59 protein-coding genes (2 of these 59 running past the window's edge) are annotated in these 54622 nt (G+C 63.3%); 34 read left to right on the top strand and 25 right to left on the bottom strand.

Going from position 1 to position 54622, the window contains the following annotated elements; genetic code table 11:
* A protein-coding gene (locus BMZ70_RS19390) for a DUF6160 family protein (protein WP_092278460.1) crosses the window boundary here: on the top strand, positions 1 to 804 show its 3' portion. It extends 24 nt beyond the left edge of the window; only the last 804 of its 828 coding nucleotides appear in the window; its start codon lies off the left edge, out of view; its stop codon occupies positions 802 to 804.
* Entirely contained in the window at positions 801 to 1265 is a 465-nt protein-coding gene (locus BMZ70_RS19385; RefSeq protein WP_092278458.1) for a bacteriocin, read from the top strand. Before BMZ70_RS19390 ends, BMZ70_RS19385 begins: the two co-directional genes overlap by 4 nt.
* Here BMZ70_RS19385 and BMZ70_RS19380 read toward each other — a convergent pair.
* Positions 1262 to 2407 (bottom strand): MFS transporter, encoded by a 1146-nt coding sequence (locus tag BMZ70_RS19380; protein WP_092278456.1) that lies wholly within the window; start codon positions 2405 to 2407, stop codon positions 1262 to 1264. The two genes, BMZ70_RS19385 and BMZ70_RS19380, sit on opposite strands and share 4 nt — an antisense overlap.
* 36 nt (positions 2408 to 2443) lie before the next feature.
* Positions 2444 to 3451, bottom strand: coding sequence for an LLM class flavin-dependent oxidoreductase (locus tag BMZ70_RS19375; protein WP_092278454.1), 1008 nt, complete (start codon positions 3449 to 3451; stop codon positions 2444 to 2446).
* 63 nt (positions 3452 to 3514) lie between these two features.
* Here BMZ70_RS19375 and BMZ70_RS19370 point away from each other — a divergent pair, with 63 nt between their 5' ends.
* Together BMZ70_RS19370 and BMZ70_RS19365 are read left to right on the top strand one after the other, a co-directional pair.
* Positions 3515 to 4270: a substrate-binding periplasmic protein gene (locus BMZ70_RS19370; RefSeq protein WP_092278452.1), complete on the top strand. Its 756-nt coding sequence runs from the start codon at positions 3515 to 3517 to the stop codon at positions 4268 to 4270.
* A gap of 92 nt (positions 4271 to 4362) precedes the next feature.
* The gene (locus BMZ70_RS19365) at positions 4363 to 5235 is read left to right on the top strand and encodes a TraB/GumN family protein (RefSeq protein WP_092278451.1); all 873 of its coding nucleotides are present in this window, start codon (positions 4363 to 4365) and stop codon (positions 5233 to 5235) included.
* Here BMZ70_RS19365 and BMZ70_RS19360 read toward each other — a convergent pair.
* The 3 genes from BMZ70_RS19360 to BMZ70_RS19350 all read right to left on the bottom strand — a co-directional run bounded on the left by BMZ70_RS19360 (position 5232) and on the right by BMZ70_RS19350 (position 7453).
* The gene (locus BMZ70_RS19360; protein WP_229205502.1) at positions 5232 to 5630 is read right to left on the bottom strand and encodes a hypothetical protein; all 399 of its coding nucleotides are present in this window, start codon (positions 5628 to 5630) and stop codon (positions 5232 to 5234) included. The genes BMZ70_RS19365 and BMZ70_RS19360 overlap by 4 nt on opposite strands.
* A 374-nt stretch (positions 5631 to 6004) precedes the next feature.
* Positions 6005 to 6397, bottom strand: coding sequence for a VanZ family protein (locus BMZ70_RS19355; protein ID WP_092278447.1), 393 nt, complete (start codon positions 6395 to 6397; stop codon positions 6005 to 6007).
* Between the two features lie 291 nt (positions 6398 to 6688).
* Positions 6689 to 7453, bottom strand: a complete 765-nt coding sequence (locus BMZ70_RS19350; RefSeq protein WP_092278445.1) for an SDR family NAD(P)-dependent oxidoreductase — start codon at positions 7451 to 7453, stop codon at positions 6689 to 6691.
* A 94-nt stretch (positions 7454 to 7547) separates the two neighbouring features.
* Here BMZ70_RS19350 and pyrF point away from each other — a divergent pair, with 94 nt between their 5' ends.
* The gene (gene pyrF / locus BMZ70_RS19345; RefSeq protein ID WP_092278443.1) at positions 7548 to 8369 is read left to right on the top strand and encodes an orotidine-5'-phosphate decarboxylase; all 822 of its coding nucleotides are present in this window, start codon (positions 7548 to 7550) and stop codon (positions 8367 to 8369) included.
* Between the two features lie 3 nt (positions 8370 to 8372).
* Here pyrF and sbcB read toward each other — a convergent pair whose 3' ends face one another.
* A complete protein-coding gene (gene sbcB, locus BMZ70_RS19340; RefSeq protein WP_092278441.1) occupies positions 8373 to 9815 on the bottom strand; it encodes an exodeoxyribonuclease I in 1443 nt (480 codons plus the stop codon).
* A 62-nt stretch (positions 9816 to 9877) separates the two neighbouring features.
* On the opposite strand from sbcB, the gene BMZ70_RS19335 reads away from it, so the two are divergent.
* Positions 9878 to 10438, top strand: a complete 561-nt coding sequence (locus BMZ70_RS19335; protein ID WP_092278440.1) for a DUF5610 domain-containing protein — start codon at positions 9878 to 9880, stop codon at positions 10436 to 10438.
* On the opposite strand, the gene BMZ70_RS19330 is transcribed toward BMZ70_RS19335, so the two are convergent.
* The gene (locus BMZ70_RS19330) at positions 10423 to 11391 is read right to left on the bottom strand and encodes a GGDEF domain-containing protein (protein ID WP_092278438.1); all 969 of its coding nucleotides are present in this window, start codon (positions 11389 to 11391) and stop codon (positions 10423 to 10425) included. The genes BMZ70_RS19335 and BMZ70_RS19330 overlap by 16 nt on opposite strands.
* 98 nt (positions 11392 to 11489) lie before the next feature.
* Here BMZ70_RS19330 and BMZ70_RS19325 point away from each other — a divergent pair, with 98 nt between their 5' ends.
* A complete protein-coding gene (locus BMZ70_RS19325; RefSeq protein WP_092278436.1) occupies positions 11490 to 12269 on the top strand; it encodes a helical backbone metal receptor in 780 nt (259 codons plus the stop codon).
* 14 nt (positions 12270 to 12283) lie between these two features.
* On the opposite strand, the gene BMZ70_RS19320 is transcribed toward BMZ70_RS19325, so the two are convergent.
* The 4 genes from BMZ70_RS19320 to BMZ70_RS19305 form a co-directional block, all read right to left on the bottom strand.
* The gene (locus tag BMZ70_RS19320) at positions 12284 to 12661 is read right to left on the bottom strand and encodes an HPF/RaiA family ribosome-associated protein (protein ID WP_092278435.1); all 378 of its coding nucleotides are present in this window, start codon (positions 12659 to 12661) and stop codon (positions 12284 to 12286) included.
* A gap of 80 nt (positions 12662 to 12741) precedes the next feature.
* A complete protein-coding gene (locus tag BMZ70_RS19315; protein ID WP_092278433.1) occupies positions 12742 to 13395 on the bottom strand; it encodes a DUF1345 domain-containing protein in 654 nt (217 codons plus the stop codon).
* Positions 13392 to 14627, bottom strand: coding sequence for an MFS transporter (locus BMZ70_RS19310; RefSeq protein ID WP_092278431.1), 1236 nt, complete (start codon positions 14625 to 14627; stop codon positions 13392 to 13394). Before BMZ70_RS19310 ends, BMZ70_RS19315 begins: the two co-directional genes overlap by 4 nt.
* Before the next feature lie 66 nt (positions 14628 to 14693).
* Positions 14694 to 15719 (bottom strand): CDP-6-deoxy-delta-3,4-glucoseen reductase, encoded by a 1026-nt coding sequence (locus BMZ70_RS19305; protein WP_092278429.1) that lies wholly within the window; start codon positions 15717 to 15719, stop codon positions 14694 to 14696.
* A 12-nt stretch (positions 15720 to 15731) separates the two neighbouring features.
* Between BMZ70_RS19305 and BMZ70_RS19300 the strand changes: the two genes are divergently transcribed.
* From BMZ70_RS19300 to BMZ70_RS19290, 3 genes are all read left to right on the top strand, one after another.
* Positions 15732 to 16619 carry an SDR family oxidoreductase gene (locus tag BMZ70_RS19300; protein ID WP_092278427.1) on the top strand — a complete coding sequence of 296 codons (888 nt, stop codon included), beginning with the start codon at positions 15732 to 15734 and terminating at the stop codon, positions 16617 to 16619.
* Positions 16620 to 16759: 140 nt separating this feature from the next.
* On the top strand, positions 16760 to 17011 hold the full coding sequence (locus tag BMZ70_RS19295; RefSeq protein WP_092278425.1) for a hypothetical protein: 252 nt from the start codon (positions 16760 to 16762) through the stop codon (positions 17009 to 17011).
* A 139-nt stretch (positions 17012 to 17150) separates the two neighbouring features.
* Positions 17151 to 17390, top strand: coding sequence for a hypothetical protein (locus BMZ70_RS19290; RefSeq protein ID WP_092278423.1), 240 nt, complete (start codon positions 17151 to 17153; stop codon positions 17388 to 17390).
* Between the two features lie 69 nt (positions 17391 to 17459).
* Here the strand turns inward: BMZ70_RS19290 and BMZ70_RS19285 are convergent, their stop codons facing one another.
* The 4 genes from BMZ70_RS19285 to BMZ70_RS19270 form a co-directional block, all read right to left on the bottom strand.
* Complete coding sequence (locus tag BMZ70_RS19285; RefSeq protein ID WP_092278421.1) at positions 17460 to 17666, bottom strand: hypothetical protein; 207 nt, start codon at positions 17664 to 17666, stop codon at positions 17460 to 17462.
* A gap of 65 nt (positions 17667 to 17731) precedes the next feature.
* Entirely contained in the window at positions 17732 to 18430 is a 699-nt protein-coding gene (locus tag BMZ70_RS19280) for a glycine-rich domain-containing protein (RefSeq protein WP_092278419.1), read from the bottom strand.
* A 110-nt stretch (positions 18431 to 18540) separates the two neighbouring features.
* Positions 18541 to 20370: a sensor histidine kinase gene (locus tag BMZ70_RS19275; RefSeq protein ID WP_092278417.1), complete on the bottom strand. Its 1830-nt coding sequence runs from the start codon at positions 20368 to 20370 to the stop codon at positions 18541 to 18543.
* Positions 20371 to 20537: 167 nt separating this feature from the next.
* Positions 20538 to 22307, bottom strand: coding sequence for a glutamine--tRNA ligase/YqeY domain fusion protein (locus BMZ70_RS19270; RefSeq protein WP_092278415.1), 1770 nt, complete (start codon positions 22305 to 22307; stop codon positions 20538 to 20540).
* Positions 22308 to 22439: 132 nt separating this feature from the next.
* Between BMZ70_RS19270 and BMZ70_RS19265 the strand changes: the two genes are divergently transcribed.
* The 4 genes from BMZ70_RS19265 to BMZ70_RS19250 are packed head-to-tail and all read left to right on the top strand — an operon-like array spanning position 22440 to position 24937.
* A complete protein-coding gene (locus BMZ70_RS19265; protein ID WP_092278413.1) occupies positions 22440 to 22733 on the top strand; it encodes a DnaJ domain-containing protein in 294 nt (97 codons plus the stop codon).
* Positions 22734 to 22770: 37 nt separating this feature from the next.
* A complete protein-coding gene (locus BMZ70_RS19260) occupies positions 22771 to 23271 on the top strand; it encodes a hypothetical protein (protein ID WP_092278411.1) in 501 nt (166 codons plus the stop codon).
* 2 nt (positions 23272 to 23273) lie between these two features.
* Positions 23274 to 24050: a hypothetical protein gene (locus BMZ70_RS19255; RefSeq protein WP_092278409.1), complete on the top strand. Its 777-nt coding sequence runs from the start codon at positions 23274 to 23276 to the stop codon at positions 24048 to 24050.
* A gap of 14 nt (positions 24051 to 24064) precedes the next feature.
* Entirely contained in the window at positions 24065 to 24937 is an 873-nt protein-coding gene (locus tag BMZ70_RS19250) for a hypothetical protein (protein WP_092278407.1), read from the top strand.
* A gap of 69 nt (positions 24938 to 25006) precedes the next feature.
* Here the strand turns inward: BMZ70_RS19250 and BMZ70_RS19245 are convergent, their stop codons facing one another.
* Complete coding sequence (locus BMZ70_RS19245) at positions 25007 to 25918, bottom strand: LysR substrate-binding domain-containing protein (protein WP_092278405.1); 912 nt, start codon at positions 25916 to 25918, stop codon at positions 25007 to 25009.
* Between the two features lie 98 nt (positions 25919 to 26016).
* Between BMZ70_RS19245 and BMZ70_RS19240 the strand changes: the two genes are divergently transcribed.
* On the top strand, positions 26017 to 27231 hold the full coding sequence (locus BMZ70_RS19240) for an MFS transporter (protein ID WP_165403614.1): 1215 nt from the start codon (positions 26017 to 26019) through the stop codon (positions 27229 to 27231).
* On the opposite strand, the gene BMZ70_RS19235 is transcribed toward BMZ70_RS19240, so the two are convergent.
* Together BMZ70_RS19235 and BMZ70_RS19230 are read right to left on the bottom strand one after the other, a co-directional pair.
* Positions 27228 to 29684, bottom strand: coding sequence for a sensor domain-containing protein (locus BMZ70_RS19235; RefSeq protein ID WP_092278401.1), 2457 nt, complete (start codon positions 29682 to 29684; stop codon positions 27228 to 27230). The two genes, BMZ70_RS19240 and BMZ70_RS19235, sit on opposite strands and share 4 nt — an antisense overlap.
* 67 nt (positions 29685 to 29751) lie before the next feature.
* Positions 29752 to 30822 carry an NAD(P)-dependent alcohol dehydrogenase gene (locus BMZ70_RS19230; RefSeq protein ID WP_092278399.1) on the bottom strand — a complete coding sequence of 357 codons (1071 nt, stop codon included), beginning with the start codon at positions 30820 to 30822 and terminating at the stop codon, positions 29752 to 29754.
* Between the two features lie 116 nt (positions 30823 to 30938).
* Between BMZ70_RS19230 and BMZ70_RS19225 the strand changes: the two genes are divergently transcribed.
* On the top strand, positions 30939 to 31835 hold the full coding sequence (locus BMZ70_RS19225; RefSeq protein WP_092278397.1) for a LysR family transcriptional regulator: 897 nt from the start codon (positions 30939 to 30941) through the stop codon (positions 31833 to 31835).
* Positions 31836 to 31915: 80 nt separating this feature from the next.
* Positions 31916 to 32245 carry a hypothetical protein gene (locus BMZ70_RS19220; protein ID WP_092278394.1) on the top strand — a complete coding sequence of 110 codons (330 nt, stop codon included), beginning with the start codon at positions 31916 to 31918 and terminating at the stop codon, positions 32243 to 32245.
* Here the strand turns inward: BMZ70_RS19220 and BMZ70_RS19215 are convergent.
* Both BMZ70_RS19215 and BMZ70_RS19210 read right to left on the bottom strand, forming a co-directional pair.
* Positions 32242 to 33471 carry a CaiB/BaiF CoA transferase family protein gene (locus BMZ70_RS19215; RefSeq protein ID WP_092278392.1) on the bottom strand — a complete coding sequence of 410 codons (1230 nt, stop codon included), beginning with the start codon at positions 33469 to 33471 and terminating at the stop codon, positions 32242 to 32244. The two genes, BMZ70_RS19220 and BMZ70_RS19215, sit on opposite strands and share 4 nt — an antisense overlap.
* Before the next feature lie 47 nt (positions 33472 to 33518).
* Positions 33519 to 34256, bottom strand: coding sequence for a M48 family metalloprotease (locus BMZ70_RS19210; RefSeq protein ID WP_165403615.1), 738 nt, complete (start codon positions 34254 to 34256; stop codon positions 33519 to 33521).
* Between the two features lie 21 nt (positions 34257 to 34277).
* Here BMZ70_RS19210 and ugpQ point away from each other — a divergent pair, with 21 nt between their 5' ends.
* The 9 genes from ugpQ (at position 34278) to BMZ70_RS19165 (ending at position 43484) form a co-directional block, all read left to right on the top strand.
* Positions 34278 to 35045: a glycerophosphodiester phosphodiesterase gene (ugpQ, locus tag BMZ70_RS19205; RefSeq protein WP_092278390.1), complete on the top strand. Its 768-nt coding sequence runs from the start codon at positions 34278 to 34280 to the stop codon at positions 35043 to 35045.
* A gap of 66 nt (positions 35046 to 35111) precedes the next feature.
* Positions 35112 to 35756: a helix-turn-helix transcriptional regulator gene (locus tag BMZ70_RS19200; protein ID WP_092278388.1), complete on the top strand. Its 645-nt coding sequence runs from the start codon at positions 35112 to 35114 to the stop codon at positions 35754 to 35756.
* Positions 35757 to 35815: 59 nt separating this feature from the next.
* Positions 35816 to 36241 (top strand): hypothetical protein, encoded by a 426-nt coding sequence (locus tag BMZ70_RS19195; protein WP_130301109.1) that lies wholly within the window; start codon positions 35816 to 35818, stop codon positions 36239 to 36241.
* A gap of 70 nt (positions 36242 to 36311) precedes the next feature.
* Positions 36312 to 38924 (top strand): alanine--tRNA ligase, encoded by a 2613-nt coding sequence (alaS, locus tag BMZ70_RS19190; protein WP_092278384.1) that lies wholly within the window; start codon positions 36312 to 36314, stop codon positions 38922 to 38924.
* Positions 38925 to 39166: 242 nt separating this feature from the next.
* Positions 39167 to 39394 carry a sulfurtransferase TusA family protein gene (locus BMZ70_RS19185; protein WP_092279519.1) on the top strand — a complete coding sequence of 76 codons (228 nt, stop codon included), beginning with the start codon at positions 39167 to 39169 and terminating at the stop codon, positions 39392 to 39394.
* 174 nt (positions 39395 to 39568) lie between these two features.
* On the top strand, positions 39569 to 40318 hold the full coding sequence (locus BMZ70_RS19180) for an electron transfer flavoprotein subunit beta/FixA family protein (RefSeq protein ID WP_092278382.1): 750 nt from the start codon (positions 39569 to 39571) through the stop codon (positions 40316 to 40318).
* Positions 40319 to 40329: 11 nt separating this feature from the next.
* Positions 40330 to 41262: an electron transfer flavoprotein subunit alpha/FixB family protein gene (locus BMZ70_RS19175; protein WP_092278380.1), complete on the top strand. Its 933-nt coding sequence runs from the start codon at positions 40330 to 40332 to the stop codon at positions 41260 to 41262.
* Positions 41263 to 41338: 76 nt separating this feature from the next.
* On the top strand, positions 41339 to 43129 hold the full coding sequence (locus BMZ70_RS19170) for an acyl-CoA dehydrogenase (RefSeq protein WP_092278378.1): 1791 nt from the start codon (positions 41339 to 41341) through the stop codon (positions 43127 to 43129).
* Positions 43130 to 43169: 40 nt separating this feature from the next.
* Positions 43170 to 43484 carry a hypothetical protein gene (locus tag BMZ70_RS19165; RefSeq protein ID WP_092278376.1) on the top strand — a complete coding sequence of 105 codons (315 nt, stop codon included), beginning with the start codon at positions 43170 to 43172 and terminating at the stop codon, positions 43482 to 43484.
* Here the strand turns inward: BMZ70_RS19165 and BMZ70_RS19160 are convergent.
* Genes BMZ70_RS19160 through BMZ70_RS19150 form a run of 3 tightly spaced genes read right to left on the bottom strand, consistent with a single transcriptional unit; the run spans position 43471 to position 45495 of the window.
* Entirely contained in the window at positions 43471 to 44448 is a 978-nt protein-coding gene (locus BMZ70_RS19160) for a proline dehydrogenase family protein (protein WP_092278375.1), read from the bottom strand. The two genes, BMZ70_RS19165 and BMZ70_RS19160, sit on opposite strands and share 14 nt — an antisense overlap.
* 7 nt (positions 44449 to 44455) lie before the next feature.
* Positions 44456 to 45052, bottom strand: coding sequence for an outer membrane lipoprotein (locus tag BMZ70_RS19155; RefSeq protein ID WP_092278373.1), 597 nt, complete (start codon positions 45050 to 45052; stop codon positions 44456 to 44458).
* Positions 45053 to 45066: 14 nt separating this feature from the next.
* Positions 45067 to 45495, bottom strand: coding sequence for an NINE protein (locus BMZ70_RS19150; RefSeq protein ID WP_092278371.1), 429 nt, complete (start codon positions 45493 to 45495; stop codon positions 45067 to 45069).
* 222 nt (positions 45496 to 45717) lie between these two features.
* On the opposite strand from BMZ70_RS19150, the gene rpsP reads away from it, so the two are divergent.
* From rpsP to BMZ70_RS19110, 8 genes are all read left to right on the top strand, one after another.
* A complete protein-coding gene (gene rpsP, locus BMZ70_RS19145) occupies positions 45718 to 45969 on the top strand; it encodes a 30S ribosomal protein S16 (protein WP_092278370.1) in 252 nt (83 codons plus the stop codon).
* An 18-nt stretch (positions 45970 to 45987) separates the two neighbouring features.
* Positions 45988 to 46527, top strand: coding sequence for a ribosome maturation factor RimM (gene rimM / locus BMZ70_RS19140; RefSeq protein WP_092278368.1), 540 nt, complete (start codon positions 45988 to 45990; stop codon positions 46525 to 46527).
* Between the two features lie 35 nt (positions 46528 to 46562).
* Positions 46563 to 47309: a tRNA (guanosine(37)-N1)-methyltransferase TrmD gene (trmD, locus tag BMZ70_RS19135; protein WP_092278366.1), complete on the top strand. Its 747-nt coding sequence runs from the start codon at positions 46563 to 46565 to the stop codon at positions 47307 to 47309.
* An 84-nt stretch (positions 47310 to 47393) separates the two neighbouring features.
* Positions 47394 to 47777, top strand: coding sequence for a 50S ribosomal protein L19 (gene rplS, locus BMZ70_RS19130; protein WP_092278364.1), 384 nt, complete (start codon positions 47394 to 47396; stop codon positions 47775 to 47777).
* Positions 47778 to 47840: 63 nt separating this feature from the next.
* Positions 47841 to 48509, top strand: a complete 669-nt coding sequence (locus tag BMZ70_RS19125) for a CoA pyrophosphatase (RefSeq protein ID WP_092278362.1) — start codon at positions 47841 to 47843, stop codon at positions 48507 to 48509.
* Between the two features lie 52 nt (positions 48510 to 48561).
* Positions 48562 to 49521 (top strand): CobD/CbiB family protein, encoded by a 960-nt coding sequence (locus BMZ70_RS19120; protein WP_092278360.1) that lies wholly within the window; start codon positions 48562 to 48564, stop codon positions 49519 to 49521.
* A gap of 171 nt (positions 49522 to 49692) precedes the next feature.
* Positions 49693 to 50022, top strand: coding sequence for a DUF3579 domain-containing protein (locus tag BMZ70_RS19115; RefSeq protein ID WP_092278358.1), 330 nt, complete (start codon positions 49693 to 49695; stop codon positions 50020 to 50022).
* 75 nt (positions 50023 to 50097) lie between these two features.
* A complete protein-coding gene (locus BMZ70_RS19110) occupies positions 50098 to 52833 on the top strand; it encodes a M16 family metallopeptidase (protein ID WP_092278356.1) in 2736 nt (911 codons plus the stop codon).
* Here the strand turns inward: BMZ70_RS19110 and BMZ70_RS19105 are convergent.
* Together BMZ70_RS19105 and BMZ70_RS19100 are read right to left on the bottom strand one after the other, a co-directional pair.
* Positions 52830 to 53762 carry a glycosyl hydrolase gene (locus BMZ70_RS19105; RefSeq protein WP_092278354.1) on the bottom strand — a complete coding sequence of 311 codons (933 nt, stop codon included), beginning with the start codon at positions 53760 to 53762 and terminating at the stop codon, positions 52830 to 52832. The genes BMZ70_RS19110 and BMZ70_RS19105 overlap by 4 nt on opposite strands.
* 535 nt (positions 53763 to 54297) lie before the next feature.
* A protein-coding gene (locus BMZ70_RS19100; protein WP_092278352.1) for a tryptophan halogenase family protein crosses the window boundary here: on the bottom strand, positions 54298 to 54622 show its 3' portion. It continues 1187 nt past the right edge of the window; the window shows 325 of its 1512 coding nt (coding positions 1188-1512); the start codon falls outside the window, past its right edge; its stop codon occupies positions 54298 to 54300.

Raw genomic sequence — 54622 nt, 5'->3', positions numbered from 1 at the left:
TTGCTGTTGTGCGCGTCAGCCGCGTCGGCGATGGAGCCGATGAGCGATAGCGCGCTGTCCTCGGTGCGCGGGCGCGACGGCGTCAGCTTCGACCTGAACGGCTTTGCCATGAGCGGCGACGCGCGTGTGAGCTACACCACGCCGGTCGGCAGCAGCTTGTATGTGGAAAAATTCCATGCCTCGCGCAGCGATAATCCGCTGCCGTTTTCCGATCCGTTCCGGCTCGATATTTTGCCTTCCGCGCCAGGCCTGGCCGACTACATCAACATCGCTTTCCCGACCAACGCCAATGGCGACCAGCGCTGGCAGCTGGCCTATGACTGGGGCGTGGGTGCGGATGGTGTGGTGCGCGAGCAGGGCAGTGTGGTGGTCAAGGACCTGGTGTTCTATGGCGGCGGCTTGCAGTTCACTACGCCACAAGTCAATGACGGCATCGCGTTTGGCGCGGCGCTGAAGATGGATATTGCGCAGCTGTCGTTCCAGCCGCGCGGACGCGACGATGCGACCGAGGCGATGGTGTTCAGCGGCGTGCATATCGGCGGCGTGGATGGCACGCCGTGGCAGATCGCCCATGTGGCGGCGCAGCCGGGCGTGATCAATGCGCTCAATGACGAGAACGGGCCGCGCCTGCACATCGGCATCGACTGGCCGGATGCGCGCTATGGCAACGGCCAGGCGCCGGCGGGCAGCATCGTGGTCGACAATATTTCGTTCGTGAGTCCGGGGCAGCCGACGGTCGATCTCGGCTCGTCGCGCATTGGATCGGTGCAGATCCAGTACCTTGATATCAAGTTCAAGCAATGAAGCGCGCGCTCCTTTTGATGCTGATGGCGGGCGCCGCGCAGGTCATGGCCGGCGAGCTGAAGCCGCTGGATGACAAGGAGCTGTCGCAGGTCAGCGGCGGCGACGGCATCAGTTTTGCCGCGCACGTGGTGCTGAATGATCCGACGCTGGTCGGCGCGGTGAGCGACAGCCGCTTGTCGCTGGGCTTCAGTGGCGGCGGGCAGAACCGCTACATCGTGTTCAAGAATGTGCGCGGGACGGTGGACATGTTTGCCGTCAGCCTAGGCGTGCAGACGCGCACCGATGGCGGCGGCGACTACATCGCCATCGGGCTGCCGGGTTATGTGCATTACACCAACCTCGGCTTTGAATCGCTGAGCGTGCAGAACGACCCCACCGCACCGGTGACCAACAGCCTGGGCAGCCTGAACATCAACGGCACGGTATCGCTACAAGGCCAGGTCCGCTTCTGGGGGCATTAACGCTTTTCGGTCGCGAAGATGCAGAGCGCGATCAGCGGGAATGCCAGGCCAGTCCACAGCACGCCGGTCCAGCCGTGCGCCGCAAACATCCAGCCGCCCAGCGATGACCCGATCGCACCGCCCATGAAGAACAGCGCCATGTACAAGCCGTTCAGGCGGCTGCGTACTTCCGCCGGCAAGGCGAAGATGGCGCGTTGACCCGTCACCAGATTGGCCGAGACGCCCATGTCGAGGATGATCGAGGCCAGCACCAGCAGGCCGAGATTCACCAGCTGGTTGCTGTGGATCAGCAGCGGCAGCGCAAACGCCAGCGCACCCAGTGTCAGCGCCGCAAAGGTGGTCGAGCGGCTCTTGCCCTGATCGGCGCGATGGCCGGCAACCGGCGACACCAGCGCACCCGTCACGCCCACCAGCGCAAAGATCGCCACGCCGCTCTGGCTGATGCCGAAATGCGGCCCGGTCAGTTCCAGCGACACGCAAGTCCAGAACACGCTGAAGGCGCCGAACATGCAGGCCTGATATGCCGCGCGGCGACGCAGGATGGGCGTGGTCTTCAGCAGATGCCACATCGACGCCAGCAGTTCGAAGTAGTGCATGCCGCCTTGCGGCTGGCGCAGCGGCAGCTTGGCGCGCAGCACGAACGCCAACGCCGCCGTGCCGATCGCGGACAGCACAAAGATCGCATGCCAGCCAAACGTATCGGCCACCAGGCTGGCCACCGGACGCGCCAGCATGATGCCCATCAGCAGGCCGCTCATCACTTTGCCGACGGTCTTGCCGCGCGTTTCAGGCTGCGACAGGTGGGCCGCGAACGGCACCACGATCTGCGCCGCCACCGAACACAGGCCGATGCACAGCGCGGCAAACAGGAACAGGTTGGCGTTGCTGGTCACCGAGGCCGCCAGCAATGCCAGCGCCGTGGTCAGCAGGGCGATGAAGATCAGGCGGCGGTTTTCCAGCAAGTCGCCGAGCGGCACGATGAACAGCAGGCCGATCACGTAGCCGATCTGCGTCAGCGTGACGATCAGCCCGGCCGCGCCGGGATCGAGGCCGGTGGCTTTGCTGATCGGTCCGATCAGCGTTTGCGCATAGTACAGGTTGGCGACGATCAGGCCGGTCGCGATGGCGAACAGCCAGACCATGCCGGGCGAGAGGTCGTGTTTCGTTTGCTCCATCGATTACAGCCCCGCTTCCGCGCGCTGCAGCGATTGCCGCACTTCCGCCGTGATCTCGTAGGAGCGCAGGCGCTGTTCGTGCTGGTAGATTTGCGAGGTGATCATCAGCTCATCGGCGCCGGTGCGGGCGATGAAGTCTTGCAGCTGGCGGCCCACGGTGTCCGGCGCGCCGATGGCGCTGCAGGACAGCACCGAGTCCAGCATCGCCCGCTCCGGCAGGCCCAGCGATTCGAGGTAGCCTTCCTTCGGCGGCGGCAGTTGCGATGGCCGGCCGGTGCGCAGGTTGACGAAGGCTTGCTGCATGGAGGTGGCGCGGAAGTGCGCTTCCTCGTTGCTGTCGGCGGCGAACACGTTAAAGCCCAGCATCACGTAAGGCTTGCTCAACTGTGCGGACGGCTGGAAGCTGGCGCGGTACATGGAGAGAGCCTGCATCATCATCTGCGGCGCAAAGTGGGAGGCGAACGCGAACGGCAGGCCGAGGTGCGCGGCCAGCTGCGCGCCGAAGGTGCTGGAACCGAGGATCCACAGCGGCACCTTGGCGCCTTTGCCCGGCACCGCCAGCACGCGGCCGCGCGGATGGTCGGACATGTAATCTTGCAGTTCCAGCACGTCTTGCGGGAAGGCGTCGGCATCGGAGTCGAGATTGCGGCGCAGGGCGCGCGCGGTGGTCTGGTCCGAGCCCGGCGCGCGGCCGAGGCCGAGGTCGATACGGCCAGGGAACAGGGCTTCCAGCGTGCCGAACTGTTCGGCGATCACCAGCGGCGAGTGGTTCGGCAGCATGATGCCGCCGGCGCCCACGCGGATGGTGCTGGTGCCGCCGGCCACATGGGCCATCACCACGGCGGTGGCGGCGCTGGCGATGCCCGGCATGCCGTGGTGCTCGGCCAGCCAGTAGCGCTGGTAGCCCCAGCGCTCGCCGTGCTGGGCCAGGTCCAGCGTGTTGCGGAAGGAGGTGGATGGGTTGCTGCCCTCGGCAATCGGGGACAGGTCGAGGATGGAAAATGGAATCATGGTGCTACCTAATCTGAAGTGACTAACAATCCCATTGAAAGGGTATGGGTATAATCTTTCGAAATGGACAGACAAGCATACACAGATTGGCTCAAGCGTGCTGGCGGGGCGCTGATTTGCGCCGCCGCGCTGGAGGCTGCAGCGGCCGCGCCGCCGCTGGTGGTGCTGGTCGACACCGGCACGGAAATGCCAATGGCCGAGTTCCAGGATGGCCGCCTCGCGGCCGGCATTCACAAGGATCTGGGGCAGGCGCTGGCGGCCAGGATGGGGCGCGAAGCCCAATTCCTGCTGCTGCCGCGCAAGCGCATCGCGATGGCGCTGGAGTCGGGGCAGGCTGACCTGATCTGCCTGTACCTGCCGCCTTGGCTACCCGGCAATTTCCACTGGACGCGCGGCTTTTTCCCGGTAGCCGAGGTGATCGTGACGGATACCTCGGTGCCGCAGCCGCGCACGCTGCGTGACCTGAGCGGAAAGCCGGTGGCCACGGTGCTGGGCTATGCCTATCCCGAACTGGATGCGCAGCTGGGACAAGGCTTTGTGCGCGACGATGGCCATTCCTCGTCGGGTAATTTGCGCAAGATGGCGGCCGGCCGGCTGCACCATGCGATCACCCAGCAGAGCACGCTGGATTATTACCTCAAGGTTGGCGAGAAGCTATCGCTGTATGCGCCGCTGGTGGTCAAGAATTATCAAGCCCAGTGTGCGGTCTCGCCGCAAGGGCAGGTGCGGATCGGCGCCGTCAACAAGGCGATCGGACAGATTGTCAGGGACGGTAGTGTGAGCAAAATACTCAGCAATTATCAGCAGCACATCAAATAGTGTTTGATTTTGCCGACGATCAACAAAAATAGTTTCAGCCGCGCTGGCGCGTGATTTACCATTGGAAACTCTTCCTTGTAAATCATCCTGCGATGTTCCGCCCTCTCTTCCTCGCTTTGCTGCTGGCTTGCTGCCAGCCTGTGTTTGCCGCCGGCCAGTTGTACCGGGTCACGCATGAAGGTCAAACCAGTTATCTGTATGGCACCGTCCATGTCGGCCGCGACGGGACGTATCCCCTCAATGAAGCTGCCTCGCGCGCACTGCTGGCTTCGCGCGCGCTGGTGATCGAGCTCGATATCCGCGAAGACAAGGCGTTTCAGTTGGCGCTGGCGCGCCATGCCCGCTATCCGGAGGGGGACTCGGTGCAGAAGCACCTGACGCCGACTGCGCTGGAGCAGCTGACGCAGGCGCTGGCGCGGGCCGGCATGACGCTGGCCTCGGTGCAGCAATACAAACCCTGGCTGATCGCCAACCTGCTGGTCGGCGTGGAACTGGACCGGCACGGCTTCCAGCGCAGCCAGGCGGTGGAGTATGCGCTGCTGGCTGCGGCCCAGCAGCAGGACAAGACGGTGCGCGAACTGGAAAGTGCCGATTACCAGCTGGGCTTGTTCGATAGCCTGGACGAGCGCCAGCAAGAGCAGTATCTGCTCGAAAACCTGGCCGACCTCGCCGACGGCGACGCGCTGAAAAAATCGCGGGCGTTGATCGAGGCGTGGAGCGCCGCCGATGGCGCCGGCATCAATGCGGCATGGCAGTCCGCCACCAGCGGCGACAGCGTCAGCGCCGGTTTCATGCAGCGCGTGCTGCTGGGCAAGCGCAATCCCGAGATGGCGGCCAATATCGAGCGCATCATGCAGCAGGACCGGGTGGCTTTTGTCGGCGTCGGCCTGCTGCATCTGGTGGGCGAGGACGGTTTGCCGCAACTGCTCAAGCGGCGCGGCTACCAGGTCGAACAGCTCGATTAGTAGCTCTGCACGGCGCCGTTGCTGTAGCGGATGCGGTCGCCGATCTTGTAGCTGGGCGATGACTCCAGCACCACCATTTGGGTGCTGCCGTCGTCCAGCCGGACGGTGACGCGGTAGACCTTGTCGCCGGGCAGGCCGCCGGCCACCGCCGCGCCCATCACGCCCACACCAACATCCTGCCGCTGCAGCTGGTCGATGGCTTGCACCACGCCGTAGCTGGTTTGCGCGCTGGTGGAGGACGTTGCGCCGGCCGTGGCGGGTGTCGTGGCCGGTGTCGATTGTGCGGCCGTACCGGAGCCGGTAGAGGAGCCGCTGGAGCCGGCCATGCTGGTGCCGCCGGTACTGCTGCTGCCGTAGCCGCTGTCGTTGCCGGCCGTATTGCTGGATTTGTTCATCCTGTCTGCACAGGCTGCCACGGCAAGCACACATAGCGCAGCAGCACACAGATTCGTCATTTTCATCTTCACCTCCCTAAATAACGTGAGAGGGGCGAAACCGCGCTTTGTTCCCTTACCGATGGTTTGGCTTGATGTACATCAATTGAAAGATGCTACCTACACGCAATAATTGTCGGGTATCACTTTAAAGGACATCGATATGTTGACACGCGTGACAGACACCATTATCGAAGAATTAATAGATGCCACCTGCAACGACGTCCGCAGCCGGCACATTTTTCTTCACGCACTGCACGGCTTGGTTCGCGTGGCCAAGGCCGAACAACTCCAGGAAATGCGTCAGGATGTAGAACGGGCTACCGGTGGCGGCATCAATCTGCCGGAAGGATGCGATACCGGCTCCACAGAACCCACATAAACGCCGAGGCCAGCACCGCCGCATTGCAATCAACCAGCCAGTCCGACACCGCCCCGTGGCGGTAGGGGAAGCGGCTTTGCACCAACTCATCCAGCGCGCCCATCAGCGCGATGGTGAGCACGGCCTTGGCTGCGCGCAGCCGGAGGCCGCCACGGCTGCCGGTGAAGATCAGGAACGCCAGCCCTGCGTAGGCGATGCTGTGCAGGATCAGGCCGGTCGCCAGTTCGCCGATGTCCTGGCGGGCACCGGGAATGGAGCCGATCACCAGGATCATCAGGTACAGCACGATGGCGGTCCAGTAGCGCAGGCGGGCGTGGGATGAGGTGAGCAGGATTTGTTTGAGCATGGGGCAGACAATACCATGCACTGCAAAAAAACGGGAGTGGCGCACCGGGCATCCCCGGTGCACCTGGTCTTCAGTCATGCCTATCGGTTGCATGTACTTAAGATGAAGCCAGTATAGGCAGGGATTGTTACGCCGTCATGACAGCGCGCAAAAAAAAAGCCCGCTGACTGGAGCGGGCTTAAAACTATTTTCTTGGAGGAGAATAGTGGAGACAGGTGTAATTATGCTGCGTCGCCAGATATGTGTCTAATTGTTGTTTCAGATACCAGTCATCACTCTGGCGCATAACTATCAATCCTGTACCGGCACCGTGTAATTCAGGGCCAGGCGCCCGCCGTCCACGTACAGGGTTTGGCCGGTCATGTAGCTGGCATCGTCGCTGGCCAGGAAGGCGGCAATCGAGGCCACTTCTTCCGGCTCGCCGCAGCGCCCCATTGGCGTGCGCGACAAAATGGTGTGGCGCGATTCCGGGCTCGACATGACCGCTTTCTTGGCCAGTTCGGTCAGGATAGTGCCGGGGCCGATGCCGTTGACGCGGATGCCGTGCGAGACCAGATTCAGCGACATCACCTTGGTCAGCTGGTTGATCGCGCCTTTCGACACCACGTACGGCACCTGGTTCGGGATGGCCAGCTCGGCGTTCACGCTCGACATATTGATGATGGAGCCGCTCTGCTGCTTGACCATCACGCGCGCCACTGCCTGGCCGCACAGGAACATGGACTTCAGGTTGATGCGCATGACGCGGTCGAAATCTTCCTCGCACACGTCGAGGAAGTTGGCGGCGTGGGTGACGCCGGCGTTGTTGATCAGGATATCGATGCGGCCGAAAGCGGCGAGGGTGGCGGCCACCAGCGCGTCGACGTCGGCTTTCTGGCTGACGTCGGCAGCGAAGAAGCGGGCCTGCTCGCCCAGCTTGGCGGCGGCCTCCGCGCCTTCCGGCTTGATGTCCACCAGCATGACCTTGGCGCCTTCCGCAATCATGCGCTGGGCGCAGGCCAGGCCGATGCCCTGGGTGGCGCCGGTCACGATAGCGACTTTGTTCGATAATTTCATGGTGTAGTCTTTCTTTGGTGGTGAACCCAAATTTTAACAGCCACCAGTGGGCGGGTTACAATAGAGGGTTTGCAATTTTCTTTAGGGGGCCGTCGTGACTTTTATTAACAAATTATCCGCCGCGTGGACGGCCAACGACTCCCTGCTGTGCGTCGGTCTCGATCCGGACATGGCCAAGCTGCCGGCCCAGTTCCAGAACGACCCGCAAGGCATCTATCAATTCTGCCGCGAGATCATCGACGCGACCGCCGACCTGGCGTGTTCGTTCAAGCCGCAGATCGCGTACTTCGCCGCGCTGAGTGCGGAAGACCAACTGCAGCAGATTTGCGATTATGTGCGTGAGAACTATCCGCATATTCCACTGATCATGGACGCCAAGCGTGGCGATATCGGTGCGACTGCGCGCCAGTATGCGCGTGAAGCGTATGACCGCTATGGCGCGGATGCGGTGACCGTCAACCCATACATGGGCTTTGATTCGGTCGAGCCGTACATGGAGTGGAGCGATCGCGGTGTGATTATCCTGTGCCGTACTTCGAATGCGGGCGGTTCGGATCTGCAGTTCCTGGACGTGGGCGGCAAGCCGCTTTACCAGCACGTGGCACAGCTGGTGGCGCAGAAGTGGAACCAGAACGGCCAGTGCGCGCTGGTGGTGGGTGCGACCTTCCCGGAAGAACTGGCGCAAGTGCGCGCGATTGTCGGCGACATGCCGCTGCTGGTGCCGGGCATCGGCGCGCAGGGTGGTGACATCGCGGCGACGGTGAAATCGGGCCGCACCGCGAATGGTGCCGGCATGATGATCAACTCCTCGCGCGCGATTCTGTACGCGGCGCCGCAAGCTGGTGAAGACTTCGCGATGGCGGCACGCCGCGTCGCGCTGGAAACGCGCGACGCCATCAACCAGTACCGCGCTTAACGTTTATTGCGGCGGAGCGACCAGCTCCGCGTACTCATACAGCTCGCCGAGGATTTGCTCGGCGCGCTCGTCGGCTTGCTGCTGCAACTCGTCGATCCGGGCAAAGAAATCGTCGATGGTACGCGCACCGCCTGCGCCTTCGTAGAAGCGCGATGCGCGGTGCTGCTCCCAATGCTCCATCTCGGTCTCCGACAAGGTTTCAGGGAAGTTGCGAGCACGGTAGCGGAACAGCAGTTCCGCCAGCCGCCCATCGCTGAACGACGGCGACGCCACTGCCAGTCGCGCCGGCGACTCGCGCCGCAGCGAGTCCAGCAAGCGCCGGTCTTCCTTGCTGATAAAGCCGTTGTACAAATCCTCGTCCACATCCAGCGGCTCGCCCGGTGGGCGGTAGAACACCTGCTCCCACACCGCGCTCAGATCGCTGCCAGCAGCGGCAATCGCCGCGTGCGCCTTGCCCTGTTCCAGGTCGATGCCCCAGCGGCTCGCCATCGTCGGCGACAAGGTCTTCAGGTTGGATACCAGCATCGGCGATTTGTTCAGGTGGATGCTCTTCACCGGCAAGCGCGTCACGCCTTCCGGCAGCGCGTCGCTGCGGGTGAAGATGCGCATGCGGATGGTGTCCGCATCCAGCGTGAACAGCTCGCTCGGATCGTAGGTGCAATCCCAGACGATGATCTCGTTCTTGTTGGTCGGATGCGTGCCCAGCGGGTAGACCAGTGCGATACAGCCGCGCTCGGCCGGGAACATGCCGCTCACGTGCAGGAAGGGCTGGCGCAGATTCGCCGCCAAATGCATGCCGATCTCGTCGGCCACGCGGTCCTTCTTGTGCAGCGCGAAGCAGAAGTCGAACAACTTGGGCTGGTGCTGGCGGATCAGGCGCGCCAGCGCAATGGTGGCGCGCACGTCGGACAGCGCATCGTGCGCCGACTCGTGCAGCAGGCCGTTGGCCTTGGCCAGGTCTTCCAGCTTGAAGCTCGGCTTGCCGTCTTCCTTGGTCGGCCAGTTGATGCCTTCCGGGCGCAGCGCGTAGGTCATGCGCACCACGTCCAGCAAGTCCCAGCGGCCGCACTGGTTTTGCCATTCGCGCGCGTACGGATCGATCAGGTTGCGCCAGAACATGAAGCGGGTGATCTCATCGTCGAAGCGGATGGTGTTGTAGCCGACGCCAATGGTGCCCGGCTGCGAGAACGCCTGTTCGATGGTGGCAGCGAACTGGTGCTCGGGCACGCCCCATTCCAGGCACTGCTGCGGCGTGATGCCGGTGATCAGGCAGGATTGCGGATCCGGCAGGAAATCGTTGGCCGGCTTGCAATAAAGCATGATTGGATCGCCGATTTCATTCAGCTCGGCATCGGTGCGGATCGCGGCGAACTGTGCCGGGCGGTCGCGGCGCGCCACCGCGCCAAAGGTTTCGTAGTCGTGCCAGAGGAAGGTCTGATTGGTCATAGGTGCTACAGTTATTTTAAATTCTGCCGATAATTCCAGCGTGTTCAATGAGGAGCAATATTATGGCTACTCCCGTTTCCGCGACGTCGGGCAATACCGCGACGCCGGTGCAATCCAGGGATGACAGCACGCTGTCGCCCGCCGCCCGCGCCAAGGCGGAGCTTAATGCTTCTATCGTACAAGCTTCCTTGACGGTTTCGCTAAATTCTTCCAATGAACCGTTGTCGCTGGTGCTGAAAACCGCGCTGACCGGCATCAACGAGGCGCTCAAGAACGATTTCGGCGATAACGCCATCCAGAACGCGGTGTCGCAAGACAATACGCCGGAAGGCACGGCTGGCCGCATTGTATCGCTGTCCACCGCATTTTACGAAGCCTATAAGCAGCAGCATTCCGGCGAGGATGAGACCGAAACGCTGAATAACTTCATCGATACCCTGAAAAAGGGCGTGGACCAGGGCTTCAAGGAAGCGCGCGACGTACTGCAGGGCTTGAAGGTGCTGAATGGCGACATCGCCAGCAACATCGACAAGACCTACGACCTGGTGCAGCAGGGCTTTGCCGATTTCATCGCAGCCCACCAGCCCAAGGCACAGGAAGCAGAGGCTCAGGCCGCAACCTGATTGCGGCCGTTTTCCTTGGCGCGGTAGAGGGCGGCGTCTGCCGTGGCGATCAGCTCGTGTTCGCTTTGCTGCGGCTGCAGGGCCGCCACGCCGAACGAGGCGGTGATATGCGGCAGCGGCTGGCGCATGTCGCCGAACACCTTGGCCTGCCGCATGCGCTCGCACAGACGCTCGGCCACCGACATGGCCACCTTGTCGCTGGTGTCGGGCAGCAGCACCATCATTTCCTCGCCGCCGTAGCGCACCGCGAAGTCGGTCGGGCGCAGCGCGCCGCTCAGCACTTGCGCGGCCGCGCGCAGCGCTTCGTCGCCGGCCAGGTGGCCGTGGCTGTCGTTGAATTGCTTGAAGTGGTCGAGGTCGATCATGATCAGCGACAGCGGCGCGCCGGAGCCGTGCGCGGTGGCTACCATCGTCGGCAGCAGATCGTTCAGCCAGGCGCGGTTGTACAGATTGGTCAGGCCGTCGATCATCGACAACTGGCGGTAGAATTCGCCCAGCTTCTGGCGCCGGCGCAACTGCGCGTTGGCGGCGCGGATGCGGAACGACAGCAGGCGCAGCAGGTTACGCGCCAGCACATTCGATTCATCGATCAACTGCCATACCAGGTCGGCCTCGATCACCAGCACTTCGCTCTGCTCCAGCGCGACGATGTGGGCCAGGTTGGTTTCCTCATCCAGCACCGATTGCTCGCCCACGCTCTCGCCCGGCAGGATCTTGCTGATGGTGCCATCGGCCATGCCGGTGCGGGTGTCGTTGGTGACCGACAGCGCGCCGCGCAGCAGGATGTACAGGCGTGCGCGGCTCGATTCGTTGACGGCTTCGTCGGCTTCCAGTTGCATGATGGGGCAGTGCGCCAGCATGTGGGCGACGGCGGCATCATCGTCGGAATTGCGCAGCAGTTGCAAATCGCTGATCTGGTAGCTGGATGAGCCGAAGGTGCTAATCTGTTTCATGCAAAAATGGTTAGTACAGGTTCTGGATGAGCCATATTGTTGCACGAATGCCGTCAGGAGTGCTTCAATATCGACATCAAAACTTAACTGGATACAACATGGCTTACCTTGACGCGCTGGGCACGGAACACCAGCCGGATCCGAACGCGCGCATCGTCTCGCTGGTGCCGTCGATTACCGAGCTGCTGTGCGATCTCGGCCTGGCGTCGCAAGTGGTGGGGCGCACCGGTTTTTGCATCCATCCGTGGGACGTGGTGCAGGACATTCCCAAGGTGGGCGGCACCAAGGACGTCAACCTGGAAAAAATCCGCAAGCTGGCGCCGACCCACGTGGTGCTCAACATCGATGAAAATGAAAAGCCGACCGCCGACGCGCTGGCCGAGTTCGTGCCCAACTTGGTGGTTACCCATCCTTTGCGGCCTTACGACAACGTGGCATTGGCGCGCCTGATGGGCGGCGTGTTCTGCCGCGAGCAGCAGGCGGCCGACTGGTGCGCGGCGTTCGAGGCCGAGTACGCGCTGCTGCAGGCCGCGCCGAAAGGGCCGCCGCAAACCATGTTGTACTGCATCTGGCAGGATCCGTGGATGAGCATTTCGCAGGACACCTACATCGCGCGCATGCTGGAAGAAATCGGCTGGCAGGTGCCGGATCTGGGCGAGTCGCGCTATCCGGAATTCCGCTGGTCGCAGCAGCTGATCGATGGCATCGACGGCGTGCTGCTGTCGAGCGAGCCGTACCGCTTCACCGAAGCCCATGCGGACGTGCTGGAACGCCAGATCGGCAAGCCGGTGCTGCTGGTGGATGGGGAGATGATGTCGTGGTATGGCAGCCGTTCGCTGCAGGGCTTGAAATACTTGCGGGAGCTAACACGGCGCTAGCCCCCGCTGCGGTGTTACTCGTCGTCCTGGTCGGCCACCACGGCGGCCGAGGCGGCGGCCACGCCGGCGGCATGCCGCTTGTGGTCGTGCAGCTTGCCGACCGCGCTATCGACTGCACGTTTCAGTTTATCGGTGGCGCCGGAGATGGCCTGATGCAGGGTGGCGGCATGGTCGCTGACCGCGATCGGTTGAAGTCCGGTAAGGCGTGCTTCCATCAGGCAGCGGTTATCGCCATCGGCCGACTTCTGGCCCAGGTTGTCGCTGAGATGGACTTCGACGCGGGTGATTTGCTCGCCGAAGCGGTGGAGGGCAGTGCTCACGACAGTGTGTACGTGCTCGTCGAGGCCAGAATGACGCTCGATGGTCTTGTCGGTATTGATTTGGATTTGCATACGCTTGCTCCTGTTGTTGAACTGCGTAACCATCTTACTCCTTCCCGCCTTAAGTGCACGTTAAATTCTATTCTGCAAGTTCAGCCGTTGAGCAGGGAGGCGGCGATGTTGATGGAGAGGCCGAGGATGGCGAGGTTGTAGAAGAAGCACAGCACCGACTGGCCCAGCACCACTTGCCGCAGGCTGCGGCAGCGCACGGTGACGTCCGAGGTCTGCACCGCCACGCTGATGGTGAACGAGAAGTACAGGAAGTCCCAGTAGTTCGGCACCAGGTCGCTGTCGGGGAAGCCGAGCGGCTTGTCGTCGCTGTCGTCGATGTAGTACAGGTGGGCGTAGTGCGAACAGAACATCACGCCCACCATGAACCACGAGCCGATCAGGGTCAGCACGGCCAGCGCGTAGTGCTCGACCAGGTCGCCGCCGGCCTTGCCGCTCGCCAGCTGCGAGACGATGGCCGCCAGGCTCACCATCACCGCCAGCGACAGCACCGCCAGGATCACCGGCCCGCGTTCGTCCTGCCGGCAGGCGGCGCGCTTGATGTCGTGGTGGTCGGCCTGCACCATCATCCACGCCATCGTGGCGAGGTAGGTCCATACGAGGATATCCCAGCACGCCAGTCCGCGCGTCAGCAGCGGCCATGCGTCCGGCAGCAGGGGATAGGCCGCGACGCCCAGCAGAATCGCCGTGCTCAGGTGTGGGCGGCTGTGGATGATGCCGGGCAGGCGCAAGTTCATTTTTTATCCTCGTGCGGGAAACGGTCCATGCGCGATAGTACCGGGAACAGCACGGTCCAGGCACCCACCACGCCGAGCGTGGCGGCGCCGCCGAACAGCACCGCGCGCGTCAGGCCCAGCCAGCCGGCGGTGATGCCCGATTCAAATTCGCCCAGCTCGTTGGAGGCGCCGATGAACACCGAGTTGACCGCGCTCACGCGGCCGCGAATTTCATCCGGCGTTTCGTACTGCACCAGCAGGTGGCGCACGTAGACGCTGATCATGTCGCCGGCGCCCATCAGGAACAGGGCGACCAGCGCCACCATGAAGCTGGTGGTGGCGCCGAGCACGATAGTGCACACGCCGAACACCGCCACGCCGCCCAGCATCCAGGCGCCGACGCGGCGCGTGATCGGGAAGAAGGCCAGTGCGATCGAGCACAAGGCCGCGCCGATGCCGGGCGCGGTGCGCAGCGCGCCGAGGCCGCTCGGGCCGATGTGCAGCACGTCATGCGCCAGCGCCGGCAGCAGCGCGGTGGCGCCGCCGAACAGCACCGCGAACAGGTCGAGCGAGATCGCGCCCAGCACGATTTTTTTCGACCACACGAAACGCAAGCCTTCCAGCACCGTGTGCCACGAGGCCGGCCCGCTGGCGCTTGGCTGCTTGACCGATTTCACCAGCGACATCATCACCACCGCCGCCAGCAGCAGCGCCGAGGAAATCATATAAACCGTTTTCGGTCCGGCCAGGTAGAACAGGCCGCCCAGCGTCGGGCCCAGGATGACGGCCACGTGGAAGCTCGACGAGCTCAGGGCCACCGCTTTGCTGAAGCTTTCCTGCGGCACCAGGTTGACCAGAATCGCTTGGGTGGCCGGTCCCATGAAGGCGCGCGCGCTGCCGTACAACACCAGCACCGCGAACACCGGCCACACGGCGCTCAATCCGGTGTAGGTGAAGCCCAGCAAGGCCAGCCCGCACAGCAGCTGCGCGCCGAGCGCCAGCGTGATCAGGGTGCGGCGGTCGTAGCGGTCGGCGGCGTGGCCGGCGATCAGGATCAGAGCGAGGAACGGCAGGAACTGCGCCAGGCCGATCAGGCCGAGGTCGAACAGGTTGTGGGTCATCGAGTACACCTGCCAGCCGATGGCGACATTTTGCATTTGCACGGCCAGCGTGGCGAGGGTACGGGCGGAGAGGTAGAGCGTGAAGTTACGGTGGCGCAGGACGCTGAAACCGTTGGAAGAACTGACTGACATTGTTACTTTCGGGATGCAGCGCCTTGCGGGACGCTGCATCCCGCAAGGCGCAACGGGATGGATCGGTTAGGCGTTGATATCGGCTTCGGTGGTGAAGGCGTCCGCGTAGAACTCTTCCTCCGGCAAGGCGCACTGGGCGACGAAATCTTTTTTCGCCGACTCCACCATGATCGGCGCGCCGCAGGCGTACACCTGGTGGCCGGACAGGTCGGGCAGGTCGGCCATCACGGCCTGGTGCACGAAGCCGGTACGGCCGGCCCAGTGGTCTTCCGGCAGCAGGTTGGACAGCACCGGCACGTACTTGAAGTTCGGCAGGGTGGCGGCCCACTCGCGGCACAGCGCATCCATGTACAGGTCTTGCGGACGGCGGCCGCCCCAGTACAGGGTCATCTGGCGTTGCGAGCCGGTCGCACGCAGATGGTCGACGATGGCCTTGATCGGCGCGAAGCCGGTGCCGGAGGCCAGCAACACCATCGGCTTGTCGCTGTCGTCGCGCACGAAGAAGGTGCCCATCGGGCCTTCGAAGCGCAGGATGTCGCGTTCCTTCATGGTGCTGAATACCTGGTCGGTGAACAGGCCGCCCGGCATGTGGCGGATGTGCAGGGCCAGCGGTGCGTTCTGGTCCGGCGCGGTGGCGATACTGTAGCTGCGGCGCTTGCCGTCTTTCAGCATGAATTCGATATACTGGCCGGCGCGGAATTTCAGCGTTTCGTTGGCCGGCAATTGCAGCGTCATGACGATCACGTCCGAGGCCACTTTTTCCAGCGTCGACACGCGCGACGGCATCTTGCGGATCGGGTAATCATCGCTGCCCGCCACTTCGCGCGCCTCGATCACCAGGTCGCCCTTGGTGGTGGCGCAGCACAGCAGCGAGTAGCCGGCCGCTTCTTCGTCCTTGGTCAGGGCACGTTCCTGGTGCGCCTTGTGGCTGACCGAACCGGAAACCACCTTGGCCTTGCAGGAGCTGCAAGCGCCGTTTTTGCAGCCATAAGGCAGGCCGACGCCGGCGCGCATGGCAGCGGCCAGGATGGTTTCGTCTTCCTCGCAGCTGAATTGGTGGCCGCTAGGCTGTACAGTTATCTGAAACGTCATACAATCTTTCTGATGAAAAACTTCAAAATTCACAAATTCTCTAAGCCGCGTGTGCTGATCGTCGGCTGCGGCGATGTCGGCATGCGCCTGCTGCCGCTGCTGACCCCGCATTTCCGCGTGTTTGCCACCACCAGCCAGCCGCAGCGACGCGCCGAACTGCGCGCCGCCGGCGCCGTGCCGCTGGTGGCCGATCTCGATCATCCCGCCAGTCTGCGCCGCCTGGCCGGGCTGGCGCCGTGGGTGGTGCATTTGGCGCCGCCGCCTGCCGAAGGCGCGCTGGACCGCCGCACGCGCAATTTGACCGCCATTTTACCCGAGCAAGGGCGCTTGGTTTATGTCAGCACCACCGGCGTTTACGGCGACTGTGGCGGCGCCCGCTTCGACGAGAGCCGCCCGGTGGCGCCGCGCAACCCGCGCGCGCTGCGCCGGGTCGATGCCGAAAGCGTGCTGCGGCGCTGGGCGGGGGGCAGCGGGGCGGCCTTGTCCATCCTGCGGGTGCCGGGCATTTACGCGGCCGACCGCCTGCCGCTCAAGCGCTTGCGCGAAGGTACGCCGGCGCTGGCCGAGGCCGATGACGTGTACACCAACCACATCCATGCCGACGACCTGGCCGCCATCATTGCGCGCGCGCTGTTCCGGGCGCTGCCTAATCGCATTTATCACGCGGTCGACGACAGCGAGATGAAGATGGCCGAATACTTCGACGCGGTGGCCGACGCCCACGACCTGCCGCGCCCGCCGCGCCTGCCGCGCGATGAACTGCGGCAAGTGGTATCGCCGGCCTTGCTGTCCTTCATGTCGGAGTCGCGCCGCCTGCGCAACGAGCGCATCAAGCGGGAATTGGGCGTGCGCCTGCGCTATCCAACCGTGGCGAGCGCCTTGCTATGTAAAGATACGTAAAGAAACAACAAAAGTTAATATATTGCAATGCTGGCGTCGGATTTATGTGACAAACTTATAAGACGATCCGTTTGATGGAGATCAAGAAAGTCGTCGCGTGATAAGATAGCCTAAGCCATCTTCCACTAAGGAGTGCGCGCATGGTAGCCAGTTTGCAGCCCACCAAGGAGCAAGTCCGCGCCTACATGCATCAGCGGCAGCGTGAGTTTTGTCACCGTCCGCCTCCCATGCCGGAAGAAATCCGGCGCCAGCTGGGTTGGCACTACAGCGTTGATCATCCCGACCACTTCTCTTCCTCCACCTTGTTCTTCCCAGGCTCGATCGCCCAACTGGCCGCTTTGATGGCGGTTGAATGGTGTTTCCTGGCCGCCGGCGTGCGCCGTTCCAGCTGATCTTTACATGGTTTGATACTTTTTTTTACAACAAAAAAGTTCCATAGCATAAAAAATAGGGTTAGAATCTATCCAATTCTCACTCATATGGCTATGTGTCGTTTTTTTTCCAAGAACGGCAGTGAACCTACTTACTATCATGTCCCTCAAAGAAATCACCGCGTCGCCGACCTACAACCCGAACCGCGTGCTGGACGCGATCATTGAAAAACTGCAACTGAAAAACGATGCAGCGCTGTCGCGCGCGCTGGAAGTGGCCCCGCCGGTCATCTCCAAGATCCGCCACAACACGCTGCCGATCGGCGCCACCATCCTGATCCGCATGCACGAGATCAGCGACTTCAGCATTCGCGAACTGCGCGAAATGATGGCTTCGTAATTTTGCAGGCCCCAATGAAAAACGGCGCGCACCGCAAGGTGACGCGCCGTTTTTGTTAGCCGGCCCGGTTCAGGCCGTTGTGCTGATGGTGGTGCCGATGCGCTGGCCGCTGGTGTTGACGGTCGGTGCGCTGGCCGCTTGCGGCGGTGGCGGTGGTGCTGGCTGCTCGACGCGTTCGGCCGGCTTGTCCACCGGCTTGACCTGCTCGGGCTGGCGCGCCGGAATGGCTTGCTGGACGGCGGTACTGCTGCTGGAGGCGACGGTATTGACGGCCATGATGAACTCCCATCTTGTGCTCAGGTCGTCAAGTATGCCACTTTTTTGAGCAGGCTGCCGTTTTTTTATGCCGCCAGGCGAGGCCGCTGCTGGTAAAAGCCCGGCTGTTGCGCGGCGATGAGCGCGCCGGCGCCGATCACGCCCGAGTGCGCAAAGCTGGCGGCCACGCCGGAGTGCGCCAACTGCGCGCCTACCACGCCGGAATGCGCCACCTTGGCCCCCACCACGCCGGAATGCGCGACCTTTGCGCCGACCACGCCGGAATGCGCCACTTTCGCGCCGACCGCGCCGGAGTGTGCGAACTGGGCGCCGACCACGCCCGAATGGGCATACGACGGCGCCGCCACGCCGGAGTGGGCGGTATCGGCGTTGGCGGCCGTTGCCCGCACATAGTCTTCGCCGAAGGTGTCTTCGTACAGCTCTTTCATGCGCAGGCCGACGCGGATGTGGGCCGCTTCGTCATCCTCGCCGCGCAGGCCGATGTAGGGGAAGTGGTGCAGGAAGTGGCCGAACACGGCGTCGCAATCGGCGGCGTATTTCATGGTGTCGAGGATGTGGTAGTGCCAGAAGGTATCGACATCGACCAGCGGCGCGGTTTGCTCGTTCGGGAATTTTTTCATCAGGATCAGGAAGCGGCGGTATTCGAACTCGACCGCGTTGGCGCGTTCCAGCGTCCAGCCTTCGCCGGATTCTTGATGCATCAGCTTGACTTTGATCGGCTCCAGGTCGAGGGCGGCGATGGCGTGCATGTCGTGAGCATTCATCGGATGTTCCTTTCGTTATTGATGCGGGTTGAAAAAAAGCAGCGAACGGCTTGATTTTGCCCACAGGAGACATCTGTTCCTTGATGTTAATCAATGTTTGGAAGGAAAAATTAGACGGCGAAGTCCAGCTGGTCGTCGGTTGCCGGCGCGGCGCGCTTGCTGAGCGGCACGGCGATGGCCACCGTGGTGCCGCCGTTGGGGCTGCTGGTGATGGCGCAGCGGCCACCCAGCAGGCTGATACGCTCCTCGATGCCGACCAGGCCGAACGAGCCGGCCTTGTGGCGGCTGGCGTGGGGCAGGCCGACGCCGTTGTCGCTGATGGTCATGCTCAGCATGCCGTCGTCCTGGCGCAGGTCGACCCGCACCAGGCTGGCGTTGGCGTGCTGCAGGATATTGCTCAGCGATTCCTGCAGCACGCGGAAGAAAGCGGTGGCGCAATGGTCGTCGATGCGGATGTCGGGCTGGTGCTCGACCAGCTCGCACACCATGCCGGAGCGCTGGCGGAACTGGGCGATCTGCCATTCCACCGCCGCGTTCAGGCCCAGGTCCAGCACGGTCGGACGCAGGTCGTTGATGATGTGGCGCACGCTCTTGATGGTGCGGTCGATCTGGCCCAGCATGTGCTGGGCGCGCGCGTGCAGGCGCGGATGGCGGTGGCGGGTGCGCGTGCACAGCATGTCGACGTCGATGCGCAGCACCAGCAGGTTCTGGCCGAGGTCGTCATGGATCTCGCGCGCGATGCGCTTGCGCTCCTGTTCCTTGATCTGGTCCGCGTGCGCGGCCAGGCGGCGCAGCCGGAGGTGCGACTGCTGCAGGCGCGCCTGGCTGTTGCGCAGCTCGCGCGTCATTTCCTTGGCCATCTTCACGGCCCGCATGCGCGACGAGGACAGGGTGTGGAACAGCAGGAAGAACAGCAGCGAGCCGGTGAAGCCGCAGCCCATCGCCAGCCACGGCAGCCAGGTGTCGAAGCGGCTGTACCAGCTGGCCTTGGGCGCGCTGAAGTAGGCGTTCCAGTGGCGGCCGTTGAAATCGATCGGCAGCACCACGTTGAACAGGTCGCCGGGGCGCAGCGCCGGGCCGTGTGGCTGGCTGTCGAACAGGCGCACCGGCTGCTGTTGCGGTTGCTGCGTGTTGCCGTGGGTGTCGCCGCTGTCGTACAGCACCAGCCGGGCGTCGCGTACCTGGATTTGCTCCAGCGCCGCTTGCACCAGGCGCGGCACGCTGAAGCCGATGCCCACCGAGCCGATGCAGGCGTCGCGCCGCTCCTCCGCCGTGGTCAGCGGCAGCCCGTTGCGGTACACCGGCAGGCGCAGCGCCAGCCCGGCGCCGGCCGGCTGGTGCACGCTGTCGATCGGCGTGCCGGACGCGCTCAGGCTGCCGTGGTCGCGGCCCTGCGCCAGTGCGCGCGCCACCGGCGCGCGGAAGCCGATGTCGCGGCCGATTTTTTCGCGGAACTCGGCCAGCGGTTCGATCATGGTCAGCACCCAGTATTCGGCGCGCGGCTCGGGCGGCGACAGCGCGGGGCGCTCGGGATAGCCGAGCGCGGTCTCGGCGGGGCCGGCGCGCAGGCTGCGCTCGAAGGCGGCGCGGCTGGCGGCCGTCACGTACTGGGCGTAGTTGATGTTGTCGAGCGCCGGGAACTGGTGTTCGATGTCGAGGCCGCTGACATAGCGGTGGAAGCTGGCGCGGTCCACCTGTCCGGCCGCGTGGAAGTAGCTGGCGGCGCCGCGCAGCACGTCGGTGTAGGCGTTGATGCGCGAGTTGATGTTGTACTGCGCGTTCTGGGCCTGGTGCAGGAAGCGCTCGCCGGCGTCGTATTCGATGGTCTGGCTGGCGGCCCAGTAAAACACGCCGCCGATGCCGAGCGACAGCAGCACGCCCGCCGACAGCACCGGGCGCGCGCGGGAGATCAGCTGTTTTGCTCCGAGAAATGCCGCCACCGCGCCCCCTTTGAAGCAGCCAATAGTTTTTTGACTATAGGAAATATTAGTTTGTCTAGTCAAGTAATTTTGCTGAAATGACACTTGTCCTATACGGAGTGTTAACAAAAAACGGCAAAAAAAAAACGGCACCGCCGGGGTGCCGTTTTCAGTGGAGCAGGGCAGGCTTACTTGGCCGGGCCCCAGCTGTCCTTCAGGGTGACGATGCGGTTGAACACCGGCTTGCCTGGTTGCGAGTCGACGCGGTCGGCCACGAAGTAGCCGTGGCGTTCGAACTGGTAGCGCTGGTCGGCTTGCGCCGCGCTCATGCCCGGTTCGAGGTAGGCTTTCACCACTTCCTTGGCGTTCGGGTTCAGCAGCGAGAGGAAGTCCTTGCCGCCGGCGTCCGGCTGGGCGTCGGTGAACAGGCGGTCGTACAGGCGCACTTCGGCTTCCAGTGCGGCAGCGGCCGACACCCAGTGGATGTTGCCCTTGACCTTGTAGTTGTCCGAGCCCGGCGTGCCCGACTTGGAATCCTCGAAGTACTTCACGTGCACCGCGATGACCTTGCCGTTTTCATCCTTGTCGTAGCCGACGCACTCGGTCACGAAGCCGTGGCGCAGGCGCACGCGGCTGCCCGGATTCTCGCCGATCGGCGGGTAGTAGCGGAAGTAGCCCTTGCTCGGCGTTTCCATGAAGTCTTCTTCCTCGATCCACAGCTCGCGCGAGAACGGGAAGGTGCGCACGCCCATTTCCGGGTGGTGCGGGTGGACCGGCGAGGTGCATTCTTCGGTCTGGCCTTCAGGGTAGTTGTCGACGATCAGTTTCAGCGGACGCAGCACGGCGGTGGCGCGCGGCGCTTTCGGATCGAGGTCTTCGCGCACGCAGCCTTCCAGCGTGCTCATGTCGATCCAGCCGTCGGCCTTGGTGACGCCGATGCGCTCGCAGAACAGCTTGATCGCTTCCGGGGTGTAGCCACGGCGGCGCAGGCCGACGATGGTTGGCATGCGCGGGTCGTCCCAGCCGTCGACGATCTTCTCTTCCACCAGCTGGCGCAGCTTGCGCTTGGAGGTGACCACGTAGGTCAGGTTCAGGCGCGAGAATTCGTACTGGCGCGGCACCGGCAGCTTGAAGAAACCGCCTTTCGACAGGGTTTCCAGCAGCCAGTCGTAGAACGGGCGGTGGTCCTGGAATTCCAGCGTGCAGATCGAATGGGTGATGTTTTCCAGCGCGTCCGAAATCGGGTGCGTGTAGTCGTACATCGGGTAGATGCACCAGGCGTCGCCGGTGCGCACGTGGTGCGCGTGGCGGATACGGTAGATGGCCGGGTCGCGCATATTCATGTTCGGCGACGACATGGCGTCTTCGCTGATCCTGGCGCGCAGGATGTGTTCGCCGTCGGCGTATTTGCCGGCCTTCATGTCGCGGAACAGTTGCAGCGATTCGGCCGCCGGACGGTTGCGGAACGGCGAATTGGTGCCCGGCGTGCTGAAGTTGCCGCGGTTGGCCGCCATGTCTTCGGCCGACTGGCTGTCGACGTAGGCGTAGCCTTGCTCGATCAGCCATTCGGCCATCTGGTACAGCTGCTCGAAGTAGTCCGAGGCGTAGTGCAGGTGGTGCTCGACCGAGCCGTCGGCTTTTGGATAGTCGTAGTCAAAGCCCAGCCATTTCACGCTGTCGATGATGGTGTCGACGTACTCTTGCTCTTCCTTGGCCGGGTTGGTGTCGTCGAAACGCAGGTTGCAGCGGCCTTGATAATCGCGCGCCAGCCCAAAATTCAGGCAGATGGACTTGGCGTGGCCGACGTGCAGGTAGCCGTTCGGCTCAGGCGGGAAGCGGGTGATGACGCTGGGCATGCCGTCGCGGACGTGGGTACCGGCCGCGAGGTCGTTCTCGACGATGGCGCGCAGGAAATTGGATGGTAGTGCTGGCGCTGGGCTGTTTTTATCGTTGCTCATCTGAAAGTTGGCTGTGCAAAAGTTCTATGTTGCTGCATTTTACCGTATTGCCAGTGGGGATACGGCGGCACGGTATAATGATCGATTAATTTGCGATTGATTTGCAGCGCAACATAGCCCGGAGTTTCCAAAATGGAAAATTATTACAACACACTGGGTATCGCGCCGAACGCCACCGAAGATGAGATCAAAAAGGTCTATCGTTCGCTGGCCATGCGTTTCCACCCTGACCGTAATCCCGCGCCCGGTGCCGATGCGCGCTTCAAGGCCGTGACCAAGGCCTACGAGGTTTTGTCGGACCCGGCCAAGCGCGAGGAATACAACCAGAGCCTGAACCACCGCATCATCATCGACGCGGAGGCGGAAGCCTATCAGTTGTGGCGTTCGGTGTTCGCGCTGCACGGCACCACGTTGCCGGCCGCGTAAGTCCCTGTGTTTAGAAAAGATTAAGAAGAGATTCGTAATGAGAAAAGTACACCCAGAGTTTGCCTATCAATCGCGCGAACTGGAAGGCCAGATCGAAGGCATCCTCGGCGATCCGCCGGACCGCAAGAACTACCAGCGCATGGTTGACGCGCTGGTGGGCGAATACGCCGACGGCGGCGGCATCGAAGACGTCAACATGCTGGCCTTCGCGCTGGTCGACCACATCGAGTTCAACAATCCGAAAGGCTTGCTGGCCGAGGCGGAAGACTACGAGTTCGGCGACGCCGCGCGCGTGTTTGCGATGGCCTCCTGCAAGGGCGACGAGGCGGCCCGCATGTACGAGGCGATCGGCCAGAGCATGCCGGACCTGGCGCGCCAGGCCATCATCACCGCCTTCCTGCACAAGAATCCGCGCAAGTGGGATGATGACGACCAGTCGCTGGAACAACTGTCGGCCAACGACGACGGCGACGATATCGAAGACGAAGATGGCGCGAGCGACGATTTTGCGCAAATGTTCGACCAGGATGGAGAATAAGCATGTCCGATGACACCAAGAGCAATCTGCCTGCACTGAGCAAGCAAGTCACGGAACTGGTGCTGGCCGGCTCGCTGAGCCACGCCGAGGACGCCTTTGCCGAAGCCGCCGACCAGTACGGCGACCTGGCCGTGGTGGAGGTGCTCAACAACATCCCGCCGCAAGTGACCGCGCTGCACATGGCCGGCTTTGACGGCGGCAAGATGTCGCTGACCACCTTGCTGGTGCCGCCGAAAGCCTGGGCCGACAGCCTGGCCTTCATCGCCGCCACCTGGCCGGACGACCAGATCGAGGACGATCCTGAGCGCATCGCCGAATCGCTGTTCGCCCACGTGCACGGCGTGGCCTTTGCCACCGACGACGAAGAGCGCCGCAACGAACTGCTGGCGGCCGCGTCGGCCACCGACCACGGCGCCACCATCTTCGCCATCCTGTTCTCGCTGGCGCCGAAGGAAATCCTGGAAGTGGCCGGCGAAGTGATTTCGAAAGGCCCGTACCTGACCGGCCAGACCTCGTCCGACAGCGACATCGTGCCGGTGGCGATCGCGCTGGCGCAGGCCTCGGAAGACGGCTGGGACCGCGCGCTGTTCGAGCTGTTCCCGGAATTCCGCCACAGCGCCGACCTGGCCGACGCCGAGTACGAGGACGATCCGGACGCCGAGCCGACTATCCTGCAGCGCTCGACCAAGGAACTGCTGTACCGCCTGCGCAAGCAAGTACCGTCCACGCGCGCCGCGAAAACCTCGCGCCGTTCGGTCGGCACCAACATCTTCTCGTGATGGGTGGCCGATAGATGTTGCCAGCACTCGTAGTAGAAACCCTGCCGCGCCTGACGCGCGCGATCCAGCAACTGGCGGCCCATCCGGACGATGACGCCGCCTACGCGCTGGCCGACGAGCTGACCGGCATTACCGCGATGGTGGCCGAGAAGTTCACCAACGACCGCACGGCGGACGGCATCCAGAAGGCGCTGCAGCTGACCACCGGTTGCGTGTCGCTGGGGCTGGACCACGCGCTGCCGGACGAGGATGACCTGGCCGCGCTGGACCTGCTGATCGACGAGGGCGCCGAGCATGCGTTCCAGCTTGGCTTCCGCATGATCAAGGACCTGGTTGCGATGCCGGAAGATGCGCTGGTTGGCGAGTACGACACCGATCCGGTGTACGCCGCGCGCCGCCTGCGCGACAAGTTCGTCGACATTTGCCTGACCGATCCGAACCAGAACTGGGACGGCACGGCGCGCTATGCGGTGCAGTTCAAGCAGCGCAAGGAAGTGCAGGCGGTGGTGCGGCTGGCCAACTGGCTGCGCCGCCACAACACCGAAGGCCCGGTCAGCGATGCCGACCTGAACGCGGAAGGCGTGATCGCGCTGGCCATCATCTTTGCGGTGGAGGGCGGCGGCATGATCGTGGCGCGTACCGGCCAGAAGGAGTTCGAGCGTTTCGTCAAAGCGGTGCGCAAGAACAAGCCGGACTACGAGGCTGGCTGGGCGGCGCTGCTGGCCAAGGTGCCGGTGCAGCATCATCCGGTGCTGTTGGAACGCATCGACAGCTATCGTCAGAACTGCACCGTGCTGCAAAACATCAAAGGCCGCACGGCGATGAAAACGCTGTTTGCGGAACTGGAAAACTACGCCGGTTCCGAGCTGGACGCGGACTACTCCTGACCGTCGCTCCGGCGAAGGCCGGAGCCCATAGAACGCATGCTCAGCTTGGATCCCGGCCTTCGCCGGGAGTCATTTCGCCCAGTGGGCGGAATGACGGCTTGCTTCGGTCGCCACCGCGACGAAGGCGGCGATAAGTGGTGATATCGCATCCTTGCGTTTCGCCAGATACAGCGCGGTGGTGGCCTCGGCATCGGCCAGCGGGCGGTAGCACACCTCGCTCATGCGGATGATGTCGAAGGAACTCGGCAGCACCGATACGCCGCAACCGGCCGCTACCAGGCCAATGATGGTGGAGGCTTCCCCGGCCTCCATCGCAATGGTCGGCTTGAAACCGGCTTCCCGGCACAGGCGATTGATCTGCGGATGAATCCCGGTGCCGGCGCTCTCCGGATACATCACCAGCGGTTCCCCTTTCAAATCGTTGATGGCGATGCTTTGCTTCTGCGCCAGCGGATGGCGGATCGGCAGCACCATCACCAGCGGATCGCGCCGTAAAATCGTCAACTCCACCGACTCCGGCAGCGTGAGCTCCGGCGGCCGCACCAGCCCGAGATCGAGCTCGCGCGCGGCCAGCGCTTCGATCTGGCCGACGGTTGACATCTCCTGCAAAGTCAGCTGCACGCCCGGATACTGCTGGCGGTAGCGGTTGATCACGGCTGCAAACAGTGGCGTCAACGGCGTCGAAAAGGTGAAGCCCACACGCAGCTCGCCGGCTTCGCCGCGCTCAGCCCGGCGCGCGGTCTGCATCGCCTGCTCGGACAGCGCCAGCACGCGGCGCGCATCATCGAGGAACAGCTTGCCCGCTTCGGTGAGTCGCACCCAGCGCTTGCTCCGTTCCAGTAACTGAGCGCCCACTTCGGCTTCCAGCTGCTGGATCTGGTGGCTGAGCGGCGGCTGGCCGATGTGCAGGCGTTCGGCCGCGCGGGTAAAGCTTAGCTCTTCGGCAACGGCAACGAAGTAACGCAGGTGGCGTAATTCCATTATCTTTAAAAAGTATGACTGACGGTTTAAATATATATTGGACAGCTTACTGTGGCAATCCTAAGATGAGTCATCGTATCTCTCCGGAACCGCAAGCCATGTTAGCCGCAGCCGCCCCACGCATTGCCCTCGGAAGTCCCGAATTCAAACGCAGCAACCGCGCCATGTTCTTTGGCGGCTTCTCGGCCTTTGCCTTGCTGTACTGCGTGCAGCCCTTGATGCCGCTGCTGTCGCATGAGTTCGCGCTGAGTGCGGCCCAGAGCAGCATGGTGCTGTCGATCTCGACCGGGGCGCTGGCCTTGTCGCTGGTGGCGTCCAGCGCCGTCTCCGAACGGCTGGGCCGCAAGCCGCTGATGGTGGCGGCGATGGCGATTGCCGCCGTCATGACCCTGCTGTGCGCCTTCGCCCACAACTACGGCCAACTGCTGGTGATGCGCGCCTTGCTGGGCGTGGCGCTCGGTGGCATGCCGGCGATTGCGATGGCCTATCTCGGCGAGGAAATCGAACCGCAGTCGCTGGGACTGTCGATGGGCTTGTACATCAGCGGCAGCGCGTTTGGCGGCATGGCGGGGCGGGTGATCACTTCGGTGATCAGCGACCATATGTCGTGGCGGCTGGCGCTGGGCATGGTCGGCGTGGCGGGGATTGCGGCGGCGGTGGAATTCTGGCGCAGCCTGCCGGACTCGCGCCATTTCGCGCCGGCGCATGGCGGCTGGCGCGGGCTGCCATCGGGCTTCAAGCTGCACCTGTCGGATGCCGGCTTGCCGTGGCTGTTCGCACTGGCGTTCCTGCTGATGGGCGCGTTTGTCAGCCTGTACAACTACATCGCCTACCGCCTGCTGGGCGGCCCGTTCAGCCTGAGCCAGAGCCTGGTGGGCGCGGTGTCGTTCTTCTACCTGCTGGGCATCTACAGCTCGGTATGGGCGGGCAAGCTGGCCGACCGCTACGGCCGCCGCAACGTGCTGTGGCTGATGGCGCTGATCATGCTCACCGGCCTGCTGTTGACGCTGTCGAACTGGCTGCCGCTGATCCTGGCCGGTGTGGCGATCTTCACCTACGGCTTCTTTGCCACGCACTCGGTGGCCAGCAGCTGGGTCGGCCGCCGCGCCACCAGCAACAAGGCGCTGGCCTCGGCCCTGTACCTGTTCTTCTACTACCTCGGTTCCAGCGTGATCGGTTCGGCTACCGGCGTGATGTGGGGCCGCGCTGGCTGGCCCGGCGTGGTGGCGGTGCTGGCCGGCGCGCTGGGGCTGGCGCTGCTGGTCGCCCTGCGGCTGCGCACGCTGGCGCCGCTGGGGCAGGCCGAGCGCTAGGACGCGTGGCGCAGCTTGTCGGCAAACGCTTCCGGCGTGAGCGGACGGCTGAAGTAGTAGCCCTGCATTTCGTCGCACTGGTGCTGGCGCAGGTAGGCCAGCTGGTCCGCCGTCTCCACGCCTTCCGCGATGATCTTGAAGCCCAGGCTCTGGCCCAGCGCGATCACCGAGCGCACGATGGCCGCCACCTTGGGCTCATCCAGCATGTCGCGCGTGAAGGATTTGTCGATCTTCAGATAGTCGACCGGGAACTGCTTGAGGTAGGCCAGGCTGGAATAGCCGGTGCCGAAATCATCGATCGATAGCGCGATGCCGAGCTGCTTGAGCTTGTGCACCAGCGCCACCGCTTCGTCGACGTTGTGCATCATCAGGCTTTCGGTCAGCTCGAGTTCCAGGTACTGGGCGTCCAGTCCGCTATCCCCGAGCGCGGCGCGCACTTCGTCCAGCAGCGACTGGTCACGGAACTGGCGCGCCGACAGGTTGACCGCCACCCGCAGCGGCGGCAGGCCGGCGTCCTGCCATGCCTTGGCCTGGGCGCAGGCGGTGCGCAGCACCCAGCGGCCAATGGGGACGATCAGGCCGGTTTCCTCGGCCACGCCGATGAAGCGCATCGGCGGCACCATGCCCAGCGTCGGATGCTGCCAGCGCACCAGCGCTTCCATGCCGGTCACAGTGTCGCTGTGCAGGTCGAGCTTCGGTTGATAGACCAGGCTCAGTTGCCCGCGCGCCAGCGCATGGCGCAATTCCGATTCGATCAGCGCGCGCTCGGCGATGCGCGCGTGCATGGCCGCCTCGTAAAATTGCACCTGGTTGCGGCCGGCTTCCTTGGCGCGGTACAGGGCGATGTCGGCATGCTTGAGCAGCTGTTCCGGCTCGCTGCCATCGGCCGGGTAAATGCTGACGCCGATGCTGCAGGTCACCGTCACCACTTGCTGCCCGAGCGTCACCGGCGACGCCACCGCTTCCTGCACCAGCTGCAAGACGCTGGACATCGGCCGCTGGTTGGCGACCGGCAGCAACAGTACGAATTCATCGCCGCCCAGCCGCGCCACGGTGTCGCCTTCGCTGGCGCAGGCGCACAGGCGGCCGGCGATCGCGCACAGCAGTTCGTCGCCGAACTGGTGGCCGAGGTTGTCGTTGATGAGCTTGAAGTTGTCGAGGCCGATAAACACCAGCCACAGGCTGTGCTTGAAGCGCTGCGAGAAAGTGACCGCCTGCGCCATGCGGTCGCTGAGCAGGGCGCGATTGGGCAGGCCGGTGAGGGCGTCGTGGTTGGCCTGGTGTTCAAGCTGGGCCTGGTAGTCCATGATGGCGGTCATGTCGGTCAGCACGCACACGTGGTGGCCGATGTCACCTTCGGCTGCGTGCACCGGCGCCACGTGCAGCTGGGTCCACAGCTGGGCGCCGTCGCGGTGGCGCGTGCGCAGCAGCAGCGTGGCTTCCTGTTGCGCCTGCAGGGCGGCGGCCAGCGGCTGGTGCTGCTCGTCCTGTGCCTGCAAGCCCAGCAGCGACTCCAGCCGCTGGCCGGGCAGGGCGGCGGGCGCATGGCCGAACAGGCGCGCAAAGGCCGGGTTGGCGTACTCGATCAAGTCGCCTTCGGACGCGTGCGAGGTGATGACGATGGCATTGACGCTGGCTTCCAGCGCCTGGCTGCGCAGCTGCAGCGCCAGTTTCAGTTGCTGGCGCTCGGTGACGTCATGGGCAAACACCAGCCGTGCCGGGCGGCCGGACAGCGTGACCGAATGCGATGAAATTTCCACCTGCAGGCGGCTGCCGTCGCGCCGGATGTGGGTCCAGAGGCCGGCCTGCTCGGCGCCTTTGGCCGGCGCTGCCGCCAGGTTGCGTTGCAGCCGTTCCCATTGATCAGGCGGGCGAATGTCGCGGATGGTCAGTTGCAGGAATTCGGCTTCGGTGTAGCCGTACTGGGCCACGGCGGCGGCGTTCACCACCAGGAAGCGCAGCGTCTCCAGGTCGTACACCCACATCGGCTGCGGATGGGCTTCGAACAGGTACTTGAAGCGCAGGCGCGATTCGTAGACGTCGTAATCGTCAAGCGGATAGGCCAGGCACAGGAAGCAGGGCGGCTGGTCGGCCGGCCGCCATTCGATGGTCTGGCTGACCGGGTGCTGCCGGCCGTCGCGGCCGGCCAGCGCCACCTCGCTGCGCCAGTAGCCGCGCATGCGCGCCGTCGGCAGGGCCTCGTTTTGCAGCATCGGCAACACCCAGCCGGCAAACAGGGCGCTGGCCGGGAGCTGCGGTGATAGCGGGCCGAGCAGGTTGGCAGCATGCTCGTTGAAGGCCAGCACGTGGCCGGCCTCGTCGATGGTGAAGGCAAAATACGGGCTGCGCCCGAACTGCTGTTCGAAGTCCGGGCCGGGCCGCCGTCCCCGCGCGTGCTGGCTGCGCTGGCGTTCGGGAGCGCGGCTGTATGCTGGCTGTGGAAGCCTGTCCATCGGTCGGGCCTCGTCAAAGATGATCTCGCTCTGATATTAGCCAAGCCAGCAAAACTTTGTCGCACGGCTAGCTCATGTGCGCCTCGCCCGCTTTCAGGGTAGCCATATCGATCACGAAGCGGTACTTCACATCGTTCTTGACCAGACGCTCGTACGCCTGGTTGATGTCCTGGATGGCGATCATCTCGACATCGCTGACGATGTTGTGTTCCGCGCAAAAGTCCATCATCTCCTGGGTTTCCTTGAGGCCGCCGATAGCCGAGCCGGCCACCGATTTGCGGCCGAGGATCAGGTTGACGCCGGCCGGCGGCGGATCGAGTTCGGTCAGCACGCCCACCATCGCCATTGTGCGGTCGCGGCGCAGCAGCACCAGGTACGGGTTGATGTCGTGCGGCACCGGGATGGTGTTGAGCAGGAAGTCGAAGCTGTTGGCGTGCGCCTTCATGGCGTCGGCATCGGTGGACAGCAGCACTTCGTCGGCGCCGAGGCGTTGTGCGTCCTTGCCCTTGTCCGGCGAGGTGGTGATCATCACCACTTGCGCGCCCATCGCCTTGGCGAATTTCACGCCCATGTGGCCGAGGCCGCCCAAGCCGATCACGCCGACCTTGTGGCCCGGACCAACTTTCCAGTGACGCAGCGGCGAGTAGGTGGTGATGCCGGCGCACAGCAGCGGCGCTACCGCTTTCAGGTCGAGCTTGTCCGAGACCTTCACCACGAAGTGTTCGTCCACCACGATGATGTCGGAATATCCACCGTAGGTTGGCGCGCCGGTTTCGCGTTCGCGGCCGTTGTAGGTGACGGTCGGGCCGTGCTCGCAGTATTGCTCGAGGTCTTCGTCGCAGGCCGAGCAGTGGCGGCAGGAGTCCACCAGGCAGCCGACCCCGGCCAGATCGCCGACCTTGAATTTGTGTACGCCGCTGCCGACCTGCGTCACGCGGCCGATGATTTCATGGCCCGGCACCATCGGGTAGATCGAGCCGCCCCAGTCGTCGCGCGCCTGGTGCAAGTCGGAGTGGCAAACGCCGGAGTAGAGGATCTCGATCACCACGTCGTTGAGGCCCGGTGCGCGGCGCTCAAAGCTGAAGGGGACGAGGTGGGAATGCTGGTCGTGGGCGGCATAGCCGTGGGCTTTAAACATGGGAACTCCTGGGTGAGGATAAACGGATTGTTATCTGCCGTTGCACTATAATTCCCACGGTATGCAGGTAACAAGCGCGTTCATCTGCATGGTTTGAACAGGAAATTTGCACAATCATGCAGCTCGATAATCTCTCTCACCTGGGTGTGTTCGCCGCCGTTGCGCGGCATGGCAGCTTCCGCAAGGCGGCGGCCGAGCTGGCCCTGTCGGCGTCGGCGGTCAGTTACGCGGTGCGCACACTGGAAGACCGGCTCGGCGTCGGCCTGTTCAACCGCACCACGCGCAGCGTCGCGCTGACCGAGGCCGGCAAGCATTTGCTGGAGCGCCTGCAGCCGGCGCTGGGCGGCGTCAACCTGGCGCTGGAAGAGATGAATATGTTCCGCGCCTCGCCGGCCGGCACGTTGCGCATCAACTGCTCGCGCGATGCGGCGGTGATGGTGATCGGGCCGCTGATCCAGCGCTATCTGGATGCCTATCCCGATATCACGCTCGATATCGTCAGCGATGACACTCTGGTCGATATTGTCGACCGTGGTTTCGACCTCGGCATCCGGTATGAAGAGCATGTGCCGGAAGACATGATCGCGGTGCCGGTGTGGGGATCGCAACGTTTCGTGGTAGCGGGCTCGCCCGAGTATTTTGCGCGGCACGGCAAGCCGCGCCATCCCGACGATCTGATGCGGCACAACTGCGTGCGCTATCGCTTCCCGCGCGGGAATTTCTACAAGTGGGAGCTGGGCAAGGGCGATATCAAACTCGAGCTGGATGTGGCGGGGCGATTGTCGGTTGGTGATTCGGAACTGGCTACGCGCGCGGCGCTCGATGGCGTGGGGCTGGTGTTCCTGCCCGAGTTCCGCTTGCGGCCGCATCTCGCGGCGGGGCGGCTGGCGCTGGCGATGGAGGACTGGTGTCCGCCCAGCACCGGCTTGATGATGTATTACCCGCGCCAGCGGCGCATGTCGTCGGCGTTGCGCGCTTTCATCGATATGGCGCGCTTGCCGCACGAAAGCTGATCTACATCAGTGTTGGGCCTGATTGCTGCAACTGCTGAGGCGCCTGTCGGTCGAATCCGGATTCACAGGAGGAGACCATCATGTTGCATACCAACGAGATCCAGCACCGGTTTTATTTTGTTGAACGCGCGGTGAGGCTGGCCGCGCAAGCGGCCTCGGCGGAGCCAGGGCTGCCGCGCGAGTTGCGCCAGTGTCTCGAGCGCATCGACAAACTCGCCGACGACGCGCGCGACATCCTGCCGACCAAGGACGAATTGCGCATCCACAAGCTGATGCGCGATATGGACTTGCAGGCCGAACGGGCCAAGCGCATCTGCGACTACATCCCGACCCTGTCCGGCCAAATCAAAGGCGCCGTCACCCACCTGCATAGCCAGATGCAGGAACTCAAGCGCGATATGCGTGTCTAAAGCACGCCTTTAGCGCGCAGGGTGGCGATGTCTTCGTCCGTGCGGCCGAGCAGGTCGCGCAGCACGGAGTCGGTGTGCTGGCCCAGCAGCGGCGGGGCGATGGCGTTGTCGGTTGGCGTGGCCGACATGCGCATCGGACTGCGCACCAGCTTGGTGGTGCCGGCGGTCGGATGTGGCACGTCCATGACGATGCCGCGTGCTTCGACTTGCGGATTTTTATACACGTCGTCGAGGTTGTTGATCGGGCCGCATGGCACGCCGACTTCTTCCAGCTTGCTGATCCAGAAATCGCGCGGCTGCTGCAGCACCATCTCGGCCAGGATCGGCACCAGCTCGTCGCGGTTTTTCACACGCAGCGGGTTGGTGGCGTAGCGCTCGTGGAAGGCCAGGTCGGCGCGTCCGCCGGCTTCGACAAATTTCTGGTACTGCCCATCATTGCCGGTGGCGACGATGATGTAGCCGTCGGAACACTGGAAAGTCTGGTACGGCACGATGTTCGGATGCGCATTGCCCCAACGCTTGGGCACTTTGCCGCTGTTGAGGTAGTTGCTGCCGGCGTTGGCCAGCATGGCCACCTGTACATCCAGCAAGGCCATGTCGATGTGCTGGCCTTCGCCGGTGCGGTCGCGGTGCGTCAGCGCGGCGAGGATGGCGATGGTAGCGTACATGCCGGTCATCAGATCGGTCAGCGCCACGCCGGCTTTTTGCGGACCGCCGCCCGGCAGGTCGTCGCGCTCGCCGGTGACGGACATCAGGCCGCCCATGCCCTGGATCAGGAAGTCATAGCCGGCACGATGCGCGTAGGGGCCGTCCTGCCCGAAGCCGGTCACCGAGCAGTACACCAGGTCCGGCTTGATGGCCTTCAGCGATTCATAGTCGAGGCCGTAGCGCTTGAGTTGGCCGACCTTGTAGTTTTCCAGCACCACGTCGGACTGGCGCACCAGTTCGCGCAGCAGTTGCTGGCCTTCGGCGCTGGCGATATCCACCGTCACCGAGCGCTTGCCGCGATTAGCGGACAAGTAGTAGGCCGCTTCGGTGGTGTCCTTGCCTTCGGCGTCGCGCGCGTACGGGGGACCCCAGGCGCGGGTGTCGTCGCCGTTGCCGGGACGTTCGATCTTGATCACATCCGCGCCGAGATCGGCGAGGTTTTGCGAGCACCACGGTCCTGCCAGCACGCGGCTCAGGTCGAGCACGCGGATATGGCCTAGCGCTTTTGGAGCTGTCATGAATGTTTTACCTTTTGAGCAATTCAGGCCGCTAGTGTGGCGGCGTGTCATTTTTTTTGCAAGTCAGCCGCCACCGCCTGTGCGGCGCGCCAGCGCTGGGCCGGCGAGGGATAGTCGGCCTTGCTCAGGCGCGGCCAGTCGCTGGCGCGCATCATTTTGCGGAAGTAGCCGGCCAGCCGCTCCGCCGGCCAGCCGGCGCGCCATGCCAGTCGCAGACCTTCGCGGTCGGCTTCCTCTTCCTGCGCGTAGTTGGTGGCGGCCAGCTTACCCATCAGCGTGCGGTCATGGTCGACCGCGTGTTCGAGTTCAAGGAAGGAGCGCTGCTCCCACACGGCATCGATGCGCAGCGCCGCCTGGTATTCCTTCAGGTTGTGGTGCAGGGCGGCGTGTTCGATCTCGTGTGCCAGCAGCATGGCCAACTCGTCGTCGTTCAGCTGCAAGCGCTCGACGTAGGGTTTGCTGACCAGGATTTTGCCGCCAGCCATGCAGTCGGCCGTGATGTCGCCATCGTCGGTGGTATGGACTTCCCATGCCCAGCCTGCCGTTTCGGGATAATCGCGCTGTGCCTGCGCCACCAGCCGATCGGCGATGCGGCGCACGCGCGTGGTGAAGTATTGGTCGCGGTCGATGATGTGGTCGGCCAGCCGGTCCGCATACAGCACGGCGGCGCGCGCCACCACTTCGTCGGCAGTCGGCGTGGCGGCCGGGGCCGGCGGTGCGGCGAGCAGGGCCGCCAGCAAGGTCGCTAGCAGCAGCGCTGCGAATCGTGATAACGTCCTTGCCATCACAACCTCCGGGGCAAAACCATGTGGCCTTACCCAAAAATTGTAGCGCATCGCGGCGGCGGCACGCTGGCGCCCGAAAACACCGTGGCCGGTTTGCGCGCCGGCCTGGCACGCGGCTTCCATGCCGTCGAATTCGACGTGATGCTGTCGCGCGACGGCATCGGCATGGTGATGCACGATCCGGACTTCGGCCGCACCGTGGCCGGGCAGGGCAGCGTGGCCCAGACCGATGCGGCCGCGCTGGCGGCGATGGACGCCGGCCTGTGGTTCAGCGAGGAGTTCCGCAACGAGCCTGTGCCATTCTTTACCCAATTCATCGATTATTGCAAGGAACACCGCATCTGGATGAATGTGGAGATCAAGCCCGCGCCCGGCCACGATGCCGCCACCGGGCGCTGGGTGGCGCAAACCACCCGTGCCGGGTACGCCGATGAGTTGCGCGCGGGCGACACCGGCCGCGTGCCGCTGCTGTCTTCTTTCAGCATGGCGGCCCTGGCCGCAGCGCGTGATGCCGCGCCGGAGGTGCCGCGCGGATGCCTGTTCGACACGCTGCCGAAAAATTGGGCAGAGGTGGCGCGCGAGCTCGGCGCGGTTTCCATCCACACCAACCACAAGCACCTGGACGCCGCGCAGGCCGCCGCCATCAAGGCGGCCGGTTTCGGCCTGTTCTGCTACACCGTCAACACGCCCGAACGCGCACGCGAAATTCTCGGCTGGGGCGTGGACGGATTCTGCACCGACCGCATCGACCTGATTGGCCCTGACTTCGGTGAGGCGCCCACCTCATAAAAATCTTTTAACGCTCATGTGGCCTTCCGAGTATATATTGAGGCAGTACCTTGGAAGGGGAGGAGCATGCAGGCGTTCACGTCCTTCGCGGTGGCCACCTATCTGGATGCCGCGCTCAACCGTATGGACATAGCCGTGTTCCTGGTCGACGCGGAACTGCGCCTGCTGCATGCCAACGACGCCGCAGCCGAACTGCTGGAACGTGATACAGCTTTGCGCCTGCATGGCGACAAGCTGTTGCAGGACGCGATGGGCGGCGACAAATCATTGGCCCAGCTGGTGTCGGCCGCGCTGGACATCGGACACGACAGCAACGCGCCGCAGGCGCTCTGCCTGCATCGCAGCGGCCGCCAGCCGCTGTTGCTGACGGTGCTGCCGGTCAGGGCCTCGCCCGACTTGCCTGCGCTGCCGGCCTGCGCCATCGTGATGGCCAGCGATCCCGAAACCCACCGCCTGCCGCGCGAACTGCTGATGCAGCTGTTCGACCTGACGCCGGCCGAAGCCGGCATCGCCCAGGCGCTGGCGCACGGCGAAGCGCTGGAAGACATCGCCTGCGCGCTCGATATCAGCATGCACACGGTGAAGACCCACCTGCAAAAGCTGTTCCGCAAGACCGGCACGCGCCGCCAGGGCGAGCTGGTGGCCATCCTGCATGGCGCGCCGGCGGTGCTCAGTCGTTTGAGTGATGTGCCGCCTCACAGCGCCGCCTAGACTGGCTTGAGCGCTGTCACATGGCCGCGCCATAACCACAAGAAAAGGGAGTCTCTACCATGAAAACTCAATGGCTATTGGGCCTGGCGCTGTGTGCGGCCACGCTCGGCACGCAGGCACAAACAAGCGATGAAAGTGTGAGGATTCCGGCGCCACGCCTGACGATTGAGCTGCCGGAACGGCATTCCTACGTCGATCCTCGGGAGTCGCGCGAATTTCGCGGTACTTATGAATTGTCGAACGGGCAGCTGCTGACGCTGACGGCCGTTGGCAACATCATGTACGGCGAGGTCGGCGAGCAGGGCCGGCACCGCATGGTGGCGACCCGCCACAACACCTTCGTGGCGCTGGACCGCAAGCTGCAAGTGCGCATCGATCGCGGCCAGGATGGCGAGACCAGCGGCGAAGTGCTGGTGGCGGTGCCGATGCGGATCGCCGAAACCGGCGAAATCGGGGAGCACATCGTGCGGCTGGCGGCGCGTTAGTAGGGGAGAACGGGGCTGGCTGTGGCATAATCAATCTTTTGCACCAGCCAGCTTTCTACCCTCTAACGACATGAAATCATCTGAAATCCGCGAGAAGTTCCTCAAATTCTTCGAATCTAAAGGTCATACCATTGTCCGGTCCAGCTCCCTGGTGCCAGGCAATGACCCGACCCTGCTGCTGACCAATAGCGGCATGGTGCAGTTCAAGGACGTGTTCACCGGCACCGACAGCCGCCCGTACAGCCGCGCCACCTCGGTGCAGCGCTGCGTGCGCGCCGGCGGCAAGCACAACGACCTGGAAAACGTCGGCTACACCGCGCGCCACCATACCTTCTTCGAAATGCTGGGTAACTTCAGCTTCGGTGATTACTTCAAGCGCGACGCCATCAACTTCGCCTGGGAACTGCTGACCAAGGTCTACATGCTGCCGGTCGACAAGCTGACCGTGACCGTCTATCAGGAAGACGACGAAGCCTACGATATCTGGGCCAACGAAGTGGGCGTGCCGAAAGAGCGCATCATCCGCATCGGCGACAACAAGGGCGCGCGCTACGCCTCGGACAACTTCTGGCAGATGGCCGACACCGGCCCATGCGGCCCATGCACCGAGATCTTCTACGACCACGGCGCCGATATCTGGGGCGGCCCGCCGGGCTCGCCGGAAGAAGATGGTGACCGCTTCATCGAGATCTGGAACCTGGTGTTCATGCAGTTCAACCGCGACGAGCAGGGCGTGCTGCACAAGCTGCCGAAGCAGTCGGTCGACACCGGCATGGGCATGGAGCGCCTGGCCGCCGTGCTGCAGCACGTGCACTCGAACTACGAGATCGACCTGTTCCAGGCCCTGATCAAGGCTGCCGCGCGCGAAACCGGCGCCACCGACCTGGAAAACAAATCGCTGCGCGTGATCGCCGACCACATCCGCTCGGCCGCGTTCATGATCGTTGACGGCGTGATTCCGGGCAGCGAAGGCCGCGCCTACGTGCTGCGCCGTATCATCCGCCGCGCGCTGCGTCATGGCCACAAGCTGGGCCAGACCAAGCCATTCTTCTACAAGCTGGTGGCCGACCTGGCGATCGAGATGGGCGCCGCTTACCCAGAGCTGGAAGAAGCGAAAGAAAACGTCGCCAAGATGCTGAAGGCGGAAGAAGAGCGCTTCGGCGAAACGCTGGAAACCGGCATGAAAGTGCTGGAAGCCCAGCTGGCCAAGGACGGCACCCGCATCGACGGCGCCACCGCCTTCACGCTGTACGAAACCTACGGCTTCCCGCCGGACCTGACCGCCGACATTTGCCGTGAGCGCAACATCGGCTTCGACCAGGAAGGCTACGACGCCGCCCTGAAGGAAAGCCAGGAACTGTCGCGCAAGGGCGGCAAGTCGGTCAAGGACGCCAAGGTGGAATACACCGGCGAGAAGAACAAGTTTGTCGGCTACGACAGCCTGAGCCACGCGACTGCCAAGGTCATCGCGCTGTACTCGGCCGGCTCGCCGGTGCAGGAACTGAAAGCCGGCCAGCCGGGCATCGTGGTGCTGGACACCACCCCGTTCTACGCCGAGTCGGGCGGCCAGGTGGGCGACCAGGGCGTGATCGCCGCTGCCGCCGGCCAGTTCGACGTCAGCGACACGCTGAAGATCCAGGCCGATGTGTTCGGCCATCACGGCGTGCTGGCCTCCGGCTCGCTGAAAGTGGGCGACGCAGTGACCGCCAATGTGGACGAAGCCAAGCGCGGCCGCATCATCCGCAACCACTCGGCCACCCACCTGATGCACAAGGCCCTGCGTGAAGTGCTGGGCTCGCACGTGGCGCAGAAGGGCTCGCTGGTCGATCCGGACAAAGCCCGTTTCGACTTCAGCCACAACGCGCCGATGACCGCTACTGAAATCGCGCAAGTGGAAGCCATCGTCAACCGCGAAATCCTGGCCAATGCGCCGGTGCAGTCGCACCACATGTCGTTCGACGACGCGGTCAAGCACGGCGCGATGGCGTTGTTCGGCGAGAAGTACGGCGATGAAGTGCGCGTGATGGATATCGGCACCTCGAAAGAGCTGTGCGGCGGCGTGCACGTCAACCGCACCGGCGACATCGGCCTGTTCAAGATCGTCTCGGAAGGCGGCGTTGCAGCCGGTATCCGCCGCGTTGAAGCGGTGACCGGCGAAGGCGCGCTGGCGCTGGTGCAGGGCATGGCGCGCAAGCTGGGCGAAGCCGCAGCCGCGCTGAAATCGAACCCGGATGAGCTGACCACCAAGATCGTGGCGGTGCAGGACCAGGTGAAATCGCTGGAGAAGGAACTGGCCGCACTGAAGTCCAAGCTGGCGTCTGGCCAGGGCGATGAACTGGCCGGCCAGGCGGTCGACGTCAAGGGCATCAAGGTGCTGGCGGCAACGCTGGACGGCGCCGACGTGACCGCGCTGCGCGAAACGATGGACAAGCTGAAGGACAAGCTGAAGACCGCCGCCATCGTGCTGGCCGCCGTCAATGACGGCAAGGTCAGCCTGATCGCCGGCGTCACCGCCGACTCCACTTCCAAGGTCAAGGCGGGCGAGCTGGTCAACTTCGTTGCCCAACAAGTGGGCGGCAAAGGCGGCGGACGCCCTGATATGGCGCAAGCCGGCGGCACCGATCCGTCGGGTCTGGCTGGTGCGCTGGCCGGCGTTTCGGCTTGGGTCGGCGAGCGCGTATAAAGCAGAAAATCGCGCTGTAAGGTAGCGTAGATGCGGCCTGTGTGTGGTCTGGCGACCATGCGCAGGCCGTTGTCGTATGGGGCCGGGTGTTGTATACTTTCCAGTTCCCGTTGCAAACTTGCAACGTACAACGAACTATTTTGGTGCAGCGCGTCATCCGCCCCGAAAAGGAGTAGTATGACGACACACCTAACCAAAAGAGCGGGTTCTCGATGAGCGACACCATACTTGAAAACGAAATCATGGAATTTCAAAAGGAACTGGACGCACGCGGCCTGAACTGCCCGTTGCCTATCCTGAAAGCCAAGAAGGCGCTGGCAGAGCTGCAAAGCGGCGAAGTGCTGCGCATCATGGCCACGGACCCCGGTTCGGTGCGCGATTTCCAGGCTTTTTGCAAACAAACCGGCAACGCCCTGTTGTCGCATGTCCAGATCGGCCGTGAGTTTGTCTTTTTGATGCAGCGCAAATAACAGCCGCTGTATTTTTCCTTCCCAGAAGTTCGTCTGAAAGATTTTATTTTTAGACGATTTCTACTAGCAAAAAAACGCACGATCGTGCTTAAAATTCTTGTGGTGGCCTGATTTCTCATATAATCTAGCCCACATTATTTGTCCCGAATTCTCTTTTTTCCCAAAGGCACAGCTATGAAAGTCTTGGTACCCGTCAAACGTGTAGTCGACTACAACGTCAAAGTGCGTGTGAAGTCCGATAACACTGGTGTTGATATCGCCAACGTCAAAATGTCGATGAACCCATTCGACGAAATCGCAGTGGAAGAAGCGACCCGCCTGAAAGAAGCGGGCAAGGTCACCGAAGTGATCGCTGTGTCCGCTGGCGTGACCCAGTGCCAGGAAACCCTGCGTACCGCAATGGCGATCGGCGCCGACCGCGGCATCCTGGTGGAAACCGCCACCGAACTGGAGCCGCTGGGCGTGGCCAAGCTGCTGAAAGCGCTGGCCGACAAGGAACAGCCGCAACTGATTATCCTGGGCAAGCAGGCGATCGACGATGACTCCAACCAGACCGGCCAGATGCTGGCTGCGCTGCTGGGCTGGCCGCAAGCGACCTTCGCCTCGAAAGTGGTGCTGGAAGACGGCAAAGTCACCGTGACCCGCGAAGTGGACGGCGGCCTGGAAACCCTGTCGCTGACCCTGCCGGCCATCGTCACCACCGACCTGCGCCTGAACGAGCCGCGCTACGTGACCCTGCCGAACATCATGAAGGCGAAGAAGAAAACGCTGGACGTGACCAAGCCGGAAGACCTGGGCGTCGACGTCACCCCACGCCTGAAGACCCTGAAAGTCGCCGAGCCGGCGAAGCGCTCCGCCGGTATCACCGTGCCGGACGTCGCCACCCTGGTCGCAAAACTGCGCACCGAAGCTAAAGTCATCTAAAGGAAACGAACATGGTCGCATTAGTTATCGCTGAACACGACAACGCTAGCCTGAAGGCCAGCACCCTGCACACCGTGACCGCAGCCGCCCAGTGCGGCGGTGAGGTGCACGTCCTGGTCGCCGGCTCGAACGCTGGCGCCGCCGCAGCCGCTGCCGCGCAAATCGCCGGCGTGTCGAAAGTGCTGGTGGCCGACGCCGCTTACTTCGCCGACGGCCTGGCCGAGAACGTGGCTGAGCAAGCGCTGGCCATTGCCGGCGCCTACAGCCACATCCTGGCGCCAGCCACCGCCTACGGCAAGAACATCCTGCCGCGCGTGGCCGCCAAGCTGGACGTTGCGCAGATTTCGGAAATCACCAAGGTTGATGCACCAGACACCTTCGAGCGTCCGATCTACGCCGGTAACGCCATCGCTACCGTGCAGTCGACCGACAAAGTCAAAGTCATCACCGTGCGCTCGACCGGCTTCGACGCCGCTGCCGCCACCGGCGGTTCGGCTGCGACCGAGACCGTTGCTGCGGTTGCCGATTCGGGCAAATCGGCCTTCGTTGGCCGCGAAGTGGCCAAGTCGGACCGTCCGGAACTGACCGCCGCCAAGGTGATCGTATCGGGTGGCCGCGGCATGGGCTCGGGCGAAGCGTTCAAGATCCTGGAACCGCTGGCCGACAAGCTGGGCGCCGCAATGGGCGCTTCGCGCGCCGCCGTGGACGCAGGCTACGTGCCGAACGACTGGCAAGTGGGCCAGACCGGCAAGATCGTTGCGCCTAACCTGTACATCGCCGTCGGTATCTCGGGCGCGATCCAGCACTTGGCCGGCATGAAAGATTCGAAGACCATCGTCGCCATCAACAAAGATCCTGAAGCACCGATCTTCTCCGTTGCTGACTACGGCATCGTTGGCGACCTGTTCGAACTGGTGCCACAACTGGTTGCTGAACTGGGCTAAACCCGCATAAAGCATTACTCAGGCCACGCTGATCCGGAACGCCGGGTTGCCGTGGCCTTTTTCTTGGAGACATAAGATGCCATATCAAGCACCGATCAAAGACATGCTGTTCGTGATGAACGAACTGGCCAACCTGCAAGCCGTGAGCGAACTGCCGGGCTGCGAGGACGCCACCCCGGAAACCGCCGAAGCCGTGCTGGAAGAAAGCGCAAAATTCGTGGCCGGTGAAATCGCACCGCTGAACCATGCGGGCGACAAGGACCCAAGCTTCTGGAAAGACGGCAACGTCACCACCACCAAGGGCTTCAAGGAAGCCTTCCGCCAGTTCGCCGACGCCGGCTGGCAGGGCCTGCAGCACCCGACCGACTTCGGCGGCCAGGGCCTGCCGAAGCTGGTTGGTACCCCGTGCGTGGAAATGCTGCACGGCGCCAACCTGGCGTTCGCACTGTGCCCGCTGCTGTCGGACGGCGCCATCGAAGCGCTGCTGACCGCCGGCAGCGACGAGCAGAAAGCCACCTACCTGGAGCCGCTGGTGACCGGCAAGTGGACCGGCACCATGAACCTGACCGAGCCGCAGGCCGGTTCCGACCTGGCCGCCGTGCGCACCCGCGCCGAGCCGCAGGGCGATGGCACCTACAAGATTTTCGGCACCAAGATCTTCATCACCTACGGTGAGCACGACATGACCGAAAACATCGTCCACCTGGTGCTGGCGCGTACGCCGGATGCGCCGGCGGGCGTGAAGGGCATTTCGCTGTTCATCGTGCCGAAGTTCATGGTCAATAAAGACGGCTCGCTGGGCGCGCGCAACGATGCGCACTGCGTGTCGATCGAACACAAGCTGGGCATCAAGGCCTCGCCAACCGCCGTGCTGCAATTCGGCGACAACGGCGGCGCCATCGGCACGCTGGTGGGCGAAGAGAACCGTGGCCTGGAGTACATGTTCATCATGATGAACGCGGCCCGTTTCGGCGTTGGCATGCAGGGTATCGGCCTGTCCGAGCACGCATACCAGCACGCGCTGGCGTATGCCAAGGACCGCGTGCAGTCGCGCGACCTGAACGGTTCGCCGGCCGGTGTGGCGATCATCAACCATCCGGACGTGCGCCGCCTGCTGATGAATATGCGTTCGCAGACCGAAGCCGCGCGTGCGCTGGCCTACGTTGGCGCCGCGCTGTACGACGCCGCGCACCACAGCGCCGACGCCGCCGTGCGCGCCGAGAACCAGGCGGTGTACGAATACCTGGTGCCGATCATCAAGGGCTGGTCGACCGAGCTGTCGCAAGACGTGACCCGCGACGGCGTGCAGATCCACGGCGGCATGGGCTTCATCGAAGAAACCGGCGCGGCGCAGCACTACCGCGACGCCAAGATCCTGACCATCTACGAAGGCACGACCGCGATCCAGGCGAACGACCTGATCGGCCGCAAGACCGTGCGCGACGCGGGCAAGGTGGCCAAGGGCCTGATCGCGCAAGTGCGTGCGACGGAGGCGGAACTGGCCAAGCTGGACGGCGCCGACTTCGCGGCCATCCGCAAGCACCTGGCGCAGGGCGCGGCGGATCTGGAAGCGGTGGTGGACTACGTGGTGGCCAACATCAAGGCCGACATCAAGGGCGTGTTCTCGGGCAGCGTGCCGTACCTGAAGCTGGCTGGCATCGTGCTGGGTGGCTGGCAGATGGCGCGCGCGGCGGTGATCTCGCAGCAGAAGCTGAGCGCCGGCGATGGCGATGCCAGCTTCTACAAGGCCAAGATCGCGACCACGCGCTTCTTCGCCGACCACTTCCTGACCCAATCGTCGGGCATCCGCACTTCGATCATCGAAGGCAGCGCCGGCGTGCTGGCGCTCGATATCGAGCAGTTCTAAGCGCTACACACCGCCATCGTCCCCGGCATGCACGGAGACGATGGCGCGCAACACGTTGAATCCGATACGCCGTTCGCTGCGTACAAGCTGGATATTCTTTAATGAGGCCAGCATGAAACCTATCTTTGTCCCTGCCGTTCCCGCCACTTCCACCGTTCCCACCACCGGCCGCAAGGCATATGCCATCAAGCGCATGAGCGCCGCCGCGCAGCGCTTGTTGCTCGCCGAGACGTTCGCCGACGAGATTCGGGCCGGGCAATGGGTGCTGGCCTGGGCGGTGGCGGCTGGCGCCCGTCCGTCGTCGCGCTCAACCGAGGCGAGCCTGGAGGCGCTTTACCAGTTCAGCCTGCATTGAGGTCGAGGATGGCCTGGTAGACCCGGATGGGTTCCTCGGCGATGCGGTTCAGCACGTAGAGGAAATGTTCCTGTCCGAACACCGCGTATTCGCGGGTGGGGAAGCCGCGCGCCTGCAGGGCGTCGATCTGCTCGGTGCCGAGGCCGATCAGCGATTCAAATTCAAACCAGCGCGGGTCGATGCGTTCCTGCGCGATCAGGTCGACGAGGTTGGCCTGGATGCTGCGGTCATGGGTGGCGATCGCGCACTTGTGGCCGCTCAGTAGCAGCTCTTGCGCGTAGCGGCGGTAGGCGGTTGCCAGCTCGGGGCTGTTGCGGCCATAGGCCACGCCTTCCGGCTCCAGGAACGCGCCTTTCACCAGCCGGATGCGGCCCGGCAGCTTCATCAGCGCCGGCAAGTCCTGCGCCGTGCGGTGGCGCTTGGCCGGTACGGTGATGCCGACATTGCGCAGATCATCCTCTTGATGCAGCCGCGTGTAGATGGCGTAGATGTCGTCGGCGCGGTCGATGCCTTCCATCGAAATCATCACCTCGCGGTTGATTTCGGCGGCGGCCAGCGCAATGCGGCGCGCGTTGCGGTAGCCCAGTTCGCTGTCCACCAGCGAGCCGATGTGCGAGAGGTCGAACGAGATCGAGCAATTCAGGTTGCGCTGGCCGATGGCTTGGACCAGCTCCATGAACACCTCGGTCTCGGCCATCGCGAACGCTTCGTCGCGCACACTCTCGCCCATGTACTCGGCCGACGCCGCATGGCCGCGCGCGATGATTTGCGCGACGCGCCGCAGCGCTTCCTCTACCGTCTGTCCGGCCACATAGCGCTGCGACACCTTGTGCATAAACGGCCGCAGCAGCGGATCGTTGCAGAACTTTTCCTTGGCCGTTTCATCCAACGCCAGCGCGCGCAAGGCGCCGGCCGCCTGGTCAACCAGTGCTTGCCATTCGGTAGGGAAGGTGGGTGCTGTCATATGGTCCTTATCGGCGGATGATGCTGCCGTTGGCGTTTTGCACGCGGTCGCCGCTCATCATTTGTGGGTCATGGTCGAAGTGGAAGCTGGCCTGGCGGCCGTCGTCGTATTGCACGTGCACGGTCCATTGCTTGGTGGCCTTGGCTTTTTCTTCGACCTTCTTGCCGGCGTAGGCGCCGCCGGCGGCACCGGCCACCGTCGCCAGCTGGCGGCCGTGGCCGCTGCCGACCTGGTTGCCCAGCAGGGCGCCCGCCACGCCGCCGGCGATCATGCCCAGCGCGCTGCCTTCGCCGGCCTTCTCGCCGGTCACCACTTGCGTGACCTTGCCGCAGTCGCGGCAGTCACCCGGCTTGGCCGGGCTGGCCTTGTACTGGGCCTTGGCCATTGCCGTCGATTTGTCGAACTCGGCCTTGGCGTCGCGCAGGCATTGCATGCGCTGGCCGGAATCCGGTTCTTCGCTGCAGAGTTTTTTATCCTCGGCATAGCGCGTGGCGATGCGCTTGTTCTCGGCGTTGAATTGGTCTTTTGGACTTTGCGCCTGTGCGATCGAGGTGGAGGCCAGGGCGGCCACCAGCACGGCGGTAGTGATGGAACGGTTGTGCATGCTTGTTCTCCTTGTTAACCGTAAGCCCCACCAGTGTACAGCAAGTCAAACAGGCGAGAAATCGTCGCAATCAGACTGCCGGCGCCGATCATCATGCTGGCCACCAGCACCACGGCCAGCGGCCAGCGTGTGTCCGACTGGCGGCCCGATTGCGGGTTGTGGCGCGCGTCCCACTTGTCGTCCGGCGTCAGGCCCAGCACCAGCGCTTCGAGGAAGCCGGCCAGGCCGGAGACGATGATGGGCAGCAGCTGGTAGAAGCCGTTGGCGCCGGGCGCCGCCAGCGCCACCAGCCAGGCCGCCGGCAGGCTGGCCAGATGCAGCCACAGCCAGCGGTCGCGCCAGCCGCCCAGATACAGCCTTTGCAGCCCGAGGCCGCCAAACAGGAAGGCGAGCAGGGCGGCGATTGTCTTGTTTTTGTGACGGGGCTGGTGCAAAACAGTCATGGTTGTTCAGCAAAATAGTCAGTGAGCCACCAGTATCAGGCATAATACGGCCCCCGGCACGCCTTTTTTACGGGCAAGCCACTTGCCCCCAGCGCCGGAACAAGGGATAATCTTTGATTACCCCAACATGCCCAATTATTTCATTAACGCTTGCTGCCTCGCGGCAAAGCTTGCTATAATTTGCGGCTTTTTCCGTCCTAGCACAAATTTTTTGGAAATATTATGGTCGTTATTCGTTTAGCTCGTGGTGGTGCCAAGAAGCGCCCTTTCTTCAACATCGTTGCAACTGATTCGCGCAATCGTCGCGATGGCCGTTTCATCGAGCGTATTGGCTTCTACAACCCAATGGCTTCGGGCCAGGAAGTTGCTCTGCGTATTACCGCTGACCGTCTGGCTCACTGGGAATCCGTCGGCGCACAACTGTCGCCTACCGTTGCTCGTCTGGTCGCCCAGAACAAAAAAGCAGCAGCCTAAGTCTGTCTGGTTACCGGTTTGACCGATAAGAATGCATCCGGGGTGCAAATCCCCGACGATCTGGCACAGGTAGGCTTTGTCTTCGGTGCTTATGGCGTTGCTGGCTGGGTCAGGATTCGTCCTTTCTCGGAAGATGCGGATGCACTCCTCAAGGTCAAAACCTGGTGGCTCGATAAACCGGCGATGCGCGATGTGGACGTCCAGCAGTGCAAACTGCATGGCGGCGATGTCGTAGCGCGCCTGGTTGGCGTGTCTGACCGGGACAGTGCTGAAGCGCTCAAGGGCGCCGCAGTGTTTATCCCGCAGAGCCGCTTCCCGGCCTTGTCCGGCGATGAGTTTTACTGGGCCGAGTTGATCGGCCTGGAAGTAGAGAATCTGCAAGGTGAGCACCTGGGTAAGGTGTCTGACATGATGAGCAATGGTCCGCAGTCGATCTTGCGCATCACCGCCGCAGAAGACGAGGCGCAAGAGCGCCTGATCCCATTTGTGGACGCGTTCATCATCAAGGTGGACAAGGAAGCCAGGAAGATCACTGTCGACTGGGGCCTTGATTACTAAGTTTACCAAGCGTAAAACATTGAGGGCGGTTCGCCATGCAATTTGATGTCGTAACCCTGTTCCCGGAAATGTTTGCCGCAATTACGCAGTCGGGTGTGACCCGGCGTGCGTTTGAACAGAATAAATGTGGCCTGTCGCTGTGGAATCCGCGTGATTTCACCACCGACAATCACCGCACCGTGGATGATCGCCCGTATGGCGGCGGCCCCGGCATGGTGATGATGGCCAAGCCGCTGGAGCAGACCATTGCCGCCGCCAGGCAGCGCCAGACCGACGCCGGTCTGCCAGCGCCGCGCGTGGTGTTCATGTCGCCCCAGGGCAAGCAGTTGACGCATGAGCGTGTGATGCAGCTGAAGCAGGAGCCCGGTCTGGTGATCCTGTGCGGCCGCTACGAAGCGGTGGACCAGCGTTTGCTGGACCGGGTGGTCGATGAAGAAATCAGCCTTGGCGATTTCGTGCTGTCCGGCGGCGAGCTGCCGGCGATGGCCTTGATGGATGCGGTGATCCGCCTGATTCCCGGCGTATTGAACACCGACGCCTCGGCGATTGAAGACAGCTTCTTCAACGGCTTGCTCGATTCGCCGCACTACACGCGGCCGGAAACGTATGAAGGCGTGGCAGTACCGCCAGTCCTGATGGGCGGCAACCACGCCGAGATCGAAAAATGGCGTCGCCAGCGCATGCTGGAGGCGACCGCGCGCAAGCGACCGGATTTGCTTATCAAAGCGCGTGAGGCGGGACTGCTCACCAAGCGCGACGAGCAATTTTTGGCAGGCCTCTGAGCCTGTCTGTTATAACCCCATCCTCTACTGGGCCGAGTTTTTACTCATAGCGCGCCAGCAAGATGGTTTTTGGAGTCATTAAAAATGAACCTGATTCAACAACTCGAGCAAGAAGAAATCGCTCGCCTGGGCAAAAACATTCCTGATTTTGCACCTGGCGATACCGTGGTAGTCAACGTGAACGTAGTCGAAGGCACCCGCAAGCGCGCCCAGGCTTACGAAGGCGTTGTTATCTCCCGTCGTAACCGTGGCCTGAACTCGAACTTCATCGTTCGTAAGATCTCGTCCGGCGAAGGCGTTGAGCGTACCTTCCAGCTGTTCTCGCCGCTGATCGCTTCGATCGAAGTGAAACGCCGCGGTGACGTACGTCGCGCTAAACTGTACTACCTGCGCGATCGTTCGGGTAAATCGGCACGTATCAAAGAAAAACTGCCAAACCGTCGCCCAGCGGCGAAAGCAGCCGTTTAATATCGGTTGTGTTTGGAGAAAGGGCGCCTCTGGGCGCCCTTTTTTTTGACTTCAGGAGCACACTTGGCCAAGCTACCATTCGACCCGCAGCAACTGCCGATAGACGGCATCGCCGGCGAACCCGCCGTTGCGCCCGAACGCCTGACGCCCCAATGGCTGCGTGAACGTTTTGCCGCGCCACCGGCCGCGTGGACGGCGGAAGCGCGCGAGCGCGTGATGCCGGGCCGCGACGAGCGCGCGCCGACGCCGGCCTCGGTGCTGGTGCCGCTGGTGCTGCGCCCGACCGGCCTGACGGTGCTGCTGACCCAGCGCACCGCCCATCTGACCGACCACGCGGGCCAGATCAGCTTCCCCGGCGGCCGCGCCGAAGATTATGACGCCGACGCCGTCGACACCGCGCTGCGCGAATCGGAGGAGGAGATCGGCCTGGCGCGCGCCCATGTCGACGTGCTGGGCGTGCTGCCGAATTACCTGACCGGCACCGGCTACTGCGTCACGCCAGTGGTGGCGCTGATCCAGCCGCCGTTTGAAGTGGCGGCCGATCCCGGCGAGGTGGCAGCCATCTTCGAGGTGCCGCTGGCCTTCCTGATGGACGGCGCCAACCACCAGCGCCTGTCGGTGGACCTGCCCGGCGGCCGCCGCAGCTTCTACGCCATGCCGTACGAGGGCTATTACATCTGGGGCGCGACCGCCGGCATGATCCGGAATCTGTTCCATTTCTTGCGCGCGTAGTCACACTACGCTATCGTAACGACCATTACGGCCGTACGAACTAAGGACATACATGACTTTTCTTTCCATCTTATGCGCGCTGCTGATCGAGCAGATGAAACCGCTGCGTGCAGACAATCCGATCTACGCCGAAATCAAGAGCCTGGCGTTGCGGATGGAGACCTGGTTCAACGCCGGCCACTCGACCCACGGCCGCATGGGCTGGTTCCTGATGATGGCCATCCTGATGGTGCCGACCGCCGTGATCTACTGGACGCTGCGCCACTACGAGCTGACCTACGCCGCCTTCGCGTGGAACGTGCTGATCGTCTACCTGACGCTGGGCTTCCGCCACTACAGCCACTATTTCACCTCGATCCAGCTGGCCCTGAACGCGGGCGACGAAGCTGCCGCACGCGCCTTGCTGGCCGAGTGGACCCGGCAGGACACGGTGGGCATGGAAGCGTCCGAAATTACTCGTCTGGCGGTGGAGAAGTCGCTGATCACCACGCACCGCAATGTGTTCGGTGTGTTCTTCTGGTTCCTGATGCCGGCCGGCCCGGCCTGCGCCGTGATGTACCGCGTGTCCGAGCATCTGGCGCGCGCCTGGAACGAGCCTGAGCACATGCGCAACGAGGCCTTTGGCCAGTTCGCCGCGCGCGCCTACTACTGGATCGACTGGATCCCGGTGCGCCTGACCGCCGTGGCGTTTGCCGTGGTTGGCAACTTCGAGGACGCGATCTACGCCTGGCGCAACTTCGCCCACCGCTGGTCGAACGAAGCGGTCGGCATCATTCTGTCGGCCGGCGGCGGCGCGATGGGGGTGCGCCTCGGTTCGCCGGTGGAAAACGCCGTCAAGGCGCAGTTTGTCGATGCCACCACGGTGGACGTGGAAATCGAGCCCGATGTGATGCCGGGCGACGAGCCGAGCATCCGTGCCCTGCAAAGCACGGTGGGCCTGGTGTGGCGCGCGCTGTTGTTGTGGATGATGCTGTTGTTGCTGCTGTCGAGCGCCGTTTGGTTCGGCGGATAGGCAGAAGCGGTTACAATAGCGGTATTGCCGTGGTGCAGGGCAATGAACTCCTGCACCAAAGTGGGATCTTCCTTGAAAAAGACGTTGCCAATCAAGGGCTTACTTATTTAGGTCTTCTATAAGATATAATACGTAAGATTTTTCCTCATCCACGCAGAAGCAGCCGCGCCTATGTCCGTTCAAAAACCGGCAGAACAGCAAGATTCGTTCTTCATCCTTGGCCAAACCAGCAATGGCCGGCAGTTCCGTCCCAGCGACTGGGCTGAGCGCCTGTGCGGCGTGATGGCCTGCTTCAAGCCGGAAGGTGTCGGCGGCGGCCGCGATTCCCACCTGCAGTTCTCGCCCTACGTGACGCCGACCGTGGTCAACGGCGTGAAGTCGGTGGTGGTCAACGGCAAGCTGCGCGGTCTCGAGCCGATGGCCTATCACTTCGTGCTGTCCTTCGCCAAGGACAACGACCTGCAAGTGGTCGACGCCTGCCTCGTTCCCGAAAAGAATTAATTTTTACTTAAGACTCTACCCACCTGCGCTGGGTGGGCGTATGCTGCGTGTTCTGATCTTTTTTCGAGAGAGAATATGAACAACAGCCGTCTGAAACACGCCGCCGCCGCCAGCCTTCTGCTGTGCGGAATGTCATTCCTTGCCACTGGTCCAGCCTGGGCCGCCGCCGCGCTGCCGGCCGGCGTGGTCAAGGGACCATCGGTCGAAGGCATCACCGAATACCGGTTGCCGAACGGCCTGAAAGTGCTGCTGTTCCCGGACGCCTCCAAGCCTACCGTCACCGTCAACGTCACCTACCTGGTCGGCTCGCGCCACGAGAACTACGGCGAGACCGGCATGGCGCACTTGCTGGAGCACATGGTGTTCAAGGGCTCGCCGAAAAACAAAGCCATTCCGAAGGAATTCGCCGATCGCGGCATGGAATTCAACGGCACCACCTCCAACGACCGCACCAACTACTACGAGGTGTTCCAGGCCAGCCCGGAAAACCTGAAATGGGCGCTGGAGATGGAAGCCGACCGCATGGTCAATTCCTTCATCGCGCGCAAGGACCTGGACTCGGAAATGACCGTGGTCCGTAATGAGTACGAAGCCGGCGAGAACAATCCGTTCGGCGTGCTGCTGAAGCGCATGCAGAGCATCGCCTACGATGCGCATGCGTATGGCCGCTCCACCATCGGCAACCGCAGCGACATCGAGAACGTCAAGATCGAGAACCTGCAGGCGTTCTACAAGGCCTACTACCAGCCGGACAACGCGGTGCTGCTGGTGGCCGGTAAGTTCGACGTGGCGCAGACGCTGTCGTGGATCAGCAATTCGTTCGGCAAGATCCCGAAACCGAAGCGCGTGCTGCCGCCTTTCTGGACCGTCGAGCCGACCCAGGACGGCGAACGCAGCTTCACCGTGCGCCGCAAGGGCGATGTGCAGATCGTCGCGCTGGGCTACAAGATTCCAAGCTCGCTGCAGGGCGACAGCGACGCGATCAGCTTCATGTCGCAAATCCTCGGCGACGAGCCGACCGGCCGCCTGCACAAACAGCTGGTGGAAAGCGGCAAGGCCGCGCAGGTGTTCAGCTTCGGCATGACCGGCTACGCGCCGGGCCTGCAAATCATCGGCGCGGTGGTCAAGTCGGGCGAGCCGCTGGAACCGGTGCGCGCGGCGCTGACCGAGGCGGTGGAGAGCTTCGCCAAGACGCCGCCGACCGAAGAAGAGATGGAGCGTACGCGCCGCAACTTTGCCAACTACATCGAGAAGTCGCTCAACGATCCGCAGCGCGTGGGCGTGACCTTGTCGGAAGAGGTATCGCTGGGCGACTGGCGTTTGCTGTTCGCCGGCCGCGACAAGCTGTCGAGCATCACCTCGCAGCAAGTGGCCGAGGTGGCGGCGCGCTACCTGAAGCGCGACAACCGCGTGGTCGGTGAGTTCATCCCCGAAGACAATCCGCAGCGCGCCGACATCCCGGCCGCGCCGAGCGTGGCCGAGGTGATGAAGGACTTCAAGGGCAAGGACAGCGTGCTGACCTCCGAGGTGTTCGATCCGAGCCAGGACAACATCAACGCCCGTACCGAGATCAAGACCATCGGCGGCCTGAAAGTGGCGCTGCTGCCGAAGAAGAACCGTGGCGAGACGGTCGCCGTGCATCTGAAGCTGCAATGGGGCGACGAGAAGAATCTGGCCAATACCAGCGTGGTGTCGGAAGTCGCCAACGAGATGCTGATGCGCGGCACCAGCAAGTACACGCGCGAACAGCTGGCCGACGCCTTCTCCAAGCTGAAGATCACCGGTTCGCCGTACAGCTTTGAGACCACCGGTCCTAACCTCGACGCGTCGCTGCGGCTGGTGGCACATGTGCTGAAGGACGCCAGCTTCCCGCAGGCCGAATTCGAGCAGTTGCGCCAGCAGTGGATCGTCGGCCTCGAATACTCGCGCGGCGAGCCGCAGGTGCTGGCCAACGAGGCCATCGAGCAGCACTACAACCACTACCCGAAAGGCGACGTGCGCAACGCCCTGACCGTGGCCGAACGTCTCGAAGCCGTCAAGGCGCTGAAGCTGGAGGACGTGGTCGCCTTCCATAAGAACTTCTACGGCGCCAGCCGCGGCGAGCTGGCGATCGTGGGCGACTTCGACAAGGCTGCCATCAGCAAGACCATCGACGAAAGCTTCACCGGCTGGAACAGCAAGGCTTCCTACGCCAAGATCCTGAACACCAATGTGGACAAGGCGCCGTTGCACGCTACGCTGAATGCGCCGGACAAGGAGAACGGCTCCTACGCGGCGCGCCTGCCGATCGATCTGAATACCGAGGATGCCGATTACGCGCCGCTGGAGCTGGCCAACTACATCTTCGGCGGCGGCGCGCTGAAATCGCGCCTGATGGACCGCATCCGCCAGAAGGATGGCTTGTCGTATGGCGGCGGCAGCGGCATCTATGCGGGCGAGGAAGACCGGGCCGGCAACTTCGGCATGGGCGCCATCGCCGCGCCGCAGAACCTGAAGAAGCTGGAGGCCGCGATCCGCGAAGAGCTGGACCGTGCGCTGAAAGACGGCTTCACGCAAGCGGAGCTGGATGGCGCCAAATCGGGTCTGCTGCAACAGCGCCTGCAGAACCGTGCCAAGGATAGCGTGGTGGCCTCGGGCTGGACCCGCAACCTGCATATGGGCCGCACCTACGCCTGGAGCAAGGAGTACGAAGCCAAGCTGAAAGCGGCCACGCTGGCGCAGGTCAATGCCGCCTTCCGCAAGCATATCGACCCGGCCAAGATGTCGGTAGTGGTGGCAGGTGATGAGGCCAAGGCCGCCAAGAAGCCTTAAAACTTCGGCAGGCGGTCCAGCGTGATGATGTTTGGATCGCCGTAGATCTTGCGCTTGTGGGCGTTGCTGTTGTGGTGTTCACCGGTCCAGAAATTATCCGGGCTGGTGACGCCGGCTTCGCCCCGGCCGTCGTTCCAGACCATGAACCACAGCCAGCGCTGGCCGTCCTGCAGGTCGGGGATGTGGCCGGTCTCGGTCAGCGCGATCGGCTTGCCATGCTGCGCCGTCTTGCGCCATGCTTCGGCGTAGTTGTTTTCGTAGACGTCGTAGCCGGTGATATCCACCACATCATCGCCCGGATACCAGGCCGGGTCTTGTCCATTCCATACCCAAATCAGATTGTGCAGGCCGTGCTTTTGCGTCAGACGCTCATGCATGTGCCGCCACAGCGCGATATAGCCTTCGCGCGAGGTGCCCCACCAGAACCAGCCGCCGGCGGCTTCGTGCAGCGGACGCCATAGCACCGGCACGTTGGCGTCCTGCAAGCGCTTGAGTTCCAGCGCGACGCGGTCGATATCGGCGTCGATCTGGCGGTAGTCGGCTGCCGGCAGGCGGTAGGGCGTCTCCTTGGTGTAGAACTTGCCGTTGGCGATGCGCCAGTGCCAGTGGAAGGACACCAGGCCGCCGCGCGCGTCCCAGGCGATGGCTTCTTCGGTCTGGTGGCGGCCGTCGCCCTCGGTGGCGTCGACGTAGTTCATGAAGTCATAGCCCATCAGCGCCGGATATTTGCCGGTGTCGTCGTGCACGCGCTGCGCCATGTCGACGCTATCGCGCCAGGTCAGGTCGGACTGGCCGGCGAGGGTGGACTTGCCCCATACGCCGAGCAGGTAGTCGTAGACCGCCTGTGTTTTCACATCACGCGGCGCCGCGCTGGCCAGCGGCAGGATGAGGGCAAGGAGCGGAGCCAGAAGCAGGGGAAGGTATCTCATGTGGCGAATGTAGCGCCGACGCTGGCGATGCACAATCAATTTGCCGCATTCGTCGCGTGTTTAGCTTGTGCATGCATCTTTTTAGTCGAAGGCGATGTCTTCAAGGCGAATGCGCCACTTGCGGCGCTCCGGCAAGCACCAGTTGTCGCGTTGCGAGGTATCGCGCTTTTCAACCGGCGGTGGTGGGGGGAGCGGCTGCAGGCAGTATTTCGGTTTGCGATGGCGTTGCGGTTGCTGCGGAGACGTCTTTAGAACCGGAGCTGCGTTCCAGCCGCTGAATTAGTTCGAGCAGGACATGGCTGGGTAACTGCACGCTCACTGTGGTAAACATTCTTTTTTTTCCCTCTTTTCTTCTTTTTAGACAGGCCAGAAAAATAAAAGTTCAAAAGAGAGGGAAAGAGAAGAAAAAAGAACGCAAAAAAGAAGGTTTACCACAGGGCCTTGGTAAATACTCCGCCGCGTGTATTCTGCTGGCAAAAAAAAGCCCGCCAGGGCCGGGGACGCCGTGGCGGGCAGAGACTACACAATGAAGCGGTTACATGCCGGCTTGCTGGGCCAGCTCGTTGAGCACGGTGCGGTGGTCGCGGAAGTTGAGTGCGCAGCGGCGCATGAAGTCGTCCAGCGGCGCCAGCGCTTCGGTGTTCGGCGCCTGCCCGATCTCCGGGAAGGTGCCCATGCCGGCCAGCAGCGCATACCACGAGCCGACCGGGTAGTAGCGCTCGATGTTCTGACGGCGGATCTCGGCCGCCAGGTCCTTGCCCTCGATCCAGGTCTGGAAGATGTGCTTGAGCGAATCCGACACGCTGCCAAGGTTCTCGGCGTTGGCGCGCCAGTATGGCGTGTCGCTGCGGCTGTTGGTC

The organism is Duganella sp. CF402 (assembly GCF_900109645.1).
Lineage (GTDB): Bacteria > Pseudomonadota > Gammaproteobacteria > Burkholderiales > Burkholderiaceae_D > Rugamonas.
This window is presented reverse-complemented; position numbering and strand designations above follow the sequence as displayed.

Coding starts and splice junctions, on each gene's coding strand:
- BMZ70_RS19385 (WP_092278458.1), top strand. CDS start 801: ATGAAGCGCGCGCTCCTTTTGATGCTGATGGCGGGCGCCGCGCAGGTC.
- BMZ70_RS19380 (WP_092278456.1), bottom strand. CDS start 2,407: ATGGTCTGGCTGTTCGCCATCGCGACCGGCCTGATCGTCGCCAACCTG.
- BMZ70_RS19375 (WP_092278454.1), bottom strand. CDS start 3,451: ATGATTCCATTTTCCATCCTCGACCTGTCCCCGATTGCCGAGGGCAGC.
- BMZ70_RS19370 (WP_092278452.1), top strand. CDS start 3,515: ATGGACAGACAAGCATACACAGATTGGCTCAAGCGTGCTGGCGGGGCG.
- BMZ70_RS19365 (WP_092278451.1), top strand. CDS start 4,363: ATGTTCCGCCCTCTCTTCCTCGCTTTGCTGCTGGCTTGCTGCCAGCCT.
- BMZ70_RS19360 (WP_229205502.1), bottom strand. CDS start 5,630: ATGAACAAATCCAGCAATACGGCCGGCAACGACAGCGGCTACGGCAGC.
- BMZ70_RS19355 (WP_092278447.1), bottom strand. CDS start 6,397: ATGCTCAAACAAATCCTGCTCACCTCATCCCACGCCCGCCTGCGCTAC.
- BMZ70_RS19350 (WP_092278445.1), bottom strand. CDS start 7,453: ATGAAATTATCGAACAAAGTCGCTATCGTGACCGGCGCCACCCAGGGC.
- sbcB (WP_092278441.1), bottom strand. CDS start 9,815: ATGACCAATCAGACCTTCCTCTGGCACGACTACGAAACCTTTGGCGCG.
- BMZ70_RS19335 (WP_092278440.1), top strand. CDS start 9,878: ATGGCTACTCCCGTTTCCGCGACGTCGGGCAATACCGCGACGCCGGTG.
- BMZ70_RS19330 (WP_092278438.1), bottom strand. CDS start 11,391: ATGAAACAGATTAGCACCTTCGGCTCATCCAGCTACCAGATCAGCGAT.
- BMZ70_RS19325 (WP_092278436.1), top strand. CDS start 11,490: ATGGCTTACCTTGACGCGCTGGGCACGGAACACCAGCCGGATCCGAAC.
- BMZ70_RS19320 (WP_092278435.1), bottom strand. CDS start 12,661: ATGCAAATCCAAATCAATACCGACAAGACCATCGAGCGTCATTCTGGC.
- BMZ70_RS19315 (WP_092278433.1), bottom strand. CDS start 13,395: ATGAACTTGCGCCTGCCCGGCATCATCCACAGCCGCCCACACCTGAGC.
- BMZ70_RS19310 (WP_092278431.1), bottom strand. CDS start 14,627: ATGTCAGTCAGTTCTTCCAACGGTTTCAGCGTCCTGCGCCACCGTAAC.
- BMZ70_RS19305 (WP_092278429.1), bottom strand. CDS start 15,719: ATGACGTTTCAGATAACTGTACAGCCTAGCGGCCACCAATTCAGCTGC.
- BMZ70_RS19300 (WP_092278427.1), top strand. CDS start 15,732: ATGAAAAACTTCAAAATTCACAAATTCTCTAAGCCGCGTGTGCTGATC.
- BMZ70_RS19295 (WP_092278425.1), top strand. CDS start 16,760: ATGGTAGCCAGTTTGCAGCCCACCAAGGAGCAAGTCCGCGCCTACATG.
- BMZ70_RS19290 (WP_092278423.1), top strand. CDS start 17,151: ATGTCCCTCAAAGAAATCACCGCGTCGCCGACCTACAACCCGAACCGC.
- BMZ70_RS19285 (WP_092278421.1), bottom strand. CDS start 17,666: ATGGCCGTCAATACCGTCGCCTCCAGCAGCAGTACCGCCGTCCAGCAA.
- BMZ70_RS19280 (WP_092278419.1), bottom strand. CDS start 18,430: ATGAATGCTCACGACATGCACGCCATCGCCGCCCTCGACCTGGAGCCG.
- BMZ70_RS19270 (WP_092278415.1), bottom strand. CDS start 22,307: ATGAGCAACGATAAAAACAGCCCAGCGCCAGCACTACCATCCAATTTC.
- BMZ70_RS19265 (WP_092278413.1), top strand. CDS start 22,440: ATGGAAAATTATTACAACACACTGGGTATCGCGCCGAACGCCACCGAA.
- BMZ70_RS19260 (WP_092278411.1), top strand. CDS start 22,771: ATGAGAAAAGTACACCCAGAGTTTGCCTATCAATCGCGCGAACTGGAA.
- BMZ70_RS19255 (WP_092278409.1), top strand. CDS start 23,274: ATGTCCGATGACACCAAGAGCAATCTGCCTGCACTGAGCAAGCAAGTC.
- BMZ70_RS19250 (WP_092278407.1), top strand. CDS start 24,065: ATGTTGCCAGCACTCGTAGTAGAAACCCTGCCGCGCCTGACGCGCGCG.
- BMZ70_RS19245 (WP_092278405.1), bottom strand. CDS start 25,918: ATGGAATTACGCCACCTGCGTTACTTCGTTGCCGTTGCCGAAGAGCTA.
- BMZ70_RS19240 (WP_165403614.1), top strand. CDS start 26,017: ATGTTAGCCGCAGCCGCCCCACGCATTGCCCTCGGAAGTCCCGAATTC.
- BMZ70_RS19235 (WP_092278401.1), bottom strand. CDS start 29,684: ATGGACAGGCTTCCACAGCCAGCATACAGCCGCGCTCCCGAACGCCAG.
- BMZ70_RS19230 (WP_092278399.1), bottom strand. CDS start 30,822: ATGTTTAAAGCCCACGGCTATGCCGCCCACGACCAGCATTCCCACCTC.
- BMZ70_RS19225 (WP_092278397.1), top strand. CDS start 30,939: ATGCAGCTCGATAATCTCTCTCACCTGGGTGTGTTCGCCGCCGTTGCG.
- BMZ70_RS19220 (WP_092278394.1), top strand. CDS start 31,916: ATGTTGCATACCAACGAGATCCAGCACCGGTTTTATTTTGTTGAACGC.
- BMZ70_RS19215 (WP_092278392.1), bottom strand. CDS start 33,471: ATGACAGCTCCAAAAGCGCTAGGCCATATCCGCGTGCTCGACCTGAGC.
- BMZ70_RS19210 (WP_165403615.1), bottom strand. CDS start 34,256: ATGGCAAGGACGTTATCACGATTCGCAGCGCTGCTGCTAGCGACCTTG.
- ugpQ (WP_092278390.1), top strand. CDS start 34,278: ATGTGGCCTTACCCAAAAATTGTAGCGCATCGCGGCGGCGGCACGCTG.
- BMZ70_RS19200 (WP_092278388.1), top strand. CDS start 35,112: ATGCAGGCGTTCACGTCCTTCGCGGTGGCCACCTATCTGGATGCCGCG.
- BMZ70_RS19195 (WP_130301109.1), top strand. CDS start 35,816: ATGAAAACTCAATGGCTATTGGGCCTGGCGCTGTGTGCGGCCACGCTC.
- alaS (WP_092278384.1), top strand. CDS start 36,312: ATGAAATCATCTGAAATCCGCGAGAAGTTCCTCAAATTCTTCGAATCT.
- BMZ70_RS19185 (WP_092279519.1), top strand. CDS start 39,167: ATGGAATTTCAAAAGGAACTGGACGCACGCGGCCTGAACTGCCCGTTG.
- BMZ70_RS19180 (WP_092278382.1), top strand. CDS start 39,569: ATGAAAGTCTTGGTACCCGTCAAACGTGTAGTCGACTACAACGTCAAA.
- BMZ70_RS19175 (WP_092278380.1), top strand. CDS start 40,330: ATGGTCGCATTAGTTATCGCTGAACACGACAACGCTAGCCTGAAGGCC.
- BMZ70_RS19170 (WP_092278378.1), top strand. CDS start 41,339: ATGCCATATCAAGCACCGATCAAAGACATGCTGTTCGTGATGAACGAA.
- BMZ70_RS19165 (WP_092278376.1), top strand. CDS start 43,170: ATGGCGCGCAACACGTTGAATCCGATACGCCGTTCGCTGCGTACAAGC.
- BMZ70_RS19160 (WP_092278375.1), bottom strand. CDS start 44,448: ATGACAGCACCCACCTTCCCTACCGAATGGCAAGCACTGGTTGACCAG.
- BMZ70_RS19155 (WP_092278373.1), bottom strand. CDS start 45,052: ATGCACAACCGTTCCATCACTACCGCCGTGCTGGTGGCCGCCCTGGCC.
- BMZ70_RS19150 (WP_092278371.1), bottom strand. CDS start 45,495: ATGACTGTTTTGCACCAGCCCCGTCACAAAAACAAGACAATCGCCGCC.
- rpsP (WP_092278370.1), top strand. CDS start 45,718: ATGGTCGTTATTCGTTTAGCTCGTGGTGGTGCCAAGAAGCGCCCTTTC.
- trmD (WP_092278366.1), top strand. CDS start 46,563: ATGCAATTTGATGTCGTAACCCTGTTCCCGGAAATGTTTGCCGCAATT.
- rplS (WP_092278364.1), top strand. CDS start 47,394: ATGAACCTGATTCAACAACTCGAGCAAGAAGAAATCGCTCGCCTGGGC.
- BMZ70_RS19120 (WP_092278360.1), top strand. CDS start 48,562: ATGACTTTTCTTTCCATCTTATGCGCGCTGCTGATCGAGCAGATGAAA.
- BMZ70_RS19115 (WP_092278358.1), top strand. CDS start 49,693: ATGTCCGTTCAAAAACCGGCAGAACAGCAAGATTCGTTCTTCATCCTT.
- BMZ70_RS19110 (WP_092278356.1), top strand. CDS start 50,098: ATGAACAACAGCCGTCTGAAACACGCCGCCGCCGCCAGCCTTCTGCTG.
- BMZ70_RS19105 (WP_092278354.1), bottom strand. CDS start 53,762: ATGAGATACCTTCCCCTGCTTCTGGCTCCGCTCCTTGCCCTCATCCTG.